Here is a 57671-nt window from a genome sequence, read left to right as displayed (position 1 = left end):
GGCCGCCAATGCAACAGATGCCATAATCTTGGATGTAAGGCATCAGGTCGATTTTGTTCAAGGATATGTTCCAAGATCGATCTTCATTGGTCTGGATGGAAGTTTTGCACCCTGGGTAGGCGCTCTAATAGCCGATACCAAGCAGCCTATCTTATTGGTAGCGCCTGAAGGTAAGGAAGAAGAAGCCATAATAAGGTTGTCTAGGGTAGGTTTTGATGCAACTGTAGGTTATTTAAAAGGAAGTTTTAAGGCCTGGAAAGCATCAGGCAAGGAATACGATACCATTACTTCAATTGCAGCAAAGGATTTGAAGGATACCCTCAATAACAGGGAAGTTCCTGTTTTTGATGTTCGTAAGGAATCCGAATATGTTTCAGAACACATGGTAAATGCTAATAACACTCCTTTGGATTTTTTAAATGACCATATGGCGGAATTTCCCAAGGATGATACTTTTTACGTGCATTGTGCTGGGGGGTATAGGTCCGTAATAGCGGCTTCCATCCTAAAAAGTAGGGGCATACACAACCTAGTGGATATTGCCGGGGGATTTGCGGAAATAAAGGGTTCCGGCTATGAGGTTACCAACTATGTATGTCCGACTACACTTTAAAAAGTGACATTTATCATATTTTAAAGTTTGGTTTGTGTATATTTTAGCCTACTCAATCTAAAATTCACACCTATGATTTTACAATACTTACCCTTAGTAAATTGGAGCAACGGAATAATAATGATTTCTGTTTTTGGAGCCGTTTGCGTCGGTTTGGTTACCGCGGTATTGATGTTAATGAACAGTGGAAAGAAAAAATAGTCTGGGAATATACCTGCTTATAATTCCCAGTTCATTTCTTTAAATTGAAATAGGGGTTAATTGAATTGCTTTGTTTGGGTATTTTTTTAAATACCATGAAAGAATTCGTTTAGTGTCCATATTTTCCTTTTGGAGTTCCAAAAAGTTTTCCAAGTCGTCTATGGTACTTACCTGTTCATTTTTTGGAATAAATCCGTAGCCCTTATATTGGTTGTTGATAACCAAAATAAATCCCTCCTCCTTTTTATATCTTCCCTTCTCCTTAATTACGATATTTTGATTTTGGACCGCTAACTCCTCAATGACCATTTTTACTTTGGAATTATAGTCGGCAGGGGATTCTGTACCTCTGCATATACCGTTACAACTGGTTATGCTGTAATGGGAGCAGCTAGAAATGTTTTCCTGTAAATGGCAGAACTTTGGACATAGCCCATAGGACTTGCAAAGTTCTTCCATAAATAACCTACATTCTGTTATGGAGTTAAAAGTGGATAAAGGCTTGGGAGTCAATTTTAATTTGTTGTAGGCTAAGTGTAATATGCCATTTCTATCTTCATAGGTGAAGATCCCATACTCTTGTGGTGTTCGCTTTTGACTTTGGTTGTACAATGGGAAATGATGTTTGATTGCCGCAGATTCCATTAATAGTGCAATTAGCTCACTTCCCGATAATTCAAAATCGATATCATGCGTGGCCTTGCACATTAAAATTTCTTTGGTGGCCTTGTCATAAAAATGGCTCAACACCCGCTTTTTTATATCAATGGCCTTACCAATATAAATAATGGTTCCTTTTTCATCTTTAAAATAATAGATTCCGGGAGCGTTGGGCAACTTCTCAAATATTTCCTTGGATAATGAGGGCGGAAGTGTAGCTTCTTGGGAGCGTGCATTCAGAAAGGATTTAAAAATCTTATCAGCACCATCGGTCCTTAGCAATTTTTTAAATAGAATTACGGTCGCCTGGGCATCTCCTTTTGCCCTATGCCGATCGGTCAAGGGAATATTTAGTGAGGTACATAATTTGCCCAGGCTATAGGAATTTAAACCTGGAATCAATTTTCTGGACAAACGTACTGTACACAATTTTTTACGGGAAAAACCAATGCCAATATTCTGAAATTCATTTTTGATGATGTTGTAATCAAAATTTACGCTGTGAGCCACAAAGATCGTCTCTTGGGTCATTTCCAAGACCTTTGGGGCAATTTCTTCCCAAGTTGGGGCATTGCGTACCATATTGTCATCAATTCCCGTTAGACCGGTTATAAAGTATGGAATTTCACATTCCGGATTTACCAAGGAAGTATATTCATCTATCACCTCATAACCATCAAATTTGAAGATGGAAATCTCCGTAATCTTATTTCCTTTTATTCCGTTTCCGGTTGTCTCTATATCTATGATGGTGTACATAAAAAATGGCGCTGGGCATAACAGAACATTAAAGTTATGGGAAAATGATCAAAAATAGGACCTATAACATATTAAAAAAAAAATTTGATTATCCAAGGTTACATCAGACCATCCATAGATTTCTGTAAGAAAATGCTGGTTGTATCATTGCAGGTCCCCAAATAAAGTTACACCCACAAAGAACTTCATTTACGATTATTTTAAGTCTTGTATAACTTCCGTTAGAGCATTGTAAATTATGGGACCCGTTTCTGGTCCCAAAGAATTTTCTTCCCCATAGGTATCACCTTCATCATTATAGAGATAAGGTTTTCCCGTATCCCATTCACTTTTGGGTATTATGTACCCTATTTCATCATTGGAAAGTCCCAAGTAGAATTTGTACTTGTCGGTAATCAATTCCTGAAGTGGAGGTATCTCCATGGGCTGGATGTCAAATTCTCGCCCTTCAGGTGCTTCAATTCCGCCATAAACAATTTCGGGATATATTTCTCCAGGGATGCTTAAAAAGAAAGCCGGGCCTATCCGAATGGCGCCCACTTCCGTTCTCGATTTAAAATATTCTGGCATACCCATTTTAATCAAGCCAATACCACTGGCAATTTTAAAGGTAGTATTGTCCAAAGGAGCCATTATGGTTTTTGCCCTTATCGAAATATTGGAATTGGCCAGAGTATCCCCTTTTTGTTTTAAGGCAGCTAAGGACATCAGTGCAATTTGATCGCCAAGCGCTTTGGTTTTTTCAAAAGTGGGTTCAAAATATTCTTCTCCGGTAAAGGGGTCTGGAATACCAAGGGAAGGGTGGGGGGCCATTAGGCCACCAATGGCTCCTGAAAAATAAATGGCGACACCGCCAAGTCCTTCATGTACCAATTCTTTTCCATTATATACGCCGTTTTCCATTGCTTCACGTATAAAATGCGGAAAATCGGAACTGATCAATAGATTTTGGGACCATAGCGTTTCCGGGTGATTGGCCCAATTGATGATGGTCCCCAAGGTAGTATCGTTTTCGGCATCCAAGACCTGCATTAAATGTATTCCAGTGGCTTTTACGATCGGTTTTCGGGTGTCTTTAATGAGTTTGCCATCGTTACCGGATAGATCTTCGGCGAACACCAGTTTGGCCGGGCGTAAATTTTGAACGGCTTCCGTAATGGCTTCAACGGTCTGGGATTTTACATATTCCATCATTTCAGGATTTACTCCCGAATTGAATATATTTTCTCCCCATATGCCTACAAGGTCATTGCTTTCATGGGTATGGGTAGAGGATATTAAGGTGTAATCTATTCCTAATTCCGCAGGTATACGTTTTCTGATATCGATCACATCGCCATGTAAAAAACCAATGGCATCCATAGAAATCATAGCGATCCTGCTTTTGCCATCGTCCATTACCATGACACGGGACCACACATCATCATGGACGCCCTGTGCCGGCTTGGCATTGCTCATTCCGGCTATCCAATACGCATCAAATTTTCCATTGTTGTTATTGTCATTATACGTATCCCCTTCATCTTTACTGTATTTATTGTTTCCATTGGCGTCGTTCCAAGTGTCCACTATGGTAGGTGTTATAGGCTTTTTGGCAAATCCGGCCTTAATGGGCTGAGGAGTTTTGTTTTCAATTTTTAGATCTATGGTGTAATCTGGATGGCGATCGCGCCAATTGTACATCACTATGGATGCTCCTACCAACAGCAGTAAAAGGACCAATATCCCGATTATTTTTAATCCCTTTTTTAAAGTTTTCATTGTATTTGGTTTTATAGCTTGGTATGAGTTAGTTCATTGGCCATTTTAAAATTGAGTTCCATCAGGTAATCGCCCATACTGGGGCCATACCACCCCATTAACCGCGCTTCGTAAGTATCATAATAGTAATATTTTTGCGGTACGATATAACCCAAATATTGCCCATTAAAACTACTGAGCACGGAATTATAGCCCTGCAATTCCAAGGCGTTTTTTAAATCCAAACCATATTCACCGCTAAGTTCGTAAGGCAGTGCAAGCCAAACGAGCTTGTTTAATTTCAGGCCCTGTACATGAACCGGGTTCATTTCTGGCATCAGCTTCCTTCCTAAGTAGGGCGAAAGTCGTAAACGGTCAGAAATATATAGGAACTGTAACTTTGGAATTTCAATCTCTGAGGATATTGCCGTTAATTCCATATTTCCGGAATGTTCCATTTTGTTCAGGGCCACTTGGGCCGAATCGGCAAGGGTTTCCCCAATGTATTTCGCTTTGACAAACTTCTCGCCTATACCTTTATTGGAATGACTACCCACTGTTCCAGCGAAGAACATGGCGAGGTCCACACCATTTTCTTCCATATGACGTTGAAAGTATCCTGGATAATCTCCCGTGTATTGTTCATTATCGGTACCTATTACGGTGGCATGGGCAGAAAAAACGCCAATGCTGGCTCTTCTACCGTTTTCCTGAATAAAGGATAATAGATCTAGTTTATCATTGAGGCGCCCAGATTCTCCAATTATCCTATTTCGTACCAGATGGGGAACCTTTATGTAGCCTGATGAAAACTGGGCCGGTTGTTTGTCTGCCAAAGCCTTTAATATAAGGTCGGAAAATTTTTGGGCAAGCCATGCTACTACTTCCGGTTGATACTCTCCCCCAAAACTTTTGCCTACATAGCCCGGCATGCAATTTCCAATACTGGAATGGGTATGGGTGGCTCCGAAAAAAAGCTGTTTCCTGGATATTTTTCCTTTTAAGATTTCGGTTACCTTTAAGACAACATCTTCAGGTATGGCTACCAGATCCGCGTTGATCAGTATAATGGACTCATTGTTGACATCTATGGCGATTGCTTTGGCAAATATGGAATCGTGCACACCCGTTGCAATTTTGCCACTGCCATAACCCGCCATTTTAATGCTATTGAATTCCCCCTTATTGGGGTCTGGAGTTCCACTTACAATTTTAGGGGTGATATTTGTTCTTGCAAATCCGGCAAGTAAAGATCCCTCGGCTTCCGTTTTATTTTTAACGGCTTCCTCTATATTTTGAATAGTATTCCTGTAATATTGGGTTTCAAAATATGGAGAGGTATCTATAGTACTGGTAGCAAAAAAGAACAGAAGAATCAGGAGCAGGATAAGTGCCCCAAAGATTTTAGCCAAGATCTTTAACCATTTTAACATCATTGTTATTAATTAAGTTTTTCGGGATCTATAACGACATATTTTACCGTTTTTCTGTTCCAGGTATAAACAATATGCACCTTTCCGTCAGGGGCCTGTATCATGGTGGGGTATGAATATTCTTCCCCGTCCTTATCGGTGTTTTCCCTTAATGGTTCCAAGTCCAACACGCGTTTCCAATTTTTACCGTCAGTGGACAGGGCCAAACTTAAAGGTACCCGATCGCCCCAATTTTTACCGGTGGGATTGTACACCAATAATTGTCGTCCATCTTTTAAGCTTACTCCATCAATTCCAGAGTTGGGATTGGGTAATGAAGTGGCTGTCATTTTGCTCCAAGTACTGCCGTAATCCGTAGACCAATTTTCTGTGACAACCTCATTTTCTGTTCTACTCAATAGCTGTATTTTTCCATTTCCATAATTTAGTACCACAGGTTGAATGGCGCCAAATTCCTTGCCATCATTAAGGGCTTGTGTCTTGGACCAGGTCTTTCCGTTATCAGAACTAAGTTCGAGATGTATTTTCCATCCGTCGGTGTCGTCTTCCGTGCTGGAGGGAGAAAGTATTTCCCCACTTGCCAATTGAATGGGTTGATTTTTTATAGGTCCTAGTATGCCGTCTGGAAGCATTACAGGGCTGGACCAGGTTTTTCCATCATCCTTAGAGGTCATATATAGTCCCCACCACTCAGTAGGACTGGGCCCTACTTTGTAAAATAGAATTAACGGTTGGTCTTTTGGTTTAAACAGTACTGGATTCCAACAAGGGTATCTGGTACCATCTTCCTGTACGCCATTTACAACTTCGATAGGGGTAGACCATGAGCCTGCAGTTTTTCGGGATACCCAAATTCCCACATCGTCGTTCTTTTCTTCCGTTCCACCAAACCAAGAGGAGATAACCGTTCCATTACTTACTTCTACTGTGGAGGCATGACATTCTGGGGTAAGTGCATTTTCAATTTCGTATATAAATTCCTGTTCTAAAATGGCAGGATGTTCTAATGGAACTACTTCAGGTAATTTATCCATTTTTCCTTTACATGATGCTACTAACAAGGTACATAATAAAAACAAAAGTCTCATAAGATCGATTTAGATGATTGTTCGTTAATTGAATATTGCGAAAGATTGGCCATGATGAAGGTTAAATTGCCACCATTGGCTATTTCTTTATGGTTTATCCATGTGTGCTCCAAGGGTATATTGTTGAGCAGCACTTGTTTTACATAGATATGTTTTGGATTATAGTTTTCCGTATTTATGGTCAATAGGTTTTTACCCATTTTAAGAACTGCGTTTTTAAATAATGGAGCTCCCAGTTGATATATATCCGTACCTGCAATGGGATAAAACCCAAGTGAGCTAAAAATATACCAGGCGGACAATGTACCTGCATCATCATTTCCGTCTATACCCACGTAGGTATTGTCATATTTGTTATCCAAAATCCAACGTACCCATTTTTGGGTCAGGTCTGGTCTCCCAGCCGCATTGAATAAATAAGCGGCATGGATATCCGGTTCATTTCCGTGCCAGTAGTAGGAGCCTGGGGACCAAGTAGCTTTTTTTGGATCTGCCTTGGCAAAGAAATTGTTAAGTTCACTGATAAAATAGTCTTTATCTTTAAAAAGGGATACCAGTCCATCCGTATCAAAAGGTACTGCCCATCTCCATTGCAAGGCACTCCCTTCCGTATAATCCTTGGTATATTCCTTGTCCCAATCCGTATAAGTAAGTTGCAAAGGTTTAAATTTTTCTACAAAATGCCCATCCTTATGTCTTGGTTGAAAATATTGTGTTTCCGCATTCCAGACATTCTTGTAATTTTTGGAATGTTTTTCAAACAATATTTGGTCTTCGGGAAAATTTAGTTCCTTCGCCAAAAGGCTTATGGAATGATCGGCCCAAGCATACTCCAAGGTCTTACTAACAGCTTCATCCCCATATTCGGTCGGACAATAGCCGTAGGTAATATATCCGGTTATTTCTTCACGGCCGGTTGCGGAACTGTCCTTGGGAATGGGCTCCAAGGCAACTTGTTTCATTTTTTTATAGGCAAGGTCCACATCAAAATTGCGGATACCTTTTATGTAAGATTCTGCGATGACCATATCCGCCGGGGAGCCCAACATTGAATTGCTATAACCATACCCTGATGGCCAACGCGGCAGACTGCCCCCTTGTTTGGCCATTTCTACCAAAGAGACCAACATGTCCCTTTGTTCATCCTGGGCAATTAGGTTAAACAGTGGATGTACAGTTCGGAAAGTGTCCCATAAAGATAGATCTGTATAGTAGGTAAAGTCGGTTGCCAGGTGGACTTTCTTGTCGAAACCAATATATTGGCCATTTACATCATTGAAGGTAGTTGGCATTTGAAAACTTCGATATAAAGCACTGTAAAAGACTTTTTTTTCCTCCAGTGAGCCCCCCTCAATTTTAATCAGCCCTAATTTTTCCTCCCAACCGGATTTGGCACGATCCAATATTTCATCAAAATCCAATAATCCTACTTCAGTCTCCAAATTCAATCGAGCGTTGTCAATGCTAACATGGGAAATTCCAACTTTGGCCGTTACGCTTTCTTGTTTAAAGCCGAGAATCACTTTTAGGCTATCGCTTTTCTTGCTAGTAGTAGTTTCGTCCAATATTTTTCCATCCCAAATGACATGATCGGAAAAGGGCTGGTTAAACCTTGCCACAAAGTATACCTGTATACCTCCAAATCGGCCGGCAAAACTACCAAAGGTCTTAACGGAACCTTCAATTTCATTGCTTTTCTGAAGTATTTTTATTGACCCGTCCTGTGCTTTATGATTACCTGTGGTATTGGTTATATGAATTAGGATATTCTTTTCCCCACTAGCAGGAAAATTATATCTATGCAGGCCAGTCCTCACCGTAGCCGATAATTCCGCCTCTATTTTCTCTTTCGGTAATTTTACCCGGTAATATCCAGGAAAGGCGACTTCGTCCTTATGGGAAAACTTATGTGCATAATCTAGCTTAAAGTTTATATCGTTCCTTGGCGTTGTTGTAGGGGTAAATAGAAAATGACCTCCATCCGTAGCCCCGGTACCGGCCAATCTTGTATGGCTGAAGCCTAATATTTTACTGTCTCCGTAATAATAGCCCGAGGTACTAAAACTTTTGATGTCGTTAAGGATTGACATGGTTTCAGGACTCAATCGGACCATGCCGAAAGGCACGGTTGCACCAGGAAAGTTGAATCCACAGACCCAACTGGGGAAGCCTCCAGTGCCAATAAAAGTATTTACATATTTACCTAATTCTCCTGGACGTAAGTTTTCTGTTTGGTTATTTGGGGTGGCATTTACAGTACTTTTATATTTCCAACTAGCAAGAAAAATAGCAAGGAGCACAATGCCCATGCCTATTCCAAGGGAATAGGCTGTGATTTTTGCTGTTTTTTTTAGCCATTTCATAACTTATACTTAGTTCTAATTTATGGGAATGTACTTTTCAAAAAACCGATCCATATGGTATTGGCAATAAGCATTCACTTTTACAGAAGCATCCATAGTATGTGGCCAGCCTTTTAGTTTATGGTAATAGGAGGTGGCACCAGCTTCCTGTAGGGTGGCATGCAATATATCCGATTGTTCATAGGGAACCAATTCGTCCAGGGTACCTTGGAATGTAATGGTTGGGGGGACATTTTTTGAAATTAGAAATAGGGGAGAGGCATTTTTGTACAGTTCAGGGGCCTCGTCATAGGATTTACCTATTAAATATTGCACCGAGGCTGCTTTAATGGCAGTTTCATCCGTTAGATTGGATGGGCCATAAAAATTCACGATGGCTTGTACAGCGGCAGTTTTTCCGTTCTCATCTACATCTTGGGGAGTGTTGGAATAGGCGTTCATCATGGCCAAATGCCCACCGGCTGAACCACCAACCATGGCTACTTTTTTAGGATTTATATGGTACTGGTCCGCGTTTACTTTTAACCATTTTACGGCATCTTCAACATCATTTAGCTGTGCAGGATATTTGGCAACATTGGTTAATCTGTATTGTATGGTAGCCGTTATATATCCTTTTTTTGCATAACTGATCAAATACGCCAAATAATCGTGTTTGTTACCTTTTTTCCATGCTCCGCCGTGTATAAAAATAATTAACGGGGCGTCCTTATCAAGTCCCTTGGAGTGGTAAATGTCCAATTTGAGTTGTGTGGTGTCCACAGTTTTATAAACTACATCTTTGTATTCCTCAATATCTTCTGGTATGGGGAAGTCTGTTTCTATTATTTTTAGGGCCCCAGTTGCATAGGCTATCTTTAGGGTGGTATTATTAGAGTAGCCTTTGGGCGGTTGGGAGATATCATATTGTTTTGATTTACATCCAACAATTAATAAGAATATCGATAAAATGAGTACTATTCTAATGCCCATAATTAATTTAACTTAAGGTTTCGATGTTTTTCCAGTTTCAAAAAATTCTTTAATACTTATGGTTTTATTATTTACCAGAGGTTTGGCCCAAAACCCTATACTAAAAATAAAGCCTAAAGTCAGGTATAAAAAGATCATACCTCCTTTAAGCCCAATCAGATCACCTATTGCCCCTACAATTAGAGGAACAACGGCCCCGCCCACTATTCCTGAACAAAGTATACCGGAGAGGGCACCATGGTTGTCTTTTACCGAGTTCAAGGCCAAGGAGAATATAATGGACCACATGACCGAAGCAAAGAATCCGACCAAAGGGAATGCCACGACGGCAATTTGCGCAGAGCCAAAAAGTGCGGCTGTCAAACTTAAGATGGCTGCTCCTGCAAATAGTTTCAGAACCAATTTGCTATCCATAAATTTCAATAATAGCAGCCCAAGAATACAGCCTACAGTTAATAGGCCCCAAAACAATGAAATGGCGCTGGCTCCTTCCACCCTTGGGTCCAACCCATGATATTCGGACAGAAACTGGGACATCCAATTGGCGACACCCTGTTCGGTTCCAACATATGCGAACAAGCCCATAAAGAATAGGATTACTTTTTTGTTTTTCAATAATAGCTTATTAGTGGCCCAAGTACCGGCCCTTTCGTCTTCATTCCTTTCTACCTTGGGTAATTTTATGGGATATATGAATATGACCATAAGCAGTGAAATAATCCCAAAAATCCAGTAGAGGGAAACCCATGGTAAATCTTCTGGTACAATTTTGTGAAATGTTTCGATAACAAAATTGGAATTGCCCGGACCCGAGTAGTTTTCCAGGTTGAGAACAAGATAAGAGAAAAGGAAGGGACTGATAAAGGAAGCAAGTCCAAATGCGAGCTGTCCCATTACAGAATTAAAGGCGAAATGTTCTTCCCCCCCTGCAACCCGAAGCAAGGGATTAATGGCTACTTGTAACATGGCCATTCCCGAGCCTATTAAAAATAGGGATACCAAGGCTATAGGGAAATTGGGAAACAAGGAAAATAGAATAGCACCAAAAAAGGAAACCAAAAATGCAGCCAAGATTACCTGCTTTTCCCCGTAGCTTTCCACTGCTACTCCTGCGGGAATGGAAAACACGCCGTAGGCAACAAAAAAGGCAAATGGCAATAAGGCGGCCATGGTTAAGCTGACCTTGAAATCAGTAATGATATCGGGGATTAAAGGCCCTAAAATATTGGTAAGGAAGGAAATGACAAAAAAGATGAATAAAATAAGGACTACAATGATTTGATTTTTTTTCATCTTAAGGTGTGAGGATTATTTGGCAGATTCTTTTTCCAGACTTAATTCATCCTTTACACCAAGTGGTTTTCTGATAAAAATAATTACGGTGGCCGTGATGAACATTAACAGCCCATAAATGGCAGGCACAATGGAGTATTCGGCATTGTTCAAGGCAATTGTTGCAAGGGTAATTGCTAAAGTCCCATTTTGGATTCCTGTTTCAATGGAAATACTGATGGCTTGTGGTCTTGTTAGTTTAAACAGGACGGCCATTAGAAACCCTATGGTCATGGTACTTACATTTAGTAGTATAGCCGGTAGCCCAGCCTCACTTAAATAGCTCATAAAAACATCCTTGACGCTGATTGTCACGCCAATGATTACTAAAATAAAAATAATGGCAGAGGCTATTTTAACAGGTTTCTCCATTTTGTTGGCAAATGCTTCGAATTTACTTTTTATAAGCATCCCAATTCCAACGGGTATGATCACTATTACCAATAACTGTTTTACCATGGTTAGGGCATCAACAGTTACGGCCATGCTTTTATTGGAAAATTCTTCCAAGGCAAATTGCACGATTAATGGAATGGTTAAAATGGACAAAATACTGGACACGGCAGTCAATGAAACGGATAAGGCCAAATCCCCTTTGGCCAAATAAGATAGCATGTTGGATGTTGGTCCACCAGGACAGGCCGCCAATAACATAATGCCTATGGCTGTGGTGGGGGACAAGCTAAGGGAAATGGCAATAAAATAGCCAATTAACGGCAGTAACAACATCTGACATAGGAGACCTATGATCATAGCCTTAGGATAGCTAACCACTCTCTTAAAATCGAACATGGTCAAGGACAGGCCCATCCCGAACATAATAATTATCAAAGAAATGGCTAGGATTATTCCAGAGGTTGAATTCATGATAAACAGATATTATTGAAAATTATTATCATTTTCCCAAAATAAGGGGTTACACACAAATAAAACTTATTAAAAAGTATTTTCCCTATTAAATTTTATTTGATTTGCATTATATTTTACCAAAAAAGTGAAAATATGTTTAATTATTTCTAGAAAGTGTTAGAATATTTGAAATTTTGGTTCGGGAAGGTTTTCTGGTTTTATTATCGAAAAGGACTTTTTAAATATTCCAATTTTCAAACTAACAGCGATTAAACTCCCAATATAAGACAGACTTACATATTTTTAGGCGGGTACTGCTTGCATGCCATGGCTAAGGTTGAGATGGTAACCTGGTTAATTATGCAATAGGTCATTGGGTACTTCTTCGTTAATTAGTAATTAACCTACTAAGCCTATAGATTTTATTTTGTATTTTTGTCCCCGATTGGCCAGATTCCAGAAATTGGCCTGGTCAGAAATTAATAAACGATTGCAAAAAATGAACAAATTAGCATGTAACATCTCTAGCTTATCTAGGATATCCAAGGGATTTTTTATTACAATTATATTACTGCTGTGGGGAGCATCTACACAGGCACAAGTAGGCCATGTACTTCAAGGGGTAGGGAGTATCAATACCTCCATGGGCGGGGCAGCTACAGCACAGCCGTTGGATATAGCCGGAGCCTTATTGTGGAATCCTGCTACGCTCTCAACATTTGATGGGCAGATACTGTCCTTTAATGCTGGTTTGTTTTTTTCGGATCCTTCCATTTCCTCCACCGTGCCAACACAAAACGGGCCATTCAGCGGATCTACGGGAGATGATCGCGGAATTTCTATACTGCCGGCTCTGGCCTATGCTTGGGGAAATGCAGAAAGCAAACATAACTATGGAATCTCTGCCTATGGCGTTTCCGGTTTTGGTGTAACTTTTCCCGAAAGTCAGGACAACCCTATAACCATGCCACAGAGCTCAGGGGGGTTCGGACGCATAGAATCGGATTATGCACTACTGCAGATAAGTTTTGCATATACCTATCAAATAACCGACAAGATATCTTTGGGGATACAACCGAATTTTAATTATGCCACCTTGGAAATTGGGCCCAACCCATTGGCAGCACCAAGTCAGACTCTTGGTTATCCCAATAGTGATAAAGCCGACGCCTTTGGTATTGGAGCACAGTTAGGCCTTTTTTATGATTCCGGAAGTGGATTTAAGCTCGGTGCTTCATACAAATCCAAACAGGTTTTCAATGATTTTAGTTTTAACAATACCTATCTGGATGGAAGCGATGCCCCTAGCGTAGATTTCAATATGGACTATCCGGCAATATATTCGGTTGGACTGGGCTATTCTAAAGGAGATTTTGATTATGCCCTGGATTACAGGTACATTGACTATGAAAACACGGATGGCTTTAAAAAGTCAGGCTGGCAATTGGCAGAAAGCGGTGATTTCGCAGGATTTCCCACAGGTGCCGTACAAGGGTTTGGATGGCAAAATATTTCTGTAATCTCTACAGGACTTCAATATAAGGGTATCCAAAAGCTACCCCTGCGTATTGGCTATACTTATAGTGAAAACCCTATTCAGGAAGAATTTGTTTTCATGTCCTCTCCAGCCACCGCGGTCATTAAAAATGCATTTCAGTTTGGGCTCAGCTACCAGGTATCTGAGCGTTTGAGCCTAGATTTTGCCTATCACCACGGAACTAGCAGCGGTTCAACCACTGGGCCGTTGTTAAATCCAACGCCTGATAGTTCGGGAGGTCCATGGAACGCGGACACCAACCCTACCGGGGCTATCCCTGGAAGCGAAGTGGGATATGATATGACCACTGACCTTGTAATAGTAGGGTTTAGCTTTGCCTTTGGACAGTAGTAATCGTGTTTAGGAGAATTTGGGCAAATTCTTGGCCAATAACCAACAAGTTTATTGGTGATGGAAAGCAGTTGCCCAATAATTCCTTGGTATGTTTGGTTTATGAATATTTAACAGGTTATTCTTTTTAGTTCATAGCATTGAACCGACTCATGATTTCTTTCCAATTGGTAAAAATAATACCTTCTTCCTTGAAGAAATTGATTAGTTCCGGATCGGAAAAAATCTGTGATTCCCAAATCCTTTGTTGCCAAGATCCAGTAATACTTCTTAAGTTATCGGTATCTACGGAAGGGTGAAAAATGATTTCTGTTAGACCTGGTTTTAAGGATTTTATCAATTCTTTAAAGCTATCCAGCTTTTCTTCATAAGTATCCGCCTTTGGTGCACTTGTAAAATAATCCAATTTGGGCAATGTGTAGGCCTCGGACATTTTAACGACCGAATCATCCATAGGATATCCTTTTGCCCTGAATTCGGCTAGTACCGAAGGTACGGAAAGATCAATAATGTTTGCAGGAATACCGTATTCTTGGGCAACTTTAATATATGCCTTTACGTAGCTAGGGTCGCCGAACAACGTGCCCATGTGGGTGTCTATATGGTCTGGTCTATAGCCCCATGCTATGGATTGCTCAATTTGGGCCCTTATTTCCTTTTCAACCTCCTCGGCAGTGGCGTGTTGTACTACCTCAGGGACACTTCGCCACAGTTTATCTTCAGGGTCCAATAATCCAGGGACTTCGGCGTCCGGGGTTATAGGGCCCCAACGATGCTTCTTCCATTCACTGGTCAGTGTAAGATGAAGTCCGATATCCATAGCTGGGTTTTCCTTCGCCCAATTGATGAATTCTTCGGCATTGGGACATGGAATCATTACGGCAGCGGACTGAATGTGTCCATTGTTCAGTTGATCTTTGGCAGCTATATTGGCCTCTGGGCACATCCCAATGTCATCGGCGTGCAGCATAATAACCTTTTTTCCGGCAGGCCATCCCAGTTTTTCCGCCCAGGTTTTGGCTACTTCAACAGGCTGTTCTTCCACTGTTACCGCGTTGTTTTTTTTCTTTTCCCCACAACTAATTAGCAAGAAAGCCATACTAAGGCTCAGGAATAAGGAGAATGGATAAGACTTTTTCATTTTAATTATTTTTTTAACGTATAGATTTATAAATATTTTTTAAACCAGTTGAGTCCGTCACCGAAAATTATATCCAAAGGGGCATCCCTGTGTTTGGCATCGTACCATATAATTTCCTTGGGTTCCTTAGCTCCATTATAGAGTAGTTTGCTCATTAAGGGAGGTACTATTTCATCATTTTTTGCATTTAACATTAGGAAGGGACGTGGAGCAATCTCTTTTACATAGTTGAGTGGCTCAACAATACTGACAAAATCTTTTGCTTCCTTGGAAAGAGCGTTCTCTTTGTATAGTAGATTCATTTGCCCACCAGCCAACGCTACTACAGGGACTTTTATACGTTCTTCCACTCCACAAAAAATGGTACCGGTAATTCCTCCTAAACTTATGCCATAATATCCAATTCTTTGGGCATCCAATTCTTCACGGGTTTCAATAAAATCCACAGCCCTTCTTAAGTCGAATACGGTCTGACTAATGATGTCCCTGGTCCAGTGTTTATAGGTCCCGGTAAGATTAAAATCATACACATCATTTTTTCGTTCGCCGTGCTGACTAAAATCGAGCCTTAACACCGCATAACCGTTTTTAAGGAAAAGATCGTTGCCATAGGCCACGTAATCTACATTCTTGTTATCCCCTAGGCCGTGCATTAGGATAATTAAGGGGAATGGTTTGGTGCTATTTTTGGGAATACTTAGCAGACCAGTAACTTTTTTGTCGTGTACGCTACTGTAGGTTACATGATAGAGGGTAAAGTCCGTTGTATCCTTTAACACTGTAATGGAATCCTTTAAAGGGATTGCCTTATCATAACCGTAGTATCCACTTACAGTGAAGCTCTCGCTTGTGTCACTGGCGTAAATGATGGTAAATGCCAGCATCAAAAGAATGGCGATAATTCCGGTAAACCAATATGCCTGTTTTTTACTAAAGGATTTCATCGTCGTCTGCTACATACATTCTAGAGCTCTTGGTATATTTTCCACCATTAGGGTCGGCGTATTCCAAATCAATATAAAAAGCCTTGAAGCCGCTTTTTGGAAATTTCACCTGCTGAAAAATATGGTCATGGTCTTTTGAATCTATTTTTTTTGAGGTCCATTTTTCGTCCCTAAAGTCCCTATCTGACGAATCTGCCGACCATATATAGGCATTTTGAAGTTCATCCGAGGTAGTTTTGACCGTTAAGGTTGCCGAGGTTTTGTCCGTTGTAAGGTTGTAGGCCAAGGAAGTCTGGGGAGTCTTGTTCAGCGATTTCCCCCAAAAAGCACTTAGGGCCCGCATAGCCTGTTCCCCATCTCCCAAATCATGTCCGGCATTGGGTACATAGTGAATATAGTTTTCACCGGGGATATCATTGATATAATTCTTGATGGCATCTACAGGCCAATACTCATCATTGGTTCCGATAAATATTAATTTTGGCATGGTTAAATTGGTCCTATAAGAATAGGGATCTACCATTTGGGTTATGGCCTTCCCGTCCTCTGTTCCTACGGTTTGTGGGATTTCCAATTTTATATAATCATTTATTTGTACGCTATACTCGTTCCAAGCTGTAATTTGGTAATCCAAACTAACAGGCATATTTAAAACGTCTATTACCATTGGGGCAATTGTTTCAACCCTTTTATCGTTGGCCCCGGTTAGCCAGGTGGTCCAGCCTCTTTTGGAAGCTCCGGTTACCGTAAAGCGTGTAACTTCCTTTTGCAGATTTTTACTTGTGAATTCCTGAACTGCATCCATAGCCTTAACGGCACTTTTTACCATTGGAAAAAGTAGAGGCCATGTTAGGTCCTTATCATTTTTGTAATTGTGAAGGGTGAAGGAAATAAGTTCATCTTCCGTTAAGCCGTCGTAAAGCGGTTGGTTGGGAACCTGTCTTACAATAGCAACTATGGCCTTGTTTTTTTCCGCTACCTGGGCAAAACTAATCGACTTTTTGTCATCTTCATTGGAGGACCAATTGGGGATTCCCTCTTTTATACTTCCTCCAGTAATCAATAATAGTGCCCCGTCATGGGCAACTTCCTTGGGTACCAATACCGTTAGTTCATGGCTCCACACATGTTCTCTCCATTTCTGGGAGGTCAATAAGAGCTCATAGGCAGTTACATCCCCTATGGGGTAATTCTCTTTTAGTTCCCATTTATAGGTATGGTCGGCATTGTTTAGATAGCTCCGGAGTGCCGTTTCAGGTGTTACTGTCGCTTCAACTGGGCCAACATTTTCCACCAGCTTTTTTGGACTCTCCTTGCAGGAGGATATAAATAATAGGGACATCACTAAGAAAAGGGAAAGCATTTTTTTCATAAAGATATTTTGTTAATGTTAGCAATTATTTTACTTCTTGGGTTTAGGACTGCTTTTGATTAGGGCCAATAGGTCATTGATAAGGATTTCTCCTGTTTTTTCCCCTAGGCTGGTGCGACTTACGTAATCGTATCTTTTAAAACTGTTAAAATCTTCTTTTGTCAATATATACCCAAATGCATCATTGGTCAATCCAAAAAGGAAGGGATGTTCCGTGGGCATATTTCTTTTTAAATAATAGCCTATATTGGGTAGGGCTTCTCCAGGAATGGTCAGTATTTGGGCCGATCCAATATTTAAAAGGTTCAGGGTTGTACTCACGGCACTGTCCGAGTCGCCCATATTTAAAGGGGAATTATTTATAATATATCGCATCATTTCCGAATCTATAGGGAATTCGGTTTGTTTGGAGGTACAATATAGTTCAGGGTTCTCTTGGATATCAGCAGTTGAAATGATTTTTAGGGCTTCATCTGCCAACAAATTCCCGATACGCTTACATTCTTCCCAATCAAAGGCTTCATGGCCGTTTCCCAATCTATTGTCTGCAGTGACCATTCCTCCTTGGGCACCATTCATAAAAAGGGCCATCCCACCGGTCTTTGCCTCAATTCTATCATATAGTGGTCCAATGAGATCAGGACTCAAAATTCCACGATCGCTGCCTATTACCTCCGGATGTATGGCATAGTTTAGCAAAGTAACAATAGGCCGGTCTTTATTTTTTCCCTTGGTGCCCAAAGCCTGAATTACCCCACATCTTGGATCGTACAATTCCGGGGCGTAATAATTGTACGCTATTTTTCCTTTGGCCTCTCCTACAGCGATTTTCAGTTGGGCGGGTTCTAAATTTTGAGAAGCTTCATTCACGGCATCCGCAATTTGGATCACGCACCAATCAAGGTATTTTAAATCGGCTGCAAAATTCCCTTTTTCGTCCGGAAAAGCATAGGCATCAGGAGCGCTATGGGTATGTGTGGCTCCTATTAATATATTATTGAACGGAATGTCCTTGATCAGTTTTCTGGCCCTATTGCCAAGAGATGCCGGCCATCCGAGATTATCGACATTAACAATGGCTATTTTTTCCCCGCCCTTTTCCAACACCATGGCCCTAACATATAATTCTCCTTTCTTTTCAGTAGTGGGCTTGGGAGTTCCTACACCACCAGAAACCGCAATAAGTGGGTTGGGGGTAATAATTCGTTGGGCCGCACCCACATTTAGTTGTTGGGAATGGACATTAAGTGAAACTAGGATGAAAAATGGAATAAGTAAGAGATCTAATATTGCCCTACATGATGTGTAAGATTTTATTTTCATAAATATTCACATTTAAATGTTAAAAATGCTCTTATTATGCATGCATAAAACTTAATAAGAATATTGACTTATTTCACAAAAATATAATTAATTTATTAATTCAATGGTTAATATATAATGCATATTTAATAATATATCTGAATTGTATTGAAAAATTTAAATATATTTTTGGTAAGAGTGTAATTAATCGGTCCTAAAATTAACATATCGTTAACTGGGGGTTATCAAATTGGAACAAGATTTTGGTAATTCTTAATATTTGATTACATAAAAACTAACTTAAAACTATTGTTTATGACTAAAAAAAATCTAAGACTGTTGTATGGAGTTTTATTTTCGATGATACTATCCCTGTCCTCTTGTAGTTCAGATGATAGTACCAGTTCTGAAGATATTCCTCTTTCCGCTGATATTTTTCAGAGCACAGTCGGGAAGAAAGTAGCCTTCCAAGGGTTGACCAATAAAGCAACCTCATGGTTGTGGGATTTTGGAGATGGGACTACAAGTTCAGAAAAGAACCCGGTTCATGTCTTTGCTGAGGGCGGATATTACACTGCGAAGTTGACGGCTACTGCTGCAGATGGAAGTTCTGTAAGTAGGGAGATTGACCTAGCTGTAGATTTAACACCTTATATATTACTTACGGGTGGGCCAACTGCCACCAATGGTAAAACTTGGCGCATAGCCAATGCGCATTCCGCTGGGGATTATTTCGCCAATGCAGATGCTAGTCTTTCACCATTTGCAGGGGCCCCTAATCCCCTTCCTGGTGGTATATTAGGAGCTGGTTTAGGTTTGGGTGAGGTGTACCAGGATGAATATACTTTCCATTTTAATGGGGATTATTCCATGGATTTAAAGGACGGGGCTGCATTTAGTGGTTTGGTCTATCAATTTTTAACTACTGGTGGGGTGGGAATCAAAAATCCGAGTTCCGACCAGGATTTCGGTTTGTGCACGGGCTTTTATACCCCTGAGCCCAATGCTACCTTTACATATGTTGAAAATACGGATTTAACCGTATCATCTGTATATGGTCCTGGCTTTGCATTGACTTATAATGGAGTAAGTACCTTGAGTTTTTCCGGAACTATGTTTTTTGGAATGATAGATTACGAGCGAAAGGTGATTATAAAGGAAGTTAAAGATAATACCTTGAAGGCAATCATGTTTATATCAGCCTCTCCGGATTATGCGCCACTCAATACACACGCACTTGTGCTTACTTTTGAGGCTGTTAAATAGTCCTTATGTGGATAATCAAAACAAAATAACTAACTACAATATTATTCTATGAACACATATTTAAAAAATAAAATACAGAGCCTTGGACAATTGTCCTTGATGTTGTTGGTATTCTGCTCAGCATCGGTAATGGGCCAATCTGTTCAGCATATGGTATCGGGTAACTTAACGTCCTCAGAAGATGGAATGCCTTTGCCGGGGGTCAGTGTTGTATTAAAAGGAACCACTCAGGGAGTATCATCGGATTTTGATGGAAATTATAGTATAAATGTTCCCAATGGGAATGGTGTCCTTGTTTTTTCCTATATAGGTTTTGAAGCCCAGGAGGTGACGGTGAATGGAAGAACTTCTATTAATGTAACCTTAGAGCCAGGTGCCCAAGCCTTGGACGAGGTGGTGGTAACGGCTTTGGGAATTAAACGTGCCGATAAATCTTTGGGGTATTCCGTTGAAAATGTTGCAGGGGAAGAATTGACCAGGGTTGCCCAGGAGAATGTCTTAAATTCGTTGTCCGGTAAGGTAGCTGGTGTAACCTTAAATTCTACGGGAGGAACAGGTTCTTCGGTAAGTATGGTTATAAGGGGGGCAATCTCGTTAAGTTCTGACAACCAACCCTTATTTGTTGTGGATGGGGTTCCCATTGCCAACTCGGTAAACAACATTGGTGGTTTTGGTAACGATAACAAAGTGGATTATGGTAATGCTATTTCGGATTTGGATCCCAATAGCATAGAGAATGTCAGTATCTTGAAAGGACCAAGTGCAGCCGCTTTATATGGTTCGCGTGCTGGTAATGGGGTGGTTTTGATTACCACGAAAAAGGCCAATGAAAAGGAAAAGATGAAGGTTTCCTTCACTTCCAATACAGTATTTGATGTTCCTTATAAATATTTGGAACAACAAACCCGATTTGCATCCGGTTATTTTTCATTTTCTCCGGAATCTCAGGGAGGAAGTAATTTAATGCCGGCTGTGGCACTTTCTGGCGGAAATTCGGGATCTGAATTAGATCGAGGATATTTTGCGGTACAATGGAATGCGCCCTTGGATGCCAATGGTGTTCCAATTCCAACTGAACTAAGATCGTATCCCAATAATATCAAGAATTTTGTACAGACAGGAATTACCACTACCAATAGTTTAACGGTGACCAATAGTACAAAAGCATTAAATTATAGGTTGGGAGTAACCAATATGGAAAATACTGGTTTGGTTCCCAACTCTGATGTGAACAGAAACAGTTTCTCATTGTCAGCCTCGTCCAATTTAAACGATAAATTGGAAATAACTACCAATGTTAATGTGGTACATAGCTTTGCCGACAATAGACCGGCATCCAACAGGGGGGCAAATCCATTGCAATGGGCTTATGCCATGCCTGCCAATATTGATATACTGAGCATTAAGGATTACGATTTGCCCGGTACCGATGTTTTAAGCCTTTCAAGTGACTATAATAATCCATATTTCTTGGCCAACGAGGTGAATAATAGTTATTCTAGATATAGAATATTCGGGAATATGGCATTGGATTGGAAATTATCCCCTTCATTTAATATAAGGACAAGTTATAACCTCAATAGCTCCAATCAGACCCAGGAAACTAAAATGTCGCCAGGTTACAGTGGTGAAACCAATAATGGTACTTATGGTATTTCTAAAACCGATGGGGTGGAAACTAATGTGGATCTATTGGCAACTTTTTCGAAGGAATTCGGAGATTTTGATATGTCAATATCTGGAGGTGGCAATCTTATGTACCAAAAGAGTTCTGGGATTAGTAATTCTGCAGCCTCTCGGGTAGGTCTTGTTGTGCCAGACCTATTTACCATAAGTAATATTGCCCCAACGGCTTTGGTGTATTCCAGTTTCATGAGCGAACGTGGAATTAATAGTGTGTATGCTTTGGGTAATTTTGGTTTTAAGGATATGTTGTATTTGGACGTTACCGCAAGGAACGATTGGTCAAGTACATTGCCTGTTGATAACAGATCTTATTTTTATCCATCGGCTTCCCTGAGCTTTTTGTTAAGCGAAATTGTGGACATACCTAAGGTTGATCTATTTAAGCTGAGGGGTGGATGGGCCAGAGTAGGTAACGATACCAGTCCCTATCAACTTGGTGCTTATTATAACAATGCAGGACAATGGGACAATGCGATTCTTTACAGTGCTCCGGGAGGATTAAGTACGCCGACCTTGGAGCCGGAAGAAGCCACTTCAAAAGAATTTGGTGTGGATTTGACCATGTTTAACAATAGGTTCCGTTTTGAGGGAACTTATTACACTGTTGAAAATAAAAATCAAATTGTACCTAGCGTACCTATTCCAGGATCATCTGGTTATGGTAGTGTTAGTATAAATGCAGGAGTTTTGGAAAGTAAGGGTTACGAACTTTCCTTAGGCGTTACCCCTATAAGAACAGAAAATTTTAATTGGGATTTGAATGTTAACTTTACTACCAATGAATCAAAAGTTTTGGCCCTTGCCGATGGTGTGGATTATATTGAGTTTTGGAGTGAGAACAAAAGTGTATCCAGAGGGTATGTAGCCAATGCGGCCACAGGTGAAGACGGTTTGGTCGGGAACTTGTATTCTCCCAAGATTCAAAGGGTGACCGATGCCAATTCACCATATTTCGGATACCCTATGTTGGGTGAAGGTGAAGATGCAGAATGGCTTGCGGAAGAGGAAAGGGTAAAGGTAGGAAACTATAACCCTGATTTTGTTATGGGATTACAGTCCAGTTTTTCTTATAAGAATTTTACCTTGAACATGACCTTCGATTGGCGTTCCGGTGGGCAATATATGTCACAAACCTCAAGATACATGACTGAGGATGGTTATAGTCAACAGCTGTTGGATAACTTGATCGATCCGGGAATAAATGAGACCGGGCCCGAATTGAAGCAATGGGTGCTGGATAATGCAGATCTTTTACTTTATGGAGAAAACTTTATTTCTATCGGTGGCCCTCCAGGTGAAGGAGGATTTCCCGAGGCCTTTTCTGGAACGGTTGTTTATGACGGGGTTTTCAATGCTGGAGTAGTGGGATATCATGATGAAAATGGTAATTTTATATTGGAAAATGAAAATCTGGGCTTGGATGGAACGGCTTTTATTCCGTTCTCTGTAGCCAATGCTTGGGATTTTGGAACGCCACACATGTTCGATGCGGATTATATAAAATTAAGGGAGATATCACTCGGGTATGACTTGCCTCGTAAGTTTGTTGAAAAAGCAGGTCTGGACAATGTAAACCTATCCGTGTATAGTAGGAATATAATGTTGTGGACCAAAGACTCATCTTTCGGAGTTGATCCGGAAAGAGCCTATCAGGCAGAAGCCGGACAGGATAAGCGGGGTACTCAGTTTAAGCAAGGTATTGAACGCTATAATGTAGATCCATGGGTTGTCCCAGTTGGTTTTAAAATTGGTATAACATTTTAATAAAAAAAACTAAGATCATGATGTATCAGATAAAAAGTAAAATGGCCTTATTGGTTTCGGGACTTATTGTTTTGGTCTCTTGTCACGGCCTTGAGGACCTCAATGAAAATCCCAATAGAATTGGTTCGGATACTGTGGACCCAAACCTTTTGGTTCCAACGGTAATCAGCGGTGCTGCAAAAAATGCCTTAAACTTAGGTTTTGGAGATATTGGAGGGGTTATGCAACATACTCAAAAGGATGGTTGGTCCGGTGGGCACAACTCCTATGATTGGAGCAATGATTCGCATAGTTGGAATGGGTACTATAGCTTGTTGACCAATAATAAGACACTTATTGAAAAGGCAGAAGCGGATAACTTGGAATTTCATATTGGTGTAGGTTTGGTTATGAAGGCCTATATTTTTGGAATGATTACCGATTTATGGGGAGACGCTCCCTATTCCGAGGCTCTGAGAGGGGATGAAGGAGCTGAATTTTTTGACGCCGCTTTTGACGACCAAAAGGATATCTATTTGGGTGTTTTAGCCGATTTGGCAAGGGCAAATACGCTTCTTTCCAAAAATCAAAGTGCATACTTTAGTATTCAGGAGGATCAAGACGTTCTCTATGGTGGTGATGTATCCAAATGGAGAAAATTTGCCAATTCTTTGGCATTGAGATACTATATGCGGTTATCGTCTAAAGAACCTGCTTTAGCAGAAGAAGGTATAAGAAGGCTGACATCCAATGCTGGGCAATATCCTTTAATATTAAATGCCTCTGATGATGCAGCCATGTCGTATGTTGGTAATACTGGAAGTGATTCCTGGCCTACCAATACCCAATTTGACAATAGTCCCAATGGGTCCTATTTCAGAGTTAAGATGGCAAAAACTTTAGTGGATGCCTTGCAAGCTTTGGACGACCCTCGACTTGCGGTTTGGGCAAATAAGGTGGCAATACCTTTGGTTTTGGATGCCGGTGCACCCGATGGAACGGATGTGATTATAGATGGGGAAAGACATATTTCACAAGATATCGTGGACGCCTATGAAGATATAGTAGGTGAACCCGTAGATTATGACAAGGAATATATTGGTCTTCCTACTGCAATGGTATTGGCTGGAGCCTATAACCTTAAGACGGTAGGTTCCCTACAGGGAAGTGGCAATCCTCATGCCTCTCAATTAAATGATATATATAAAGCCGCTAGTGGTCCCTTATTGAAGGCCCGTTTGATTTCTGCGGCAGAAGTACATTTTATTATGGCAGAAGCAGCCCTTAAAGGATGGGTGAGCGGTGGTCCTGAGGCCCATTATAATGCGGGTATTAAGCAGTCCTTGGAAACTTGGGGTGTTGGGGGTCAATATGACGCTTACATTGCAGGTGCCGCCTATGGTGGATTGGAAGATATCATTGAGCAAAAGTGGATCGCCAGTTGGTCTGCTGCCACTGAATCTTGGTTCGACTATAGAAGAACCGGATTGCCTGATCTTCAGGTGGGAGTTGCCACTAAAAGAGATGCGTTGCCATTGAGATTTTATTATCATATAAATGAAATAGATACCAATTCCGAAAATGCAGATGCGGCCATTCAGAAACTGGAAACAACTCCATTTAAAGGAGAAGATACCAGTAACAACAGCGCATGGTCCAAAATGTGGTTGTTGCAGGGAACTGGAAAACCGTATTAAAAATAATTATTTGAGTTAGTTTAGCAGCTTTTTTAAAGGAGGCATTCCGCAAGGGCTGCCTCTTTTTATTCGAGAGACCCGTATTTCAAAAGCCGAAGGGCCTTTGATATGTGATAGTCCAACGAATGCCGACTTTTTGGCAGGGGTTACGGTGTACTATCGCGACTCCTAGGTCGGTTCAAAAAAGGGACCAAGGCTAGCCTTAAGGTCCAATACCATTTATTAAAACATTTTCTAATGTCGGATTAATAGTTCAGAACTTTAAATTTTAAAATCATGCAAAAAGTATTTTTCTTATCCCTCTTGTTTATCAGTATCATTGGAATTGCACAAGAAAAGGATAAAATTGCCTTTGGGCCCTATATTCAGCAAATGGGCACCAAGGATGCCACCATATGCTGGTCTACCCTGGAAAGTGAGCCAACAATTATGGATAAGGAGGGCAATGTAAAAACAATAGGGGAGTATAAACACCACAAAATACATTTGGGGGATCTGGAACCAAATACCGAATATAAATATGATGTGCTTAATGATGGTTCTGATGAAGGTAAAGGTACATTGACCACCTATCCTGATGAAATAATGCCATTTAATTTTGCGGTTACGGGCGATTCCAGGAATAGGCACGATGTGCATGCAAAAATAGTGGCCAAAATTATGGAGACAAATCCAAGGTTTATCATCAATTCAGGAGATTTGGTGGCCAATGGGCGGTCTATTAGTGATTGGGAAGCCTTTTTTGGGGTGAACAAGGACCTTATGAGAAGTACACCTTACTATCCTGTATTGGGCAATCACGAAAAGGATTCTCCCTATTACTATGATTTGTTCGATTTGCCAAACAATGAAAAATACTACTATTTCACCGTTGGCGATGCCCTTTTTATTGTTTTGGATAGCGAAGGGAAGCAAATTTCGGAACCGGATTTTATTTCTGAAAAGAATAGTGATGCCTTCTGGCAAAGTGCCTTTTCAGAGTATTTTAATACCCAGAAAAAATGGTTGGAAATCGTTTTGGAATTAAATAGGGAAGCGGGATTTGTTTTTGTTTTCCAGCATAAGCCATTGTATAGTGCAATGAAAAATAGAAAGGCCGAGGCCGAACAGACCCGTAAGTTTTGGGGCGATATTTTTGAAAGACACAAGGTGCAGGTGTTCCTGAACGGCCATGACCACCATTATCACCGTGCCACTAAAAATGGTGTGCATTATATTACCTCTGCCGGAGCAGGCGCTCCATTATATGATATTGAGCTTACCTTGCCAGAAACTAAGAAATCGAGTAAAATAGAACATTTCGTCAATGTACAGATCAATAAGAAAAACGCCTATTTGCATGTGACGGACATAAATGGCAATGAGATTGAAACAGTGGAAATAAAAAGAAGAAAATAATCTACGGCAATACCATGAAAATTAGTAAGATAAGAATACAGATATTGATTGTTGCCATGGCGCTTGCAACGGCTTGGGCCATAAGGGGTCAGTTTGGACATGAACAGGGTGCCGCTTGGGCAGGGGCAATAGGTGGGCTTGCCTTGGTACTAGTTTCCGGGCGAAAGGATTGGTATGGCAAAATGATGTTAATTGCTTTGGCTTCGGCAGTGGGTTGGGGAGCAGGTGGCATGATAAGCTATGGTATGGTAGTTGGTTATGGCTTTGCAGATAACTTTATTAACGCCTATTACGGACTTGGAATGCTTTTCGTAATTGGTGGACTTTTTGGATTATTGGGTGGAGGACTGGTAGGTTTAACCTTGGATTCCACAGAAGGGAATAGGGTTAAGTGGGGACAGTTGTTATCCTTGATGGTTGCTGGCGCACTTGTAAGCTATTATTTTTTGGTGGAACAGATAGGCTTTAAAATGACTCCACCGCGATCTGAGGCATGGGCACTGTGTTTTGGGGCCGGGCTGGCCATGTTGTGGTATATGGCCAAGGAAAATAGAAATTCTGCCATTAGGGTGGCCTTGTTCTCTATGTTGGGCGGAGGAATTGGTTTTAGTTTTGGTAATTTTTTACAGGTATTGGGAAATACATGGGAAATTCCGTTTAACATGTGGAACGTTATGGAATACAGTATTGGTTTTTTTGGTGGAACTGGAATGGCCTATGGTGTATTTAGTTCCAAATGGCCTAAAGAAATTCCGAGTGCAAAAAAATGGGAAAACTGGTCCGCCTTTATCATTGTAGTACTCTTTATTCCATTGATCGTTTATAGGGAATCTTTAACCTATGGTCATATTGCCAGGCGTTTGGAGAGTTTACCCAATATTGAATCCATTGCCTCAATCAGTACTTTAATGGTGCTTTTGGTTTTAGTGGCAATGGTCATCACTATCCTTTGGAAATTTAAAAAGGAAGAATTCTCACAAAAAGATGTTTTGGTTACATTTTTTGCCATGCTTGTAGCATACACGTTTATGAGCTATGCCGTAACAGGTATATTTGGAGGGGAAATGCACCTGAACCATCATCTTTATGTGTTAAATATTATAGTGATTTTCGCTTTGCTCCGATTCAAGAGCATACAGTTTTCATTTGGGGATATTGATAGGTTGGACCTTAAGAAGTGGCTTGTTTACTTGTTTGTTGTACTTGTAGCAATCGCTATTTTGGCCTTGATAGCCATAAGCGTACATGGCGACTTGGGTGATAGGGATAGATTTCCTATGAATTAAATTGAGAATGAATTTTTATGATTGAGAGTGAACAAAGAAAATACAAAAAGATAATTTGGGCCGTTTTTGGTATTTCTATGGGCTATGCGGTATTAAGGTATAATGTGGTGGGAACGGTTGCATGGAAAGATTTGCCAATATTTATATTGAACAAGGGAGTGTCCTTGGCAGCAATCGTATTGCTGGTCTTTAGTTTTTCAATTAGACCATTGACCAATTTGCGAATGACCAATTTTAATTTAGGATTGGAAAGTAGAAAGGTGTTGGGTATTTCTGGCCTGCTGTTGACCATATTTCACGTGCTCCTAAGTTTTTTAATTTTCAATCCCCAGTATTATCCTAAGTTTTTTGAAGGAGATAATACGTTGTCTGTAATAGGGAATTTTAGCTTACTTTCGGGATTGGTCAGTTTTATGGTACTGGGACTTTATCACTGGTGCTTTAGAAACCGGAGTAAGGGCAAAGAAATACTTATCAAGATTATTACTTCAAAAAAATTCTTATTGGGTCTGCTCTTTATGCTGGGAATACACCTTTTTTTTATGGGATATTCCACTTGGTTGGCACCTTCAAAATGGCAAGGAGGCTTACCTCCCATAAGTTTGATATCCTTTGTGGTAGTGTTCTTTGGATTCATTGTAAATGTGCTTGGTAGGCCCTCCTCTAGGAAGTAAAAGGTAATTGGTGAGGTTGCCAAGCTTTACCGCCATAATAATATTAATAAGACCATTGCCCTCAACGTTTAGCAATTTCGAATGCGTATTGGGGTGGATATAATGAAAAATTTCATTGGAAAATAGGCGTCGAATAATTCTTTTTATTACCTTAGATTTGTAATATTTGTAAAACTGCTGTAGTATAGCTCAATGTGAATTTAATGTTAAGAATGGGTGAGCCCTTAAAGTTCTGGGGTCTTTTTTTTTACTTTGCTTAAACGTTTCACTAAATTGAATTTTTATTGAACTAAGAACACTACTTAACCAACTAATTAAACTTTAGATGAAAAAACAAGAACACTTGGTATTTTCCTTCTTCTTACAAAAATGGAGGGATATATCCTTTTTGCCAAAATTGGAAATGAAGCACTGTTTGTTGCTTTGCACCCTTCTTTTTGGAGTGGGTGTTGAAAATGCATGGGCCAATTCGCCCAATGCTCTGATTGATTATCCACAAGATCCCATCTCGGTGAGAGGTAATATTACCGACTCCCAAGGAATGCCGCTTTCAGGAGCTTCCATACAGGAAAAAAATACCAGTAATGGAGCTGTTGCAGATTTTGACGGTAATTATAACATTGAAGTAAGTTCCAGTAATGCCATATTGGTATTTTCCTATTTAGGGATGCAGACGGTGGAAAGAACTGTAGGGCAAAACACCAATATTAATATTCAACTGGAAGAGGATGCCAATTTTCTGGATGAGGTTGTCGTAGTGGGTTATGGTACTACGGCAAAGAAGGATGTTACCGGGGCTATTTCTTCCATAAAAGGAGATGATTTCAAGAATTTGCCGGTATCCGGAATTGATAAGGCCTTGCAAGGTAGAATGGCAGGTGTACAAGTAGTTCCCAATGGAGGTGCTCCAGGAGGTTCAGTGGCCATAAGAATTCGTGGAACCGGTACGGTTAACAATTCAGAGCCTTTATATGTTGTTGATGGAATACCTACAGCAAACATTAATGGGGTCAACCCGAACGATATTGAATCCATTCAGGTTTTAAAAGATGCCTCCGCTTCTGCCATTTATGGTACAAGAGCTGCCAACGGTGTTGTAATTGTAACTACCAGAAAAGGAAAGTCTGGGGAAAAGCTTAATATGAATATAGATGTATATTCCGGTTTTTCCAATGTAGTAAAAACCCTTGACGTATTGGACGCATCCACTTTGGCGGAAATAAAAAGGGAACGCTATGCCAATGATGGTATTCCTGTTAATCCAATTTGGCAAGATGCACAATATCAAACACAGCTTACGGATTGGCAAGATGCCGTTTTTTCCACTGGAATGACGCAAAATGTTGACCTTAATATAAGTGGAGGAAATGATAACTCAACATTTTTGTTTGGTTTGGGTTATTACAATGAAGAGGGAATTATTGAGAGGTCGGCAGCCGACAGGATAAGCTTGAGAATTAATTCTGACCATAAAGTAAAGAAGTGGCTAAAAATAGGACAGACGATGTCTTTATCCTCTAGAACCACAACTGGCTTCAATACAACTTCCGCCCAAAATGGATTAATTTGGAGCGCCATTCGTTTTCACCCAGGATTACCTATTAAGGATAGCAACGGTAAGTATAGTTCCAATCAAATTAGTGGTGAGTTTGGGGATATCAATAATCCCCTTTTCGAAATTGATAGACTGGACGCTGATGATCGTATAACACGTTTGCTAACAAGTGTTTCTCCTGAGATTTCGTTGACCAATGATTTAAAATTCAAGGCCAATTTCGCAATAGATGCTTTGGTCAGGGATAGGAGAAGTTTTAATTCACAGGTTTTAGACCAGATTAGGACTACTAATGAAAATAATGCCAATAGGAACTACGATGAGGAATTTTCGTTTTTAATGGAATATTTTCTAACCTATGATAAAATATTTGGAGCTCATAGAGTGGGAGTTGTAGGGGGGTATACCCAGCAATCATTTGATTATCAGGGTTTTTCTGCGAGTTCAAAAAATTTACCGGATGAAGATCCAAGTCAACGCCTACTTAGTACAGGTGAGTTGAGCGGGAATAGTGAATACAAGGCGCATGATGGACTAGAATCTATTTTTGGAAGACTTAATTATTCTTATCTAGATAAATATTTACTTACCGCTACCGTAAGATCCGATGAATCTTCAAAATTCGCTGATGGCAACAGAACGGGTGTTTTTCCCGCCTTTTCTTTGGGATGGAGAGTTTCCGAAGAGTCTTTTTTTGATGTCCCTTTTATGGATAATTTAAAAGTAACAGGAGGCTGGGGAGAACTGGGTAACCAGAACATTGATAGGCTACAATATTTGGCAAGAATTGGCCGTGGACAAAGATATTCCTTTGGTTTGGACGGCAGTGTTGATATTGTGGGTGCTAATCAAGTAAGTTATGCCAATGAGGACATTAGCTGGGAAACCGTGAGAATGACCAACTTTGGTATTGACATGGGTTTCTTGGATAATAAATTGACATCCAATTTCAACTATTTTATTAAAGACACGGACGATATGTTGCTTAGGCCTCCAGTTATTGGCGCCCAAGGTAGCAATCCTTCCCCTTTCCTGAATATTGGACAAGTAAGAAACAAAGGTTTGGAAATGGAATTGAACTGGCAGGATTCCAAGGGAGACTTCGGATATAGTATAGGGGCCAATGCTTCATTTGTTAAAAATGAAGTTGTAAAATTGGTTAGTGGTACCTTTTTGGGATCCCCATTATATGGAAGACCCAATCAAGAAATAGTGCGTACATATGAAGGTAATCCAATTAGCACCTTTTACGGATGGCGTGCAGATGGCCTTTTTCAGACCCAAGCAGAAATCGATGCGCATGCCAATCAGCCGGGAGCGGTGCCAGGGGATGTACGTTTTAAAGATGTAAATAATGATAATGTTATAGATGATAAGGATAGGGAAATTATTGGAAGCCCCCATCCAAAAATGACTTATGGCATAAACGCCAGCGCAAATTATAAGGGTTTCGATCTAACCATGTTCTTTTTAGGGGTGGCAGGTGTTGAAATTTATAACGCGGACAGAATGCAGGGACTGGATGCCAGTTATCCATTCAATTTATACTCGGACATTACCGGGCGTTGGACAGGACCTGGAACAAGTAATGATATCCCAAGGGTTTCAACCTTACGTACCAATTTAAATCACAGAACATCCGACCTGTTTATTGAAAAAGGAGATTTTCTAAGGTTGAAAAACCTTACGGTAGGCTATACCATTACTTCGGATATTACGGATAAAATTGGACTTTCACGACTGCGGTTCTATGTAACTGGACAGAATGTGTTTACTGTTACCGGTTATTCCGGATATGATCCCGAATTGGGTTTAACCGATGGAAATCAATTAAATGTGGATTACGCCCAATACCCTCAGGCAAGAACATTTTTATTGGGTGCCAATATTGGTTTTTAACCCAATCTTAAAGATTCGATTTAATAAATAGAAAATTAAAAAGTCATGATAAAGATTATAAAAAACAGATTCATATTGCCTATAGCGTTTTTATCGCTGTTGGTTATCGGCTGTGATAAGAATATATTGGATACCACAGCTTATGGGGAATCTACTTCAGCAACATTTTGGCGCAATGGGGAAGATGCTGTAGCAGCGGCAAATGCCATGTACACACCTTTGCGTGAGGAAGATTCCTATGGTCATAATGAAAATGTATTCGACAATTGTGCGGATGATATTTTTAGGGCTGGCGATCACGGTTATGAAGAAGCCATGGAGAACTTCACTATGGACGCCAGTAACAATGGTGTTAGAGCGGGCTGGAAAAATAAGTACGAAATGATCAATAGGGCCAATGCGGTACTTATTAATGTTCCCGGAATTGAGGGAATGGATGAGGCCTTAAAGAATAGAGTGTTGGGTGAAGCACATTTCATTAGGGCATTCGGATACTGGCGATTTTCGGTGATTTATGGGGGTGTTCCACTAATTCTTGAAGATAATATTTTGGAAAGTAATTTTAATGTGCCCAAAGCAACTCTTGCAGAGGTACAGGCTCAAATTGAAACGGATTTAATTGCTGCAGTAGGTTTGTTGCCGGCCACCCATACCAGTGAAAATTTGGGAAGGCCAAATAAAGGATCTGCCAATGGGCTTTTGGCAAAACTGTATTTATATCAAGAAAATTTTGACGGGACCATTGCCGCCGGAACAGAGGTCATAAACGGTCCTTATCCTTTGGCCGATAACTTCAGGGATAATTTTACTCCTGCTACAGAGAATAATCCAGAAATGCTCTTCGCTGCACAAGGATCTGATTGGTCCGATAATCCACAATATTTTGTAACTCCAAGACCATGGGGTGGCTGGGATTTTCATAACCCGGTACAAAATGTGGTAGATGAGTTTGAGGACGGCGATCCGCGCTTGGGGTATTCTATATTTAAGCCCGGTGATATGGTACAAAGAGGTCCGGAATTAACTGAATTCACTGCAGATTTGACCCAAACAGGATTTAGTTTATCCAAATTTACCACCTTTAATGAGGACGGTAGCCTAAGTAACCAGGCCAATGTACCAATTCTAAGGTCGGCTGATGTTTATTTGTTGGTTGCGGAGGCCAAGATTAGAAAAAGTGGTCCTGGGGCTGGAGATGATGAAATTAATGTTGTTCGCGATAGGGTAGGTTTATTGCCAGTATCCAACGCTGGAATGCCAGAATTGATTCACGAGAGAAGGGTGGAATTAGTGGGTGAAAATCAGCGTCATCAGGATCTTATGAGATGGGATAAGGCGGGAATTGTGGATATAGTGGCGATTTATGGAGAAGATAGGGGGCAATTTGATCCTGTAAGAGTCTTTGTCAAGCCTAAAAATTATTTCTTCCCCATACCTCAGAGTGAAATTGACCTTAGTAATGGGGTTTTAATTCAAAATCCTGGTTATTGATTCGGATAGGTAATTATTATAGAATATTTATGGTTCCTATAGGTAGAAGTTAGTGAAAACCTGAACGATCCAGTTGTAATTAACTTAGTACTGACAGATTTTCTTTAAAGGACAAAATAACCTTTCTAAGATTATCTGTCAGTATTTTTTAATAATAGGCTTAATGCCAATAAGAGAAGTTGGAAGGATTCAATATCTTATATTTGAAGCTATTGATCGACTCTAATACTTCAACATTTACCTTCAGGGTTAGTACTATTTTAAGTAAATTGAAATTTTGTGTTCATTGTATAAACAGGCGAACCAATGCAAAGTTTAATGGACGTACCATTTATAAAATAATACTTTTGAATAATGAACAGGATTAGTATCATATTGGGTTTAAGTTTTATATTTCTTAGTTGTGGAGAAAAAAAAGATGCACCAGGGACGGATGATGGCAGCAAAGCCTCGGCTGAAGCACTTTTTACACTATTGGGCCCCAATGAAACCAAATTAAATTTTATAAATGTCATTAACGAAAGCCCAACAATCAATGGGGTACTTTATGAATACTTATATAATGGAGGTGGTGTAGCTGTAGGGGATTTAAATAATGATGATCTCCCTGATATTTACTTTATTTCAAATCTATACTCCAACAAACTCTTTATAAATAAAGGCAATTTATCTTTTGAGGAAACAACCAATGTGTCAAAAGTGAAGGGTATCAATGGTTTCCCTACCGGTGTAACCATGGTGGATATAAATTCTGATGGACTATTGGATATCTATGTATGCAAATCCGGTGATTATGGTAATTTGGAGGAAAGAAGAAATGAGCTTTATGTAAATAAGGGAAATAACAAAGAGGGAATACCTGTATTTGAGGAGGAGGCTTCCAACTATGGATTAGATCTGCCCCATTACTCTACCCAAGCTGCATTTCTGGATTATGACAGGGATGGGGATTTGGACATGTTCTTGATCAATCATGGGATTGAGCCTGCGGACGTTGAACCTAATATAAGCACTCTGTTGAACAAGAAGTCGGACTACAGTAGTGAACGCTTATTTAGGAACGACAATGGCAAATTTATAGATGTCTCCGAGTTCAGCGGTATAGTAAATAACGCTATAGGTTTTGGGCTAGGTATTGCAATAGGGGATTTAAACAATGACCAATGGCCAGATATAATAGTGGGTCACGATTATTCGGAAAAGGACCATCTTTATTTAAACCAAAAAGATGGAAGTTTTAAGGAAGTGATTTTGAAAGCTACCAATCATATTTCCAATTTCTCAATGGGCAACGATATTGGGGATATCAACAATGATGGTTTATTGGATTTTATTTCGGTAGATATGGTGTCCAATAACAATTATGACCTTAAGACCAGTATGAGTGGTATGAGCATAAAGAGGTTTCAGGATATAGTGGACAAGGGGCTTCATCATCAATACATGTTTAATACTTTGCAAGTAAACAATGGAAATTATGTGGAAGATGGCGTCCCGGCATTTTCGGAAATAGGTAAGTATGCCGGAATATCCAATACCAATTGGAGTTGGGCTCCCCTTTTATTTGATATGGACAACGATGGATGGCAAGATGTTTTTGTTTCCAACGGTATATTGAGGTCGTTTAGAAATAATGATTTTGTGATTTATAAGCGCAAAAGAGTAGGTCAGTTATATAAAGATCTTGAAAATTTTAAGAATAGGGATTCCCTCATTAAAACCTATTACGATGATGTTTTAGCACGAATGCCGGAAAAGAAGGAGGTAAATTTACTCTATTTGAACAACAGGGATTTTACATTTACATCAATGAACGAAACATGGAATTTAAATACTCCTAGCTGTACCAATGGTGCCGTTTACGCGGATTTGGATAACGATGGTGATCTGGATATTATTGGGAACAATATAAATGACCCAGCCTTTGTTTACAGGAATAATTCCCGGGAGTTGGCATTCAAAAACAATTATTTAAAAGTAAAATTAAAAGGACCTGTAGGAAATAGTGTCGGCATCGGAGCCAGGATTACCGTTAATACTAATGATGAGAAACAGACCAAGGAACAATATTTGTCCAGGGGCTTTCAATCTTCCGTAAGTGAGATTGTGCATTTTGGTGTTGGTACAGCGGACAATATTAAGAGTTTAAATATTGTATGGCCCGATGGGAAATCTCAGTCTATTAACGGAATAAATGTCAACCAGCAGCTTATTTTGGACTATTTGGATGCAATTTTTCCCGATAGATCCTTAAAAGAAAATAACAACCCCATTTTTCGTGATGTAACGAATCTTGTCCGAACAAATTATAAACATGTAGAAAATGATTTTGACGATTTTGATAGGGAAAGTTTATTACCACATAAACTTTCTGAAAACGGACCAGCTTTAGCTGTTGGGGATGTAAATAATGATGGCTTGGATGATTTTTATGTGGGTGGTGCAAAGGGACAAAAAGGAGAATTGTTCCTTCAGCAACAAAATGGTGGTTTCATATCGGTGCTACCAAACCTTTGGGAGAAGGACAAAGCACATGAGGATGTTGCCTCAGTATTCTTTGATGCCGATAAAGATGGTGATCTTGACCTTTATATAGTTTCAGGGGGCAATGAGGAATTGGCACAGGATGAGTATTATCGCGATCGCTTCTACGAAAATTTGGGCAATGATCAATTTGCTAAAAGGGAGAATGCCCTGCCTAATTATCTAGTTAGTGGATCCTGTGTTAAGGCAGGAGATTTTGACAATGATGGAGATCTGGATTTATTTGTTGGCGGTAAATTGATTCCTGGCAAATACCCACTACCTGCCAGTAGTTACCTCTTAAGAAACGACAGTAGTGATGGTAATGTAAAGTTTGTTGATGTAACCGAAGAATTGGCCCCGTTCATGAGAAATTTGGGAATGGTCTCGGATGCTGAATGGTTGGATATGGACAATGATAAAAACTTAGATCTTGTTATTGTCGGGGAGTGGATGCCTATACGAATTGTTAAAAATACCGGAACAAAATTTTCGGATATTACTACACCCTCGGGTTTTGAAAATAGTACAGGTTGGTGGTTTAGTGTTGCATCGGCCGACTTTGATCAGGATGGTGATATGGATTTTATAGTCGGAAATTTGGGATTAAACTATAAATATAAAGCATCTGCGGAATCGCCCTTTGAGGTATATGCTAGCGATTTTGACAAGAATGGTAGTTTGGATATTGTACTTAGTTATCAAGAAAAGGGCATTGCCTATCCCTTAAGGGGAAGGGAATGTACATCCAATCAAATGCCGTTTATAAAAGAAAAATTCCCTAGTTATCATGATTTCGGTATGGCAGATCTAACCACGGTATATGGTATAGAGGAATTAAAGAAGGCCACTCATTATAAGGCAACAACATTTGCCACAACCTATGTTGAGAATTTAGGTAATTTCCAATTTAAAACCCATATTATTGATGGGCCGGTACAATTCTCATCTGTCAATAGTATTTTGATAGATGATTATGATCAAGATGGTAATTTAGATGCCCTATTGTCTGGAAATTTGTATCAGTCGGAGGTGGAAACTCCAAGGAATGACGCTGGTTACGGAGTTTTTCTAAAAGGTAATGGAAAGGGGCGGTTTTCAACACTTTATCCGAATAATAGTGGTTTGTTGGTAAGGGGAGATGTAAAAAGTGCAGGAATATTAAGGACAAGGAACTTAAATGGAAAACTAGTAGTTTTTGCAAAAAATAGTGATAAGTTACAATTTGTGGAGTATTGAAACATAAATGTGAGACCCCAATTATTATTTTTGAGCAGTCTTTAAATACATTGTTAGTCCACTATAATTAAGACGAATTAATTGTCTTAAACACCAAATTAAACTTAAGGGAGTTCTTTGCTTTATTACCTAAATGTTTTTCTATAATCCGAAGGGGTTTTGCCCATAATATGCTTAAAGTAGTGATTGAAATTGGCAAGATTATTATAGCCGCTTTCAAAGCAAATCTGTGTTATCTGCTTATCGGTCTCCGCCAGAAGTTTGGCCGCAATACCCACCCTTACACTTTTAACATATTCCATAAAGGTAAGATTGGTCTTCTTTTTAAAATACCTGCAAAACGAACTGGGGGCCATATTCAACACAGAAGCTGCCTCCTCCAATTTAACCCCTTCCTGAATATTTTGAAAGACATATTCGTACACCTTATTTATTTTATCCAGATTCTTGGAGAAAACGGCCGAGCTATTATGAGGATTGGATAGATTTTCCCTTTCATCTATTTGCAGCAGAAAATTAAATATTTTAAGCATCTCAATATAGTATTCCAATCCTTGTAATTGGGTCATTTTCTCTAGACTATTCCTAATATGGCTATCATTTTCGAGTTTAAAACGAAGTCCGGTGCTTGACTGCTTTAACAAATCTACCACCTGCTCCAACTCGGGCATCCTAAAAAAATCGGAGTTTATGATGTCCTCGGAAAAGTGTGTAACAATACAAAACGGATCATTGTCTATTTCAAAATCCAAGGCTTCCCAACAGTGGGGTAGATTAGGACCTAATAGAACCAGGTCACCTTTTTCAAATCCGGAGATGTTGTCTCCGACAATTCTCCTGCCCGATCCAGATGTAATAAAGTTTAGTTCAAAATTCTTGTGGGAATGTATTTTCGCATTTGATGCCAAAGGTAATTTTCTTGATATAAAGGAATGTTTGTTTGGTACAAATATTTTTTCGAAGATAAATTCCATAAGTTGGTATATTGACAATATTGGACTAATATAATTAAATTATTCAGATTTAAGGTTAAAATTTAATGCAATTAAAACAATATTGTAGTGGCGAGGGATATTAAATTGAATTTAATTTGTTATAACAACAATTCATGTCTCATGAAATTAGTATCTGTAGGTCAAGTTGTTAAATTATGGTATTTATAACGTACTAATAGATTCGTGAACAACCTAAAAAAAACCAACCACTATGAATGCACTTATTGCAATAATTTATCAGTCGGATGTAAGGTATAATCAATATTTAATCCATTAAATATAAAATCATGAAATTACCTGTAAAAGGAATAATACCTCCGATGATTACCCCATTAATGGAGAATAAGGAATTGGATTTACTAGGGTTGAGAAATTTGGTAAATCATTTAATAAGTGGTGGCGTTCATGGTATTTTTATTTTGGGGACTACTGGGGAGGGCCCTAGTTTAAGTTATGAGGTTAGGAAACAACTGATAACGGAAACCTGTAAAATTGTAAACAAAAAAGTCCCGGTATTGGTGGGGATTACAGATACTTCTTTCGACGGTACAATGGAAATCGCAAACCACTCAAAAAAAGTAGGGGCAGATGCCTTGGTTGTTGCTCCGCCATACTATTTTCCAATTTCTCAGGAGGAGATGGGAGATTATCTTGAAAGTCTGTTGCCTAAACTGCCTTTGCCATTTATGTTATATAACATGCCAAGCTGTACAAAGCTACATTTGTCCATTGAAGTTGTAAAAAGGGCAAAAGAGCTGGGGGCAATTGGTATAAAGGATAGTTCTGGGGATCTTTCATATTTGTATATGTTGATCGAAGAGTTTAAAGCTGATCCACTTTTTTCAGTAATAGCAGGAACGGAATTGTTTTTGCCGGAAACAATTATGAATGGCGGACATGGTGCTGTAGCTGGTGGAGCTAATTTTTTTCCAAAATTGTTCGTTGATTTGTACAATGCGGCAGTAGACAGGGATTTGGAAAAGATAAGATCATTACGAGAACAAGTGCTAAAGATTCATACCACAATTTATGAGGTTGGGGAATATTCCTCTAGACATATTAAGGGAACCAAGTCGGCTTTGTTGGCCATGGAAATTTGTCAGGATCATAACGCAGAACCACTTCAGAGATTCACCGAAACTGAGCGAAGTCAAATTAAAGAATATATTGCTCAATTTAAATATAAAAATGAATACGATTCTATTCATTGAAATTAATACTTAGGAGGGAGCCCTACCTTTTGGGATATGTTTTTGTTTCCGTTAAGGAAAAGTGGGCTATATTGAAGCCTTTTGGCAATTGATAATAATAAAATGTTGAAAAAGTCTTTTGTTGCAATTCCGTTGATCATTATTGCTGTCCTAGCGCTTTTTTTTCATTTGGATTTACAGGTTATCGATGCCCTTACTTTGGAATCGCTTCCGAATTATGGTGTTAAAATCCACACCTGGAGAATTCTTTTTGAACCTGTATTGGGATTGTTACTTTATTTTAATCGTTCCATTTATCCCCTGCAGGAATTACCCATAACTTTATTATGGATAATGGTTTTTTACATAAGCCTAAGTCTAATTAAAGTTTTTAGAGTTTCTGCCGGTGTCCTTAGGCGGCAAATAGCACTAAGATTTTTGGGAAACTTGCCCTTAATTATTGGTGTTTGTTTTTCTGTTTTTGTAGTTATCCTTTTCCTTCCGTTACCCAATAATACAATAGTGAACAATACTTCGGATGAGATTTTGGTCACCACCCATGCCCATACCGAGTTTAGTCATGACGGATTAATATCACAGGACAAAATGTGGGAATGGCATAAAAGAAATGGATTTGACGCCTTTTTTATAACCGATCATGCCAATCATAAAAAATCCTTGGACTTCTCATCAAAGCAAAGGAATGGCCAATTTCCTTTGGAACCGTTGATAATGGTGGGCCAAGAACATTCGGGATCCAATCATATGAGTTTATTGGGATTGAACGGGAAGTTTGATACCAAGGAAAAATCGGATTCCCTAATAGTGAATTTGGTGCATAAACATGGCGGTGCCGTAATAATTAATCATTGGTTTGATGGTAAAGGAAATGACAAAGAGTTTTATAAGGACCTTGGGGCTGATGGCTTTGAAATTGAAAATGTGGGAAAGGAATTATATTATGATCGAACCAAATTTAAAGACCTAAAAAAGTTCTGTGAAGATAACCAATTGCTTATGATCGGTGGCCTGGATTTTCATGGTTACGGGAGGGCCTGTGGTATTTGGAATGCGTTTCAAATTCCGAATTGGCATCAAATGGATCCCAATAAAAAGGAAAAATCCATCCTGGAAATCATCAGAAATAGGGATCAAACCAGGGTAAAGGTACTTATGTACCAGGATCGATCTTTTTATAGTAATGAAAATCTGCTGTTCCAACCCTTTATTACCTTGGGCAATTATTTTAGGACGCTGAACCTCTATCAGGTTCTATCCTGGACCATTTGGTTGGTTTTATTCCAATTGCTTTGGAATTACAGGAGGGAGCATTTTATTCCGATGCATAAAAGAATGGCATTGACAGGTTTGGTCAGTGCTATGTTTTTGGTTGCCTTGGGCTTGTATTATATGGTGCGGGGCAATGCTGTAAAAGGCTATAGTAAAGTGTTCGCGGAATACAGTTCCTTGCTCTTGACCATTGGGGCCATCTTTATGATCTATTCGCTTTTGACCATTTATTTTAGATTCTTCAGAAAATTAAAAATTAAAACTTGAAAAGGAAAGCCTTAAAGATTGGTGTTTTGGTATTGCTGATTTTAAGTCTGGTCTCCTATTTTTATTGGGTTTTACCCGTGTGGGGCATGCCATTCAACGGGCAGCGACATGGAAATCCGCCATTGACTCCTGCATGGGCTTTGGAATGTTGGCTTTGGGAAGACGATGTTAATACTTCTGAGTATGTAGATGAGTTATTAATGGGGTATAAGGAGAACGATATTCCGGTGAGAACCATTATTTTGGATAGTCCTTGGTCTTTACGCTATAACGATTTTGCAATTGATACTATACTTTATAAAAAACCCGTCCAATGGTTTAAGAAACTTCAGGACAATAATTATAGGGTGGTCCTGTGGATGACCTCTATGGTAAATAACTATAGCAAGGACACCCGGATAAAGGATTCCAAGGATTGGTATGGGGAAGCTGCTGATAAGGCCTACCTGGTCAATTCCAAGAGTCCCAATAAATGGTGGAAGGGCGAAGGGGGTTTTATAGATTATACCAATGCAAATGCAATGAAATGGTGGCGGGGTCTGCAACAGAATGTTTTTGATCTGGGTATTGATGGCTGGAAGTTGGATGGCACGGCAACACTATTCTGGAGCCAATTGGGGCCAATTCCTATATTTTACAAGAGGACATCCAAAGGATTAATGACCACCAGAACCTATATGGATCATTATTATAGGGATGAGTACCGGCATGGACTTACGCAAAATCCGGAATTTGTTACACTTTCCAGATCCATAGACCGAGGGTTCCACCCTGAAGGCTTTTCGCCTATAGATGCCTCTCCTGTAAATTGGGTAGGTGACCAGGAGCACAAATGGGTTACAGATGAGATGATATTGGCAAGCGAAGACGATAAAGTGGATATAGCTTTGGAAGGAATTCAAGGTTTTGAGTCGGCCATAGAGAATATCCTAAAAAGTGCTGAGCTGGGGTATAATATCGTTGGGTCCGATGTGGCTGGGTTTTCGGGGAAAACAATACCGCCAAGACTTTATATGCGTTGGACTCAGTTCTCTACCTTTTGTGGTCTGTTCATGAATGGTGGACACGGCGAAAGGCGGCTTTGGAAGAGAACGGAAGAGGAGCTGCAGGTGATACGAAAGTTCTCTTGGTTGCATACGGAACTGGTTCCCTATATGTACCACTATGTTGTAACAGCCCATAATGGGGGCAAAAGATTGCAGACACCTTTGAAGGATGGAAAATACCACTATATGTTCGGTGAAGATTTTTTGGTTGCTCCAATTTATATGGATTCAGAAAAGAGAGGCATTACTTTGCCAAAGGGGCAATGGAGGTACTTTTTTGATGATAATCAACTCCTCGAGGGAGGGGCTAATATTGAACGGGAATTTCCAATGGATGAATTTCCGGTTTATATAAAGGAGGGTGCCATAATACCCATGGATGTTAAGCGTTCCTATACTGGTTTGGGGGACTTGGATTCGGAGGGTTTTAATACCATTTTAATTTATCCCAAGGGTGAAAATATTTTTGACTTTTACCATACGGATGGCGTTGGGGAAACCAAAATTTCTTATAAACTTGTAGACGGTAATATGAGACTTTCATTGGTTGGTACGAAAATCGCGCATATCTTAAGAATCCATTCCGAAACAAAACCTAAAAAAGTAAGTCTGGATGGGGTTGAGTTAAAATATATGGGTTCCTGGTTGTATGATTCCATTTCCAGGAAGCTTGTAATAAAATCGGATATCGACTACAATACAGGAAAGTATTTGATCCAATATTAATCTATTTTATATTTTTTAGGTACATTACTAACTCGTTTGGACCTCTTCAAAAATTTGAAGGAAAGAGTTCAATTTAGGGTATTAATGTAAATAAAATTAGCGATTATGAAAAAATTAGTGATGTTTTCCATGCTGTTCATGGGTCTATCCATGACTTATGCCTTTAATTCGTGTCCTGAAAATGTGGATGCGACGGATCTTGTGGAAGTAATTAAGTCCAAAGTGGATGGAGCTTGGAATGGATCAATAGAAACGCAAAATGGATTATTGAGTTTTACAATTACGTATAAGGTTCAGGATGAAATTATTTCCGGAGTAATCAACTCGGAATATGGCGAATTACCTTTTTCTGACGGTAAGGTGACAGGGGATAGTTTTGAATATAGTTTTGATATTAATGAGGTACGCCATACCCATAAGGGAAAATTGGTGAAGGCTGATGAAATATTAATTAATTATTCGGGCGGACCGGGTGTTGAAGGAGAATTTACGATGACAAGGGCTGCAAAGTAATATTGTCAAAAGCCTAGGAAGGGAAACTGAACTTTGAAAAATAATTCACTTTTTCCCTTGCATTTGATTTTATATCCATTGGATATTAGGAAAGTGCCAAGTTTGTTTCGTTCATCATTGGGTTAATTAATAAGGTTGATTTTTTATTCAATGAGGACATTAATCTAAAAATTCCCCGTTGGAATTGCTCGGGGATAGCGGGTTTCAAGATTTTTTTTTAGTGATGTAATTTTCTTTTTCTTAAATAGACCAGAAGCTCTTCCGGTAAATCGGTTTGAATTACATTGACATATTTTCGGGTCAATAATGCATCAAAACCTGAATCTTTCTTTTGTCGCTCCATTTCATCATACTTGCCCAAGGCATTTATCCATACCCTATATCCAGATTTTATGGTCCTGCGCATGGTTCCTTTTTTGTAAAAACTTTCATCAATATGAATAATGGAAATATCGTCCAATTCCTTAATGGCCCTAATGTCCTTTCGGGAATAGGCCCTAGGCATTATTTTTATTTTTTTATTCAATTTTTGATATTGAGTGGTTTCGGGATAATCATAAAGGAAAAATAATATCTGATCCTCCATTCCGTATTCTTCGATCAGGGCAAAGGTTTCTTTAACGGAAGCCTCATCTTCTAATTTGAAATCTACATCCAGAAGTATTTTTCCCTTCGTTAGCTGCAGTACTTCTTCAAAGGTTGGAATTTGCTCTTTCGTAATTTCGCTTCCAAAGTTAAGACGGTATTCCTTTAGCTCTTCAAGGCTAAAATCATCTACTTTTCCATTGCCGTTGGTGGTTCTGTCAATAGTTTTGTCGTGCATAATTACAAGTGCGCCGTCCTTACTTTTTCTAATATCTATTTCCACGATATCTACACCTATGCGAATGCTTTCCGCAATGGCGGCCAAGGAATTTTCAGGATAATTGGGATTGGTTGCCCGGTGGGCCGCCACAAGGACAAGTTCGGGGTGGTTATGGTAATCATTTAAAAGACTATCGAGTTTTGTTTCCTGGGCTTGGGAAGTTAGACTTAAGAAAAGGAGAAGGATAAAAAGAGCTTTGTTCCAAGTTCTGTTAGGGCTGCTGTACATTTTTAATTATGGGTTAGGGATTAAGTTGTAATTCCCATTATTATTTTGTTGCAATATAACAAGTCTTTTTGTTTACACGTTTAAGCAAATGTTAATATATTCTTTTGAACGTCTTTTCTGTAGAATTCATTTGTTGCCGACATGTTTTTCCTGGCAGCCATGTCCGTAGAGGCCTCAAGGCCAAGAAAAAAATGATAAATTTAATAAATCTGGTTAAAGTCAAAGGTTAATTGGTGATGGAACGGGAATTTGCAGAGCCCACTCCAATAATGCTGTCGTACATATCACCAAAATTTCGATAATATACCAAGATCAGGTAGCTATTTTCGGTAAAATGAAAATCTCCAGAGATAGTGTTCATGTCAATAACCCCTTTATCATTTTTCATTACATATTTGTAATTGTAAAATCCTTGCTTCATTTTAATAACCGCTTCCATATTGCCGGTATCCTCGTTATAGGTCATCTTGTTTTCCTCGTCCAAGGCGTAATTGTTATATTTTCCGAAAACAAATACATCGTTCAAGCCAATTTTATCGGTATAGGGCAGGGTAAAGTGTACATAACTGTATTCGGCTTCCCTAGAACTGTCTTCTCCCTGCAGTGTTCGAATTACAAAATCCCCATTTACGTCGGGGTAATAAGTGTAAGGACGGTCATACCTAAAGTAATCGGTAAATAGATAATGGTTGTAAAGTTCTGCCAGTTCTATACGGGAGATGGAAGAGCTGGGGGCCCTTAGGTCTTTTGTGTCAAAATTAAAGTACTCATTTCCCCCAAAAAAACTGGTTTCCTTGTCGTATTTATATACCAATTCCGTACCCATATTAAATTGGGGGCTTATATTGGTAATGGCCGTGGGCCATTGATAGTTTTGTATAATGGCAACTTTTACCTCCTTGTTGGGGTTTACCAATTTTACCTGATTGGTGTTGATGGTAAATTGCACTACCTGTTTTTCATTGAGATAGGTAAAATCCCTTGAGCGTTTTACGACGCCTCCCACATTTACCAAATCCTCGTATACTAAAAATCTACGGGAAAATTGAAGCTCATTATAGTTGTTGTAAATTTCCAACACGTAATTACCGCTAACTTTTAATCGGGTATTATCATTGGGTATGATAAGTTTGTAATTGGAGTATGGCTGCAACGTAGAGTAACTATTTTCATAATCCACTATTCGCTCATTGTCCATTCCGTTTAGAAATTGCGATTTTAAAAGTGAGGATGGTGTCCAATCGTAATCACAGTGTACTATTTTATAATAGTAATCCTGTTCATTGGCCAAAAGATCATCAAATTCCAGATAAATGGGATCACCCAAATTTACCACAGGAAATTGGTCATCGGTGGAACCTTTAAATATGATAGATTTTATATTGGTTGGAGGGTTAATTTCCAATTGCACCTGGGCATATGCTAAATGGGCAGAAAGGAGTATTAAAAGTGCAAAAAAATTCAATCTCATTTGGTAATATTTTCTAGTAAAGGTAAGCAAAAAGCAAGCCTAAATGGACTCACATGGTTTAATCTCTAAATTTATAGGTAATAATTAAGTAATAATTATGAAAACTTTTTATTAAGTAGTAAATTTGCTCGAAATTTTGATAACCTAAGGTCTACTAAATATGTCTAAAGACATCCGAATTAAAAAAGGCTTGAACATTAATCTTATTGGCGAGGCGGAAAAGACTACTTCCAAGGCTGTTTTAAGTAATGTTTATGCGATTAATCTTCAGGATTTTCACGGAATTACCCCTAAATTATTAGTAAAGCAAGGCGCCGAAGTTAAGGCGGGAGAACCACTTTTTTATAATAAAAATGTGGAAGACATGCTTTTTGTTTCCCCGGTAAGTGGGGAATTGATAGAGGTGGTAAGAGGTGCCAGAAGAAAAATTTTAACCTTGAAAATTTTGGCGGACAAAAGCCAAGAGTTTGTTTCACATACACCTTTGTCCCCTAAAAGTGTCAAAGCCGAAGAAGTTAAAGCATTGCTTTTAAAATCTGGGTGTTGGCCTTTTATTAAGCAAAGGCCTTATGATATAATAGCAAGCCCGGCTGTAACTCCCAAAGCGATATTTATCTCCGCCTATGTTACCAGTCCTATGGCTGCAGACTTGGATTATGCCCTAAAGGGCAAAGAAAAGGAACTACAGGCGGCAATTACTGCATTGGGGAAATTAAGTCCGGGAAAGGTACATGTTTCAATTGGTAAAGGTGGCCAGTCCATTTTTTCCAAAATGGAAGATGCTGAAATACATAACGTAAGTGGTCCCCACCCAGCTGGTCTGGTAGGAACCCAGATCAATAAGATAGACCCTATTAATAAAGGTGAGGTGATTTGGACCATTACACCACAGGATTTAGTGATTATTGGAGAGCTTTTGATCACCGGAAGGTATAACCCTGAAAGGGTAGTGGCCTTAGTTGGCTCTAGCGTAAAGGCTCCAAAATATTATACTACAAAAATTGGGTCGGAAGTGGCTACATTTCTTTATGCCAGCGGTGTTAATACAGAAAATTTTAGGGTGATCAATGGGGATGTCCTTACAGGTTCCAAAACAAAACCTGACGGATATTTAGGTCATTATAACAATACGGTAAGTGTTATCCCGGAAGGTGATGATTATGAATTTTTTGGATGGAACAAGCCGGTTTTCAATAAAGTTTCCACTACTAGGGCATTGACCTTTTCATGGTTGCAGCCTAAAAAGAAATATGACTTGGACACCAATACCAATGGTGAGCACAGGGCATTTGTGGTTACTGGATTATATGAGGAGGTTTTTCCCATGGACATCTATCCCTTACAGCTTCTAAAAGCTTGTATGGTGAAGGACTTGGATGAAATGGAACAACTTGGTCTTTACGAGGTGGCTCCGGAAGACTTTTCACTTACAGAATTTATTTGCATCTCTAAACAACCCCATCAACAGATTATCAGGGAAGGGTTGGATTTATTATATAAAGAAATAGGATAAAAGATGAGCTTAAAAAGTAATTTACATAACCTAAAGGAGCGGTATAAGGGCAAGAAGATGGCACCGGCATTCAATGCTATCCATACTTTTTTGTATGCTCCCAATGAAACTACACATTCTGGTTCCCATGTCCGCGTTGTGGATGATTTAAAACGGACCATGAACACCGTTATTATGGCTTTGGTGCCTGTGTTGTTATTCGGAATATTCAATGCCGGATATCAGCACTATGCTGCTGTAGATGCGGCCAATGGTATTATAAGACAGGCTTCGATATTTGGAAACTTCCTAACTTGGGAGAACTTTATCATGGGTGCTTGGACAGTCTTGCCTTTGGTGATTGTTTCTTACGCAGTGGGACTTGCAGTGGAATTTTTATTTGCTGTAATAAAGGGCCATGAGGTTGAGGAAGGATATTTGGTTACCGGGATGTTGGTGCCTTTGATCGTACCAATTGACACACCTTTGTGGATGTTGGCTGTGGCCGTTGTCTTTGGGGTTGTTATTGGTAAGGAAGTATTTGGTGGTACAGGAATGAATATATTGAATCCTGCGCTTACAATTAGAGCCTTTCTATTCTTTGCCTATCCTACATGGATGAGTGGTGATAAAGTTTGGGTGCACCAAGCGGTTGACTTGGCTGGTGGACCGGATGCTATTTCCGGAGAAACCGTATTGGGTTATTTGGCCCAAGGGAAAGGTGCTGAAATGAGTTATTCCATTTCCGATATGTTTTTTGGATTTATTCCGGGATCTGTTGGGGAAACTTCTACTATACTGATATTGTTAGGGGGACTTTTCTTAATCTTCAGTAAAATTGCCAGTTGGAGAATCATGGTGAGTGCGGTTGCAGGAGCTTTGGTAATGGGACTTATCTTTAACGGTGTAGTTGATGCCGGTTGGATAACGGAAACAAGTAAATTCTACGGACTAATGAGTTTTGCCTTTTGGCAGCATTTGATTGTAGGAGGTTTGGCCTTTGGTATTGTGTATATGGCAACCGATCCGGTTACCGGTGCCCAGACCAATCGAGGTAAATGGTTCTATGGATTTTTTATAGGATTTATATCGGTATTGATAAGGGTGTTCAACCCCGCTTACCCAGAAGGAGTTTTCTTGGCTATTTTGTTGATGAACGTATTTGCACCAACAATTGATCATTATGTTATTAGAGGAAATATCAAAAGAAGAATGAAGCGTGCTAAGAACGCAACTATTTTGCCTAAGGACAGCGAAGGAAAAACACAGGAATTAAAAGCAGAAACAGTATAATCATGGCAGTTAATACAGATAAAAATAGTTACACGGTTATCTTCGCCGCCATTATGGTGGTTATTGTGGGGTCCCTCTTGGCATTTTTTGCATCGTCACTTAGTGAAAAGATCAAGGAAAACGAAAGGCTTGAAAAACAGCAAAACATTCTTTACGCCATGGGCGTTAATGAAAATGAGGATGAAGGAAGTGTTAATTTTGTTTCTACCGATAAGGTAGCTGGAGAGTTTCAAAAATACATTATCGAGCAATTGGTAATTGAAGGAGATCAGATAACCAAGAATGATCAGGCATACCTTATTGATCTTAAGAAACAGGAAACAGAGGCCAAGGCTGGGAAAACAAGAAAGTTGCCGCTGTTCATTGGAGAAAAGGATGGGGCAAAGTATTATATCATTCCAATGAGAGGTAAAGGTCTTTGGGATGCTATATGGGGCTTTGTTGCCTTGGATGATAATTTGGTGGTGAAAGGTGTGTATTTTGACCATAAGGGTGAAACTCCTGGTTTGGGGGCAAATATTAAGCAGCGTTACTTTATGGATGATTTTGCGGGAGAATCCATTTTAAAAGGGACAGAATATGCCGGTATTGCAGTGGCCAAGGGAAATAACGATCCTACCAACGAAATAAAAGATGACAATGAAGTTGATGCATTGGCAGGAGCAACTATTACTGGCAATGGTTTGTCCGCAATGATCAAAGAAAGTGTAAACCTATATAAATCCTATTTGGAATCAATAAGAGCTAAAAATTAAACTATGGCACTACTTTCAAAAAAAGATACGAGTCTAATATTAGACCCTTTAGCCGATAATAACCCCATAACCATTCAGGTGTTGGGAATTTGTTCTGCCCTGGCAATTACTGCGGAACTTAAGGCATCAATTGTAATGGCCGTTTCCGTAATGTTCGTTTTGGGTATGGGAAATGTTGTTATCTCATTAATGAGGAACATTATCCCTTCAAAAATTAGAATTATTGTACAATTGGTCGTTGTTGCGGCTCTTGTAATTATGGTAGATCAAGTGTTAAAGGCCTTTGCCTATGAACTTAGTAAAACACTTTCTGTTTTTGTTGGGTTAATTATTACCAATTGTATCATCATGGGGCGTTTTGAGGCTTTTGCTTTGGCGAATGGCCCTTGGAGGTCCTTCTTGGATGGTATTGGCAATGCTGCCGGATACGGTTTAATATTGGTGGTAATCGGTTTCTTTAGAGAGCTTTTGGGTTCAGGAACTTTGCTCGGATTTAAAGTGTTGGGTGATCCCATTGAAAAAACAGGATTGTATTCAATAGGTTATGAGAACAACGGATTTATGTTGTTGTCCCCAATGGCGTTGATAGTAGTCGGACTCATTATCTGGGTACAGCGTTCACGCAACAAAGCATTAATTGAAGAAAACTAGTAGTCATCATAAGAATAGAATGTTATGTTAGAGCATGTAGAATTATTTTTTAAATCCATATTTATAGACAATATGGTATTTGCCACGTTCTTAGGAATGTGTTCTTACCTTGCCGTTTCTAAAAAAGTGACTACTGCAGTGGGTCTTGGGGCAGCTGTGATATTTGTCCTGGCGGTAACGGTACCTTTAAACTGGCTATTGGATCAGTATATCTTAAGAGACGGCGCCCTAGCTTGGCTGGGTCCGGAATATGCAGATTACAACCTAAGCTTTTTATCTTTTATACTCTTTATTGCAACCATAGCTACTATGGTGCAATTGGTAGAGATCGTAGTGGAAAAATTTTCTCCGGCACTCTATAATTCACTGGGTATATTTTTACCACTAATTGCGGTTAACTGTGCCATATTGGGAGGGTCATTGTTTATGCAGTCCAGGGATATCCAAACTTTGGGATTGGCCTTTAATTATGGACTTAGTTCCGGAATCGGTTGGTTCTTAGCTATTTTGGCCATCGCCGCAATACGTGAGAAAATTAGATATTCCAATGTTCCACCACCACTTAGAGGATTAGGTATAACCTTTATAATAACTGGCCTAATGGCTATAGGTTTTATGAGTTTTGGTGGTATGTTGACGGGTGGTGACGAAGCTCCTAAAGAAGTGGAGCAGAATACTGCACAGAAAGTTGAGGAAGACAAGATAATAAAGGAAACCAAGGAAAATACGGTTTCTTATAACAACGCTATAATAAACGAGTAAAAATGATTTTAGCTACAAGTACAATTGGAACAATACTGATAACGGTAGTTGCTTTTTTAATACTATTGTTATTATTGGTGGCACTATTACTGTTTACCAAGGAAAAACTTTCTCCATCAGGACCGGTAACCATAACCATTAATGGTGAAAAGAAGATTGAAGTAGGTTCCGGTGGATCTTTGTTGTCCACTTTGGGTAACCAGAAAATATTTCTTCCTTCCGCCTGTGGTGGTGGTGGTACCTGCATACAGTGTGAATGTCATGTTCTTTCTGGTGGAGGGGAAGCCCTTCCAACGGAAACACCACATTTCTCCAAGAAAGAATTAAATCATGGAGCTCGTTTGGCCTGCCAAGTGAAAGTAAAGCAGGATATGGAAATTACTATTCCTGAAGAAGTTTTTGGGATTAAAAAATGGCAAGGAACCGTTGTGCGTAATTTTAATGTGGCTTCTTTTATTAAGGAATTTGTAGTTGAGATTCCTGAAGACATGGGTTATAAGGCAGGTGGATATATACAAATTGAGATTCCTCCGTGTCAGGTGAAATTCTCTGAAATGGATATCACTGCACATCCCGAGGAACACGAAACTCCGGATAAGTTCCAGGCGGAATGGGATAAGTTCAACTTATGGCCTTTGGTGATGAAGAACCCTGAAACGGTTGAAAGAGCCTATTCTATGGCCTCTTATCCTGCTGAAGGAAGAGAAATTATGTTGAACGTACGTATTGCTACTCCACCATGGGATAGAGCTAAGAACGGTTGGATGGATGTTAATCCAGGTATTGCATCGTCTTATATCTTCAATTTGAAAAAAGGTGACCCTGTAACGATCTCAGGACCTTACGGTGAGTTCTTTATCAATGAATCGGATTCAGAGATGTTATATGTTGGGGGTGGAGCAGGAATGGCTCCTATGCGCTCACATTTATATCATCTGTTCAATACTTTAAAGACCAACAGAAAGGTTACTTATTGGTATGGTGGTAGGTCTAAGCGGGAATTGTTTTATTTGGACCATTTTTATAGGCTTGAAAAGGAATTTCCAAACTTTAAGTTCTACTTGGCGCTTTCTGAACCTTTACCTGAGGACAATTGGAAAGTGAAAGAGAATATAGATGCTCCTGGAGACGGTTTTGTTGGATTTATACATAATTGTGTGATAGAAAATTATTTGAACCATCATGATTCACCGGAAGATATAGAACTATACTTCTGTGGACCACCGTTGATGAACAAGGCTGTTCAAAAAATGGGAGAAGATTTTGGTATCCCTGATGAGCATATTAGATTTGATGATTTTGGAGGTTAATTTATAGGCTTCAAAATCTCCAGGACCTTATAGGTCTAATTTCAGACCTGTCAGGTTTCTTAAATCTGACAGGTCTTTTTTTGGGACTATTTTTTTAAAAGGTGCTTTGATTCAATTTGGGCATCTGTTTTTAATTTTGAATTTTAGAAAATGGGTAGGCCGTTAACGGAACAGGAATTGCACAATTTGGCCATGAATATAGTTGGAAAACAACTGGAAGCCGAAGGGTTCGAGTTTATGGGGGTGAACAGTAAACCTAAAAAGAACCCGCAATTTGTATGTCTAAAGGACAAAGCATTATTTTTTATAGTTGTTAGATGTGTGCTGCATCCGCAGAACCCAAGAGTCTATGACATTCCACTAATGGAAAAAATTAAGGAACATGCCCTGACCCAAAACGGGGAGACCTATTACGCAGGAGTGGGACTTTACAATGCGGTAGATAGAAATTTGCCGGTTTATCTCAATGAAGATTATATATTGGACTATGAAGGACTTGTTAAAATATAGTTGCCTTTTTATAGGAACTCTGGTTTTGCTTTGCACTGGATGTAGGACCGATGGTGATAAATGGGTCAAGAATGTAAATTCAGGGGCTGCCCTAGGAACTTCCTATAATATAATTTATTTGGCAAAGGAAGAATTGGATTTTGAGCGGGAAATAGATTCCGTTTTTCAAGTCTTAAATGCGTCTTTGTCCACCTATATTCCTACATCAGATATCTCAAGAATAAACAGTGGGGACTCTACTATAATTGTGGATCGGATGTTTAGGGAAGTTTTTGAGCTTTCGGGAATAGTTTATGCTGCCACGGATGGCTATTTTGATCCTACCGTGGGGGGGTTGGTGAATGCGTGGGGGTTTGGTCCAGGAGCCGAAATGGAAATGGACAGTGCAAGGGTAGATAGTCTTTTGGATTATGTAGGCTTCGATAAAGTTAGTATAAGCTCCGAAAACAAAATTAAAATGGCCAGCCCAGGTATGTACTTTGATTTTAATGCCATTGCCAAAGGATACGCTGTAGATCGTTTGGCAGTAATGTTGCAGGAGAAGGGGATTACCGATTATTTAATTGAAGTTGGAGGGGAGTTGGTTGCAAAAGGAGAAAATAAGATCAAGGCAAAGAAATGGGTGGTAGCCATTGATGATCCCATGATGGAGGAAAGCAGGTCATCCAAAAGAACGGTGTATATGAAGGATGTGGCTATGGCATCTTCAGGAAATTATAGAAAGTTTAAAATTGATCCGGAGACAGGTGCCAAATACGTCCATACTATTGATCCCAAAACGGGTTATACCAAGAATTCGAATATTCTAGCGGCCACTGTTATGGCAAAGGATTGTGCTACAGCAGATGCTTTTGCTACATCTTTTATGGCCATGGACCTGGAGAAAACAAAAACCATTTTGGCCCAACATAAAGATCTACATGGCTATATAATTTACTTGGATCCAGAAGGGAATGTATTGGAATATATGACGGACGGATTTAAGAATAATGTGATAGAGTAATTATTTGTGGACCACAGGAATTATCTCTCCCATTGCCAAGCGATAATTATCCACTTCGGTAATGGAAAGCTTTTTAGTGTAATCTACCTCTTCCACCTTAAAGCCAAAAGACCTAAGCTTATTAAAATAATCCCTACCGTAGATTCGGACATGGTCGTATTGTCCAAATATTTTTGCCCTTTCTTTTTTATCGGAAATACTATTGTCCTCATAAGTGTCGGCTCTGTTGAGGTCTTGCGGAATTTGAAAAATACCCCATCCACCAGGTTTCAAAATCCTGTACAATTCTTCCATTGCCTTGGTGTCATTGGGAATATGCTCCAACACATGATTGCAAAAAATAACATCAAAGGAATTGTCGGTGAATGGCAGGTTGCAAATATCCGCCTTAACATCCGCTAGGGGAGAATGGAGATCGGTAGTGGTATATGTAATGTTTTTTAGGTTTCTGAATGTCCTATAAAAAGCTTGTTCAGGAGCAAAATGTAACACCTTAAGTTTGTCCGTAAAAAAATTGGTCTCATTTTTTAAGTAAAGCCATAAAAGTCGGTGTCTTTCCAGGGATAGGGTAGAGGGGGACAATACATTTTCCCTAGGGTGTTCGTAACCATAGGGGAGAAAACTTTTGAATTTTTTTCCGTCTATGGGATCTGTATAGCGATTGCCACGCATGAAGTATGCCATAAGGGGACGCACCAAATAGCTTAGTTTTATGAGGATGGGTCTAGGAATCGTATTTAGTATATATTTAAATAATTTCTTCAAATTGTTATCCAGAGTAATCCAGTATTATCTTAATGATACACTGAAGAGAGTTATCAGGTAATCTTATTCTACTTTAAAGGTGTAAACCATAGCAATTGGTGTTGGCCTTGAAAGAAGGAGTTGGAAATAAGTACTATAAATACGAGAGCTACAGTAGAACTTCTTACTTTGTGTTATAGAACCAGTGCTTTTTGGCGAAATTCCGCCTCCTCGTCACTTTCTATCCCCAATGCCTCATAAATATAGGCAAAGGTAGAAAGTATTTCAGGCTTGCCATCTATAATGGCCACGTCATGTTCAAAATGGGCACTAGGTTTATTATCCGCTGTTAGGATGGTCCAGCCGTCCTTTAATTGTTTTATTCTTCTGGTTCCTAAATTTATCATGGGTTCTATGGCGACAACCATGCCCTCTACAAATTTCTTTCCTCTACCACGCTTTCCGTAATTGGGCATTTCTGGATCTTCATGCATTTCCCTGCCCAATCCGTGACCTACCAATTCGCGTACAACACCATAGCCATGACTTTCGGTAAATTGTTGAATGGCATAGCCGACATCGCCAACGCGATTCCCAACTTTAAATTCCCGAATTCCAACATATAGTGACTCCTTGGTGATGTCCAATAATTTTTTGGTTTCAGGGGTAACCTCGCCAACCTCAAAGGTGTATGCGTGATCACCATAAAATCCATTCTTAAGAACACCGCAGTCAATAGAAATAATATCACCTTCAACCAATGGGCTGTTATTGGGAATTCCATGTACAACTTGGGCATTGGGACTCATGCACAGGGAATTTGGAAAATCATACAATCCCAAAAAACCTGGAACCCCTCCGTGATCCCTGATAAATGCTTCTGCCATGGTGTCCAACTGCAAGGTGCTAACACCAGGTTTTACCTCACTGGCCAACATTCCCAAGGTCTTGCTAACAATCAATGCACTTTCGCGCATTAATTCTATCTCTTCCAAAGTTTTGATCTTTATCATAGAATGCAAATGTAAAACAATACTTTTAAAACCGCACGTCGCAGGATATTTGCCAATGTCCGGCAACGCACATAATAATTATACCAATGGCTTTCTTGTCATTAATGCTGGCTGCGGAACACCCATAAGTTTTAGAATGGTCGGAGCAATATCACCCAAAACACCATCCTTTATACTTTTCAATTCGTTATCCACCAAAATCAATGGCACTGGATTCGTAGTATGGGCCGTGTTGGGACTTCCATCCGGATTGATCATGGTTTCGCAATTTCCATGATCTGCAATTACCAAAGTGGTATATCCATTTGCCAAGGCTGCCGTAATAACGGACTCCGCACAACTATCTACTGTTTCACAAGCCTTTATGGCGGCTTGCATATCTCCTGTATGGCCCACCATATCCGGGTTGGCAAAATTAAGACACACAAAATCGACCTCTCCCTTTTTTAGTTCCGGAATTATAGCATCCCTAATCTCATAAGCGCTCATCTCTGGCTTTAAATCATAGGTAGCCACTTTGGGAGACGGACATAAAATTCGCTCTTCACCTTCAAACGGAATTTCCCTGCCACCATTAAAGAAGAAGGTTACATGTGGATATTTTTCCGTCTCGGCGATACGAATTTGTTTTTTATGTGCCTTGGCCAAAGTTTCCCCTAAGGTTTCACTTATATTATCCTTGTCATAAACAACTTTCACTCCTTTATAGGAATCATCGTAGTTGGTCATGGTTACGTAATAAAGGTCCAGTTTATGCATATTAAGCTCATGCATGTCTTCTTGACTTAGAACTTGGGTCAGCTCTCTTCCACGGTCTGTCCTGAAATTGAAAAAGATAACGACATCACCATTTTTTATGACGGACAAAGGAGATCCCTGGTCATCCGAGACCAATAAGGGCTTTAAAAACTCATCCGTAATGCCGGATTCATAACTGGCCAAAATAGATTCTTCAATATTCGATGTCTTTTGGCCTTCGCCGTTCACCAATAGGTCATAGGCCAGTTTTACCCTTTCCCATCTTTTATCCCTATCCATGGCATAATAGCGGCCAATAACACTGGCCAGTTTGGCATTCTTGTCAGCGCAGTATTCATTCAATGCACTTACATAACCTATTCCGCTTTTAGGGTCTACGTCCCTACCGTCAGTAAAGGCATGGATATAGGTTTTTTTTAATCCGTAACTTTCACTGGCATCTATAAGGCCTCTTAAGTGGGATGTATGGCTATGTACGCCACCATCACTTAGCAACCCCAAAAAATGGACAGGTTTGTCATTGGTTTTGGCAAACAAGAGGGCATCTTTCAATACCTGTTCATCTTTTAAAGTGTCTTGGTCAATGGCAAGGTTAATTTTGGCCAGATCTTGGTATACTATACGTCCGGCACCTAGGTTCATGTGCCCAACTTCACTATTGCCCATTTGTCCTTCGGGCAGGCCTACATTCATTCCATCTGTCAAGAGATTGGAATTGGCGTATTTGGAATAAAGTGAATCTATAAAAGGGGTGTTGGCGTTTTCTATGGCGGAGACCTTGGGGTCCGGGGACTTGCCCCATCCATCCAAAATCATTAAAATAACTTTCTTGTTCATAATATGTTTGTTGTAGACGTCAAAAATAAAACTATTGTATATGGATTGCTAAGATTTAAGTCACCTTTTTTAAAAATTTTAGTATCCCGTAGAGGGGGTTTATGTGAAAAGCCAAGTGAAGGCTTTTTTGTTAAAATTTTGTTATTTAACGGAAAAAAATGAAACAAATTTAAGGTTTTAAGGTCTGTTATAGTAATCAATAATCACTAATTAATCTTATTCATCATGAGAAAAGCAATTTTAACAGTTACCATGGCATTATTGTTTATGGTTGCAGGCGTTAGCGCCGAGAGTAGTAGTAACAACATTTACACCCTAAGTGAATCGGTATTAATGGGTAAACCTGGAGATTTGAGTTCCTTTTGCAAGGCAATAGTCAAAGGGGACTTGGAAACCGTTAAGCGATTAATTGAATTAGGCGAGGATGTTAATCAAAAATCCTTGGGAAAAACACCTGCAATTTTTGCCGCCCGTTACAATAAGGTTGAAATATTGGAGCTCCTTATCGCAAATGGTGCGGATTTAAAAATCAAGTGCGACAATGGCTTCAACGCAAAAAAGCATGCGGAGCTTTCCAATGCCACAGAGGCGTTGGAAGTCATCAATGCCAATCTGAAGTAGTAATGGATCAATCCTAAAAGTTGTGTGTGAATTAGAAAAAGATAGGATAGACTTGCCCAGAGTTTGTGTTCTGTTCATTTTTTGCATCGCCCAAAAAACGAACCAAAAAACGCTAGGCGGATTTTAAATTTCTTTAAATCTACGCACTTTCCACGGCCGCACCGTCCAGACCGCTTTCACTTGGGTGAAATGCTCTTTGGACGGCTACCAACACCC

43 protein-coding genes (1 of these 43 running past the window's edge) are annotated in these 57671 nt (G+C 39.6%); 25 read left to right on the top strand and 18 right to left on the bottom strand.

The genetic code is table 11. The features are described from left to right. Together CWD91_RS08545 and CWD91_RS23075 are read left to right on the top strand one after the other, a co-directional pair. Positions 1-613, top strand: the 3' end of a protein-coding gene (locus tag CWD91_RS08545) for an MBL fold metallo-hydrolase (protein WP_103440577.1). The gene continues 797 nt to the left of window position 1, outside the view; 613 of the gene's 1410 nt are visible here — the last part of the coding sequence; its start codon lies beyond the left edge, outside the window; it ends in the stop codon at positions 611-613. Positions 614-685: 72 nt separating this feature from the next. Further along, positions 686-814, top strand: coding sequence for a hypothetical protein (locus CWD91_RS23075; protein WP_262482703.1), 129 nt, complete (start codon positions 686-688; stop codon positions 812-814). A 39-nt stretch (positions 815-853) separates the two neighbouring features. On the opposite strand, the gene CWD91_RS08540 is transcribed toward CWD91_RS23075, so the two are convergent. The 8 genes from CWD91_RS08540 to CWD91_RS08505 all read right to left on the bottom strand — a co-directional run bounded on the left by CWD91_RS08540 (position 854) and on the right by CWD91_RS08505 (position 12028). Next, positions 854-2233 (bottom strand): exonuclease domain-containing protein, encoded by a 1380-nt coding sequence (locus CWD91_RS08540; RefSeq protein ID WP_103440576.1) that lies wholly within the window; start codon positions 2231-2233, stop codon positions 854-856. Between the two features lie 195 nt (positions 2234-2428). Then, on the bottom strand, positions 2429-3994 hold the full coding sequence (locus CWD91_RS08535) for a hypothetical protein (protein WP_103440575.1): 1566 nt from the start codon (positions 3992-3994) through the stop codon (positions 2429-2431). A gap of 11 nt (positions 3995-4005) precedes the next feature. After that, positions 4006-5385: a neutral/alkaline non-lysosomal ceramidase N-terminal domain-containing protein gene (locus tag CWD91_RS08530; protein WP_192877649.1), complete on the bottom strand. Its 1380-nt coding sequence runs from the start codon at positions 5383-5385 to the stop codon at positions 4006-4008. Positions 5386-5414: 29 nt separating this feature from the next. Then, positions 5415-6440, bottom strand: coding sequence for a sialidase family protein (locus tag CWD91_RS08525; RefSeq protein ID WP_205164620.1), 1026 nt, complete (start codon positions 6438-6440; stop codon positions 5415-5417). Positions 6441-6490: 50 nt separating this feature from the next. Beyond that, positions 6491-8857, bottom strand: a complete 2367-nt coding sequence (locus CWD91_RS08520; protein ID WP_103440572.1) for a GH92 family glycosyl hydrolase — start codon at positions 8855-8857, stop codon at positions 6491-6493. 15 nt (positions 8858-8872) lie between these two features. After that, positions 8873-9829, bottom strand: coding sequence for an alpha/beta hydrolase (locus tag CWD91_RS08515; RefSeq protein ID WP_103440571.1), 957 nt, complete (start codon positions 9827-9829; stop codon positions 8873-8875). 12 nt (positions 9830-9841) lie between these two features. Then, positions 9842-11122 carry a sugar MFS transporter gene (locus CWD91_RS08510; RefSeq protein WP_103440570.1) on the bottom strand — a complete coding sequence of 427 codons (1281 nt, stop codon included), beginning with the start codon at positions 11120-11122 and terminating at the stop codon, positions 9842-9844. A gap of 15 nt (positions 11123-11137) precedes the next feature. Then, positions 11138-12028 carry a bile acid:sodium symporter family protein gene (locus tag CWD91_RS08505; protein WP_103440569.1) on the bottom strand — a complete coding sequence of 297 codons (891 nt, stop codon included), beginning with the start codon at positions 12026-12028 and terminating at the stop codon, positions 11138-11140. A gap of 481 nt (positions 12029-12509) precedes the next feature. Between CWD91_RS08505 and CWD91_RS08500 the strand changes: the two genes are divergently transcribed. Continuing rightward, positions 12510-13898: an OmpP1/FadL family transporter gene (locus tag CWD91_RS08500; protein ID WP_103440950.1), complete on the top strand. Its 1389-nt coding sequence runs from the start codon at positions 12510-12512 to the stop codon at positions 13896-13898. 127 nt (positions 13899-14025) lie between these two features. On the opposite strand, the gene CWD91_RS08495 is transcribed toward CWD91_RS08500, so the two are convergent. From CWD91_RS08495 to CWD91_RS08480, 4 genes are read right to left on the bottom strand one after another with little or no spacing between them, the layout of a single operon-like run. Beyond that, positions 14026-15039 carry a polysaccharide deacetylase family protein gene (locus CWD91_RS08495; RefSeq protein ID WP_103440568.1) on the bottom strand — a complete coding sequence of 338 codons (1014 nt, stop codon included), beginning with the start codon at positions 15037-15039 and terminating at the stop codon, positions 14026-14028. A gap of 26 nt (positions 15040-15065) precedes the next feature. Beyond that, positions 15066-15983 carry an alpha/beta hydrolase gene (locus CWD91_RS08490; protein ID WP_103440567.1) on the bottom strand — a complete coding sequence of 306 codons (918 nt, stop codon included), beginning with the start codon at positions 15981-15983 and terminating at the stop codon, positions 15066-15068. Further along, positions 15970-17355 carry a PhoPQ-activated pathogenicity-related family protein gene (locus tag CWD91_RS08485; RefSeq protein WP_205164619.1) on the bottom strand — a complete coding sequence of 462 codons (1386 nt, stop codon included), beginning with the start codon at positions 17353-17355 and terminating at the stop codon, positions 15970-15972. The genes CWD91_RS08490 and CWD91_RS08485 overlap by 14 nt, the downstream gene beginning before the upstream one ends. Positions 17356-17385: 30 nt before the next feature. Then, entirely contained in the window at positions 17386-18678 is a 1293-nt protein-coding gene (locus tag CWD91_RS08480) for a hypothetical protein (protein ID WP_205164618.1), read from the bottom strand. Between the two features lie 294 nt (positions 18679-18972). On the opposite strand from CWD91_RS08480, the gene CWD91_RS23070 reads away from it, so the two are divergent. The 9 genes from CWD91_RS23070 (at position 18973) to CWD91_RS08435 (ending at position 37114) form a co-directional block, all read left to right on the top strand. After that, positions 18973-19923, top strand: a complete 951-nt coding sequence (locus CWD91_RS23070) for a PKD domain-containing protein (RefSeq protein ID WP_103440566.1) — start codon at positions 18973-18975, stop codon at positions 19921-19923. Between the two features lie 48 nt (positions 19924-19971). Then, positions 19972-23373 carry a SusC/RagA family TonB-linked outer membrane protein gene (locus CWD91_RS08470; RefSeq protein WP_103440565.1) on the top strand — a complete coding sequence of 1134 codons (3402 nt, stop codon included), beginning with the start codon at positions 19972-19974 and terminating at the stop codon, positions 23371-23373. Positions 23374-23390: 17 nt separating this feature from the next. Continuing rightward, a complete protein-coding gene (locus CWD91_RS08465) occupies positions 23391-25049 on the top strand; it encodes a SusD/RagB family nutrient-binding outer membrane lipoprotein (RefSeq protein WP_205164617.1) in 1659 nt (552 codons plus the stop codon). A 276-nt stretch (positions 25050-25325) separates the two neighbouring features. After that, positions 25326-26447, top strand: a complete 1122-nt coding sequence (locus CWD91_RS08460; RefSeq protein ID WP_103440563.1) for a metallophosphoesterase family protein — start codon at positions 25326-25328, stop codon at positions 26445-26447. Between the two features lie 14 nt (positions 26448-26461). After that, the gene (locus tag CWD91_RS08455; protein WP_103440562.1) at positions 26462-27733 is read left to right on the top strand and encodes a hypothetical protein; all 1272 of its coding nucleotides are present in this window, start codon (positions 26462-26464) and stop codon (positions 27731-27733) included. A 17-nt stretch (positions 27734-27750) separates the two neighbouring features. After that, positions 27751-28407 (top strand): hypothetical protein, encoded by a 657-nt coding sequence (locus CWD91_RS08450; protein ID WP_103440561.1) that lies wholly within the window; start codon positions 27751-27753, stop codon positions 28405-28407. 325 nt (positions 28408-28732) lie between these two features. Next, entirely contained in the window at positions 28733-31861 is a 3129-nt protein-coding gene (locus CWD91_RS08445) for a SusC/RagA family TonB-linked outer membrane protein (protein ID WP_103440560.1), read from the top strand. A 45-nt stretch (positions 31862-31906) separates the two neighbouring features. Next, positions 31907-33352 (top strand): RagB/SusD family nutrient uptake outer membrane protein, encoded by a 1446-nt coding sequence (locus tag CWD91_RS08440; protein WP_103440559.1) that lies wholly within the window; start codon positions 31907-31909, stop codon positions 33350-33352. 354 nt (positions 33353-33706) lie between these two features. After that, the gene (locus CWD91_RS08435) at positions 33707-37114 is read left to right on the top strand and encodes a VCBS repeat-containing protein (protein ID WP_103440558.1); all 3408 of its coding nucleotides are present in this window, start codon (positions 33707-33709) and stop codon (positions 37112-37114) included. Positions 37115-37239: 125 nt separating this feature from the next. Here CWD91_RS08435 and CWD91_RS08430 read toward each other — a convergent pair whose 3' ends face one another. After that, positions 37240-38088 carry an AraC family transcriptional regulator gene (locus CWD91_RS08430; protein ID WP_103440557.1) on the bottom strand — a complete coding sequence of 283 codons (849 nt, stop codon included), beginning with the start codon at positions 38086-38088 and terminating at the stop codon, positions 37240-37242. Between the two features lie 308 nt (positions 38089-38396). Here CWD91_RS08430 and CWD91_RS08425 point away from each other — a divergent pair, with 308 nt between their 5' ends. From CWD91_RS08425 to CWD91_RS08410, 4 genes are all read left to right on the top strand, one after another. Continuing rightward, a complete protein-coding gene (locus CWD91_RS08425) occupies positions 38397-39320 on the top strand; it encodes a dihydrodipicolinate synthase family protein (RefSeq protein ID WP_103440556.1) in 924 nt (307 codons plus the stop codon). A gap of 102 nt (positions 39321-39422) precedes the next feature. Further along, positions 39423-40856, top strand: coding sequence for a PHP domain-containing protein (locus tag CWD91_RS08420; RefSeq protein WP_103440555.1), 1434 nt, complete (start codon positions 39423-39425; stop codon positions 40854-40856). Continuing rightward, positions 40853-42628 (top strand): TIM-barrel domain-containing protein, encoded by a 1776-nt coding sequence (locus CWD91_RS08415; protein WP_205164616.1) that lies wholly within the window; start codon positions 40853-40855, stop codon positions 42626-42628. Before CWD91_RS08420 ends, CWD91_RS08415 begins: the two co-directional genes overlap by 4 nt. A 105-nt stretch (positions 42629-42733) precedes the next feature. Further along, positions 42734-43141, top strand: coding sequence for a hypothetical protein (locus tag CWD91_RS08410; RefSeq protein WP_103440554.1), 408 nt, complete (start codon positions 42734-42736; stop codon positions 43139-43141). A 217-nt stretch (positions 43142-43358) separates the two neighbouring features. Here the strand turns inward: CWD91_RS08410 and CWD91_RS08405 are convergent, their stop codons facing one another. Together CWD91_RS08405 and CWD91_RS08400 are read right to left on the bottom strand one after the other, a co-directional pair. Continuing rightward, the gene (locus CWD91_RS08405) at positions 43359-44234 is read right to left on the bottom strand and encodes a glycerophosphodiester phosphodiesterase family protein (RefSeq protein ID WP_103440553.1); all 876 of its coding nucleotides are present in this window, start codon (positions 44232-44234) and stop codon (positions 43359-43361) included. 226 nt (positions 44235-44460) lie between these two features. Beyond that, positions 44461-45705 (bottom strand): type IX secretion system plug protein, encoded by a 1245-nt coding sequence (locus CWD91_RS08400; protein WP_103440552.1) that lies wholly within the window; start codon positions 45703-45705, stop codon positions 44461-44463. A 160-nt stretch (positions 45706-45865) separates the two neighbouring features. On the opposite strand from CWD91_RS08400, the gene CWD91_RS08395 reads away from it, so the two are divergent. From CWD91_RS08395 to CWD91_RS08360, 8 genes are all read left to right on the top strand, one after another. Then, positions 45866-47218 (top strand): Na(+)-translocating NADH-quinone reductase subunit A, encoded by a 1353-nt coding sequence (locus CWD91_RS08395; RefSeq protein ID WP_103440551.1) that lies wholly within the window; start codon positions 45866-45868, stop codon positions 47216-47218. 3 nt (positions 47219-47221) lie between these two features. Then, positions 47222-48490, top strand: a complete 1269-nt coding sequence (locus tag CWD91_RS08390; protein WP_103440550.1) for an NADH:ubiquinone reductase (Na(+)-transporting) subunit B — start codon at positions 47222-47224, stop codon at positions 48488-48490. Positions 48491-48492: 2 nt separating this feature from the next. Then, entirely contained in the window at positions 48493-49245 is a 753-nt protein-coding gene (locus CWD91_RS08385; protein WP_103440549.1) for a Na(+)-translocating NADH-quinone reductase subunit C, read from the top strand. Positions 49246-49248: 3 nt separating this feature from the next. Further along, positions 49249-49896, top strand: coding sequence for an NADH:ubiquinone reductase (Na(+)-transporting) subunit D (locus CWD91_RS08380; protein ID WP_103440548.1), 648 nt, complete (start codon positions 49249-49251; stop codon positions 49894-49896). Positions 49897-49920: 24 nt separating this feature from the next. Next, positions 49921-50658, top strand: a complete 738-nt coding sequence (gene nqrE, locus CWD91_RS08375) for an NADH:ubiquinone reductase (Na(+)-transporting) subunit E (protein ID WP_103440547.1) — start codon at positions 49921-49923, stop codon at positions 50656-50658. Between the two features lie 2 nt (positions 50659-50660). Continuing rightward, on the top strand, positions 50661-51968 hold the full coding sequence (nqrF, locus tag CWD91_RS08370; RefSeq protein ID WP_103440546.1) for an NADH:ubiquinone reductase (Na(+)-transporting) subunit F: 1308 nt from the start codon (positions 50661-50663) through the stop codon (positions 51966-51968). 150 nt (positions 51969-52118) lie between these two features. Then, positions 52119-52478, top strand: a complete 360-nt coding sequence (locus tag CWD91_RS08365; RefSeq protein ID WP_103440545.1) for a Na(+)-translocating NADH-quinone reductase subunit F — start codon at positions 52119-52121, stop codon at positions 52476-52478. Continuing rightward, on the top strand, positions 52456-53481 hold the full coding sequence (locus CWD91_RS08360) for an FAD:protein FMN transferase (protein WP_103440544.1): 1026 nt from the start codon (positions 52456-52458) through the stop codon (positions 53479-53481). The genes CWD91_RS08365 and CWD91_RS08360 overlap by 23 nt, the downstream gene beginning before the upstream one ends. On the opposite strand, the gene CWD91_RS08355 is transcribed toward CWD91_RS08360, so the two are convergent. From CWD91_RS08355 to gpmI, 3 genes are all read right to left on the bottom strand, one after another. Continuing rightward, the gene (locus CWD91_RS08355; RefSeq protein WP_103440543.1) at positions 53482-54246 is read right to left on the bottom strand and encodes a class I SAM-dependent methyltransferase; all 765 of its coding nucleotides are present in this window, start codon (positions 54244-54246) and stop codon (positions 53482-53484) included. Between the two features lie 173 nt (positions 54247-54419). Then, complete coding sequence (gene map, locus CWD91_RS08350; RefSeq protein WP_103440542.1) at positions 54420-55238, bottom strand: type I methionyl aminopeptidase; 819 nt, start codon at positions 55236-55238, stop codon at positions 54420-54422. Between the two features lie 78 nt (positions 55239-55316). After that, complete coding sequence (gene gpmI, locus CWD91_RS08345; protein ID WP_103440541.1) at positions 55317-56834, bottom strand: 2,3-bisphosphoglycerate-independent phosphoglycerate mutase; 1518 nt, start codon at positions 56832-56834, stop codon at positions 55317-55319. A 225-nt stretch (positions 56835-57059) separates the two neighbouring features. Between gpmI and CWD91_RS08340 the strand changes: the two genes are divergently transcribed. After that, the gene (locus CWD91_RS08340) at positions 57060-57455 is read left to right on the top strand and encodes an ankyrin repeat domain-containing protein (RefSeq protein WP_103440540.1); all 396 of its coding nucleotides are present in this window, start codon (positions 57060-57062) and stop codon (positions 57453-57455) included. The last annotated feature ends 216 nt before the right edge of the window (positions 57456-57671 follow it).

The sequence above is a fragment of the Arenibacter hampyeongensis genome (assembly GCF_002909255.1).
GTDB lineage: Bacteria > Bacteroidota > Bacteroidia > Flavobacteriales > Flavobacteriaceae > Arenibacter > Arenibacter hampyeongensis.
The sequence above is the reverse complement of the archived record's forward strand: the minus strand, read 5'-3'. Positions and strand labels throughout refer to the sequence as shown.

What these genes read in the sequence shown, in the direction of transcription:
- CWD91_RS23075 (WP_262482703.1), top strand. Translation starts at nt 686, where the DNA reads ATGATTTTACAATACTTACCCTTAGTAAATTGGAGCAACGGAATAATA.
- CWD91_RS08540 (WP_103440576.1), bottom strand. Translation starts at nt 2,233, where the DNA reads ATGTACACCATCATAGATATAGAGACAACCGGAAACGGAATAAAAGGA.
- CWD91_RS08535 (WP_103440575.1), bottom strand. Translation starts at nt 3,994, where the DNA reads ATGAAAACTTTAAAAAAGGGATTAAAAATAATCGGGATATTGGTCCTT.
- CWD91_RS08525 (WP_205164620.1), bottom strand. Translation starts at nt 6,440, where the DNA reads ATGGATAAATTACCTGAAGTAGTTCCATTAGAACATCCTGCCATTTTA.
- CWD91_RS08520 (WP_103440572.1), bottom strand. Translation starts at nt 8,857, where the DNA reads ATGAAATGGCTAAAAAAAACAGCAAAAATCACAGCCTATTCCCTTGGA.
- CWD91_RS08515 (WP_103440571.1), bottom strand. Translation starts at nt 9,829, where the DNA reads ATGGGCATTAGAATAGTACTCATTTTATCGATATTCTTATTAATTGTT.
- CWD91_RS08510 (WP_103440570.1), bottom strand. Translation starts at nt 11,122, where the DNA reads ATGAAAAAAAATCAAATCATTGTAGTCCTTATTTTATTCATCTTTTTT.
- CWD91_RS08505 (WP_103440569.1), bottom strand. Translation starts at nt 12,028, where the DNA reads ATGAATTCAACCTCTGGAATAATCCTAGCCATTTCTTTGATAATTATT.
- CWD91_RS08500 (WP_103440950.1), top strand. Translation starts at nt 12,510, where the DNA reads ATGAACAAATTAGCATGTAACATCTCTAGCTTATCTAGGATATCCAAG.
- CWD91_RS08495 (WP_103440568.1), bottom strand. Translation starts at nt 15,039, where the DNA reads ATGAAAAAGTCTTATCCATTCTCCTTATTCCTGAGCCTTAGTATGGCT.
- CWD91_RS08490 (WP_103440567.1), bottom strand. Translation starts at nt 15,983, where the DNA reads ATGAAATCCTTTAGTAAAAAACAGGCATATTGGTTTACCGGAATTATC.
- CWD91_RS08485 (WP_205164619.1), bottom strand. Translation starts at nt 17,355, where the DNA reads ATGAAAAAAATGCTTTCCCTTTTCTTAGTGATGTCCCTATTATTTATA.
- CWD91_RS08480 (WP_205164618.1), bottom strand. Translation starts at nt 18,678, where the DNA reads ATGAAAATAAAATCTTACACATCATGTAGGGCAATATTAGATCTCTTA.
- CWD91_RS23070 (WP_103440566.1), top strand. Translation starts at nt 18,973, where the DNA reads ATGACTAAAAAAAATCTAAGACTGTTGTATGGAGTTTTATTTTCGATG.
- CWD91_RS08470 (WP_103440565.1), top strand. Translation starts at nt 19,972, where the DNA reads ATGAACACATATTTAAAAAATAAAATACAGAGCCTTGGACAATTGTCC.
- CWD91_RS08465 (WP_205164617.1), top strand. Translation starts at nt 23,391, where the DNA reads ATGATGTATCAGATAAAAAGTAAAATGGCCTTATTGGTTTCGGGACTT.
- CWD91_RS08460 (WP_103440563.1), top strand. Translation starts at nt 25,326, where the DNA reads ATGCAAAAAGTATTTTTCTTATCCCTCTTGTTTATCAGTATCATTGGA.
- CWD91_RS08455 (WP_103440562.1), top strand. Translation starts at nt 26,462, where the DNA reads ATGAAAATTAGTAAGATAAGAATACAGATATTGATTGTTGCCATGGCG.
- CWD91_RS08450 (WP_103440561.1), top strand. Translation starts at nt 27,751, where the DNA reads ATGATTGAGAGTGAACAAAGAAAATACAAAAAGATAATTTGGGCCGTT.
- CWD91_RS08445 (WP_103440560.1), top strand. Translation starts at nt 28,733, where the DNA reads ATGAAAAAACAAGAACACTTGGTATTTTCCTTCTTCTTACAAAAATGG.
- CWD91_RS08440 (WP_103440559.1), top strand. Translation starts at nt 31,907, where the DNA reads ATGATAAAGATTATAAAAAACAGATTCATATTGCCTATAGCGTTTTTA.
- CWD91_RS08435 (WP_103440558.1), top strand. Translation starts at nt 33,707, where the DNA reads ATGAACAGGATTAGTATCATATTGGGTTTAAGTTTTATATTTCTTAGT.
- CWD91_RS08430 (WP_103440557.1), bottom strand. Translation starts at nt 38,088, where the DNA reads ATGGAATTTATCTTCGAAAAAATATTTGTACCAAACAAACATTCCTTT.
- CWD91_RS08425 (WP_103440556.1), top strand. Translation starts at nt 38,397, where the DNA reads ATGAAATTACCTGTAAAAGGAATAATACCTCCGATGATTACCCCATTA.
- CWD91_RS08420 (WP_103440555.1), top strand. Translation starts at nt 39,423, where the DNA reads ATGTTGAAAAAGTCTTTTGTTGCAATTCCGTTGATCATTATTGCTGTC.
- CWD91_RS08410 (WP_103440554.1), top strand. Translation starts at nt 42,734, where the DNA reads ATGAAAAAATTAGTGATGTTTTCCATGCTGTTCATGGGTCTATCCATG.
- CWD91_RS08405 (WP_103440553.1), bottom strand. Translation starts at nt 44,234, where the DNA reads ATGTACAGCAGCCCTAACAGAACTTGGAACAAAGCTCTTTTTATCCTT.
- CWD91_RS08400 (WP_103440552.1), bottom strand. Translation starts at nt 45,705, where the DNA reads ATGAGATTGAATTTTTTTGCACTTTTAATACTCCTTTCTGCCCATTTA.
- CWD91_RS08395 (WP_103440551.1), top strand. Translation starts at nt 45,866, where the DNA reads ATGTCTAAAGACATCCGAATTAAAAAAGGCTTGAACATTAATCTTATT.
- CWD91_RS08390 (WP_103440550.1), top strand. Translation starts at nt 47,222, where the DNA reads ATGAGCTTAAAAAGTAATTTACATAACCTAAAGGAGCGGTATAAGGGC.
- CWD91_RS08385 (WP_103440549.1), top strand. Translation starts at nt 48,493, where the DNA reads ATGGCAGTTAATACAGATAAAAATAGTTACACGGTTATCTTCGCCGCC.
- CWD91_RS08380 (WP_103440548.1), top strand. Translation starts at nt 49,249, where the DNA reads ATGGCACTACTTTCAAAAAAAGATACGAGTCTAATATTAGACCCTTTA.
- nqrE (WP_103440547.1), top strand. Translation starts at nt 49,921, where the DNA reads ATGTTAGAGCATGTAGAATTATTTTTTAAATCCATATTTATAGACAAT.
- nqrF (WP_103440546.1), top strand. Translation starts at nt 50,661, where the DNA reads ATGATTTTAGCTACAAGTACAATTGGAACAATACTGATAACGGTAGTT.
- CWD91_RS08365 (WP_103440545.1), top strand. Translation starts at nt 52,119, where the DNA reads ATGGGTAGGCCGTTAACGGAACAGGAATTGCACAATTTGGCCATGAAT.
- CWD91_RS08360 (WP_103440544.1), top strand. Translation starts at nt 52,456, where the DNA reads ATGAAGGACTTGTTAAAATATAGTTGCCTTTTTATAGGAACTCTGGTT.
- map (WP_103440542.1), bottom strand. Translation starts at nt 55,238, where the DNA reads ATGATAAAGATCAAAACTTTGGAAGAGATAGAATTAATGCGCGAAAGT.
- gpmI (WP_103440541.1), bottom strand. Translation starts at nt 56,834, where the DNA reads ATGAACAAGAAAGTTATTTTAATGATTTTGGATGGATGGGGCAAGTCC.
- CWD91_RS08340 (WP_103440540.1), top strand. Translation starts at nt 57,060, where the DNA reads ATGAGAAAAGCAATTTTAACAGTTACCATGGCATTATTGTTTATGGTT.